We start from the raw sequence: 57671 nt of genomic DNA, 5'->3' as shown, positions 1-57671 counted from the left end.
CTGCGGCGTCTGCTGAGGTTAAGAAGGATGATACCGTCGTTGTCATGGGTGACGGTGCGGTTGGTCTATGTGGTGTCATTGCTGCTAAGTTGCGAGGTGCCAAACGGATTATTGCGATGAGTCGTCATGAAGATCGTCAGAAATTGGCCAAGGCGTTTGGTGCAACAGATATCGTTGCAGAGCGTGGGGATGATGCAGTGAAGGCCGTGATATCCCTGACAGATGGGGCCGGCGCCGATGCCGTTTTAGAATGTGTCGGAACAGAACAATCCGTTGACACAGCAGTTAAAGTTGCCCGTCCAGGAGCCGTTGTTGGTCGTGTTGGTGTGCCTCAAAAAGCGGATATGAACACCAATAACCTATTCTGGAAAAACATTGGTCTCCGTGGTGGGATCGCTTCAGTGACGACTGATGACCGGAACATTCTCTTGGATGCAGTGTTGAAGGGTGATATTCATCCGGGTAAGGTGTTTACCAAGCGGTTTGATTTAGATCATATTGCGGATGCATATGTTGCAATGGATAAACGTGAAGCTATCAAGTCATTACTCATAGTGAGTCAATAATTTACATTATGAATATTTCCTAATAAAATCGGCGAGTTCTCTAATAAACGAAGAACTCACCGTTTTTATTTGATATGCTTATGTAAGCGGTTTCTAAAACACTTAACTGAGGGGATTTTTACATGTCATTTAAGAAGAAATTTGCACTTATTCTAGGCACTATAACAGCTTTAGGCACGTTTGGTATTGCCAACGTAGCTAGTGAGTCAGCGCAAGCGGCCAGCAATAAAACAGTTACGATTTACCTGACACGTCATGGTGAAACGACGGCGAACGTTATGCTGCGTGTACAAGGTTGGAGTAACTTCCCGTTGACGAGCAATGGGGTGAAGGTTGCGGATAACCTCGGTCGTGGTTTGAAGAATACCAAATTTAAGTCTGCCTACACTGGAGATTTGACGCGTCAGGAAGTTACGGCACAAGAAGTGTTGAAGTACTCGGGCAACAAGCACGTTTCCGTTAACCAAAATAAGGATTTGCGCGAAGGTGGTTACGGTAGTTTTGAAGGTGACAGTATTGCCGCTGACAATAACAAGATTGCCGGCGTTTACGGATACAAGAGCGGTGACGAATTTATGCAGAAAACGGGTAAAGATTACTGGAATAAACTGCAGAATGCATATCACAAGCTCGACACCCAAAACAGTCAGGATACCAAGTTGGTAAAGGCTGACCGTGCCGAAAGCGCTAAAGAGGTTCAGCAACGAATGACGACAGAACTGAACCATATCGCTAAGACTACCTCGAAAGATGGCGGTGGTAACGTGCTGGTTGTTAGTTCAGGGATGTCGATTAATGAATACTTGTCCACGATGAGTAAAAAGTATGATGGCAAACCATTGAAGAATGCAGCTGTTACTAAACTGGTCTATAAAAATGGTAAGCTTCAAGTATCTGGCCCCATTGGCACACTTAGCTATGTTAACAAAGGGGCTAAGGCCAGCAAGTAATCAGCACATAATGAAATTAATTTAGAAACCGCGAAAAGCTCTGCACAGGCTGCCAAACATGGTGGGCCTGCGCAGAGCTTTTTTGAGAACACTATTTTTGAAGTGCATTGGGAGTGAGCACATCTAACTCCGTCAGCCATTGAACGCTATCTTCATCTGCGTCTGCAGGGATGGTGTATTTGAGCGGTTGAAAAACCGTGGCAACGGCCTGCCAGTTGAGACTATTTTCAGTCAGAAAACTACTGCGTAATTGTTCGATTTGCTGGTCGGATACACGACTGAGCTGTTGTTGATTGCCTTGGAACATTAACAGAAAGCTATTAACGGTTAATTGAGTGCTGAGCGCCGTTTGCCAATCGTTCGTGGACATTTGGTTGTCTGTAAGGAGTTGGTCCTTCAATGGCACGGCAGGCACCTCTTTAACCAAGAAACGTTGCAGGTGTGACCATTCATGATTAATGATTGCATAGAATTGCCATGGCACCTGAATAGCGAAGACTTTCAACGTGTTGACCGTAATGGTAGCCAAGTTCCAAACCTGATTTTTTTCATGTTGTGCCTGCTCAATCCAGGTGCGCAGGAAGTGTTCTGTTGTCTGTTCAACCAACTGAGTCTGATTGTGTTGAGTCAAGTGCCAACGAACAAGCAAAAAATCGACTAAGTCGGTTTCGTTGATCGTGTGCTGACCTTTATTACTGATTCGTTGACGTAAATTGCGGAGTTGTTTTTGCCGACTGCTGCCGGCGTATTTTCCTTGTTTAACCATATTTCGAGTAGTCCTTTTGTTAGATTTTAGAATTTTTTTCAAACTGACGCACAATGGCCAAGTCGACGGGGTCAATGTTGATCGTATTTAGGGACTGACTGGGCACAAACTGGATTTCATCCATTTCGTCACCTTTGTGAAAAATAAAGGGCGTTGGTTGTGGAACGTCACCGGCAAAAACAGCGCGATTTCTGTTTTCATTTTTGTCTTCATCGGAGATGGTAGCTATCCCACATAGCGTTAAGTGTTGTGCGATTTGGTGTGTCTCCTCACGTAATTCGCGAATAGCCGTTTGTAAAACTGGTTCAGTTGGCGCGTCCTTAGGTTCACGCTTGCCAGCCGGAATTTCCCACTGTTTGCGCCAATTGTTAAAACCAATGAGGTATCGTCTCTGATGTTGACAGATGACAAACGCACTGGAAAACAGGTTGTCCGGATATTGTGATGGATCAGTTATCTTTGTGTAGTCCTTTAAAATCATTAGCCCATTATCTTTCGAGTCGGAGGTTTTAAAACTATCGTACAAGTGTGTTGCCGAGGATGGAAGTGATTAACTATAAAAAATGGGTTTAAGTTTAGCATTGACGAATGCATCAGTCTGATATATGATAATTTCACGAATTACATATCAAACTGATATATGGAGGTATCACGATGTACGAATTATTTGTTTTGGGACAACTCACAGATAAAACGATGACGGGATATCGACTACGTACAGTCCTACAACGAATTGTTGGCAATCGACGGAAAATTAGTTTTGGCATGATCTACCCATTATTGGATCGACTGGAGGCTAGGGGATTTATTACATTAACAGATAGTCAGGATGACGCTAATCGTGGCAAAAAGGATGCCACACTGACGGAGCAAGGGCGTGAGCGATTTGAAGAGCTCATGACGGATCCAGTTCCATTGAATCAAAACACTGATTTTACGTATGAAGTTAAATTTCGTAATTTTCATCAGATTGAAACGGACTTGCAACTCAGTATTTTGAACGATTTTGAACATTACTTAGAGAATAAAATTAAGGACACTGTTGAAGCCAAAGCATACATGAAGCAGACAAATATTGAACCTGATGATTTTAAAGATGCTGTTCGATTGATGGCACTAACTAAGGTTCAAGCAACGGCGGCACTGGAATGGACAAGGGCGACAATTGAGGAGGTACAGAATGAAAACAAAGACTAATGCCAATGGCGCTCGCCGTTGGCTCAGTTTAGCAACGCTGTGTGTGGCGGTATTTATGTCACTGTTGGATGTGACGATCGTTAACGTGGCGCTACCAACAATCCAAAAAAGCTTTAATGAGTCGTTTGGTGACGTTCAATGGATCATCAATGCGTATACACTGGCATACGCTGTTGTCTTATTGGTTGCTTCCAAACTCGGCGATATTTTTGGACGCAAACGAATCTTCTTTATTGAATTAACAATCTTCACGTTAGGATCACTGGCCTCAGCACTATCAACAACGGGGTTACAGCTTAACTTATTCAGAACGATTCAAGGAATTGGTGGCGCAGGCATTATGGGGCTGTCGATGACGATTGTGGCATCTACTTTTGTCGGTCGTGATCGCGGACTGGCGTTTGGTATTTGGAGTTCCGTAATTGGGGTCGCCACCGCTATGGGGCCGTTACTTGGCGGGTACTTAATTCAGCTATTCAATTGGCGTGCTATTTTTATGATCAATGTGCCTATTGGTGTTATCGCATTGTTAGGTGCTATCTACTTTGTTGATGAAAGCTACGGTAATCGACAGGGTTCAATTGACTGGATTGGCATGCTGATAAGTATTGCAATGGTGTTTAGTCTTGTATTCGGCCTGGTTCAAAAAAAGACTCATTCAGCATGGCATTGGTCAAACTTGCACGTTGCCGGTTATTTGATTGCGGGAATTGTGTTACTAATTGGCTTTGTTTTGCTGGAACGTCACCTTAAGAGTCCGATGATTGACTTGACCATTTTTAAATCAATTTCGTTCGATGGCACCATTATTGCTGCTTTCTGTTTGGGTGCCGGGTTATATGCTTTCTTCACGTATCTGACGATTTGGATGCCGGATTACCTTGGATATTCTGCTATGCAAACGGGGGTTAGGCAATTAGCAATCAGTATTTTTAGCATGATTTTGGGTCCTATTGCGGGTATGTTATCCGGTCGTTGGCAAAAACGTTGGATGATCAGTGGTGGGCTGTTATTAATTGGCTGTGGCTTTTTGGTTATTTATCATGCTGTTAGCCTCAATGTTATGTATATCGACTTTGTGGCCGGTTTTGCCCTTTTAGGCATCGGCAATGCAATTGTGAACCCACCGTTGTCCTCGGCAGCGATGGATAGTGTAAAAATGAGTCAGGTTGGTATGGCAAGTGGGGTGATGAATGTCTTTCGACAATTAGGGATCAGTTTTGGAGTGGTTATTTATGGTTTACGTTTGAGCCATATTTATGACCCCACAGTTGCGACAAACATAAAGGCAATTAGTCAGTTACCACAACAAGCAGTGACGGGAATAACGAAAGGCCTTCACCAAGCGGGACCAATGGCCGGCCATACTGTTGTTGAAAGCGCAAAGAGATTCACCGAACATTATGCAAACGGTCCGGAAGTTCTACGACAAATGAACAAAGCAGTGTTCAGCGCGTTTAATCAAGGGTACAAAGGCGTTCTTATGACGGCTATTACCCTAGTTGTTGTGGGTGCGGTTGCCGCAGGATTTATGATTAAGGAACCACATCATGCACAAAAATAGTGCTGTGACATTTCCCGGGAAATACATTTTGCATTGCTTCAGATTAAAATCTATTGACATTTCTCATCAATTATTTAAAATAGCTAACAATAGATTAAACGAGTTATGAAGCAGAGGAGTAACAAGCAAAATGTGTTTGAAGCGAGCCCTAGATGATGAGAATGGGTGACACAATACTTGTGAAAGTAACCTGTGAGCTTTTGAATTTTAAATTGAAATTCAGTGGGGTGGTGCCCATTATCGTCACCAAACTCTAGCCGGTTGATGGCTGCAGTTTATGAGATTATGCTGGTGACAGTGTAACGATGCAAGGTGGTACCGCGTTCGCGCCCTTGGCAACAGAGATGTTGCAGGGGCGCTTTTTTTATTTAGAGTGATGCCGAAGCTCGGGAGAAGTCGAGCAATAACGTGAGGTCGATGACGTGCAAGCGTAGTTTGCTTGTGGGTCATCGACTTCGGGTTATGCGCAGACTTCTGAGCGTCAGGTGCACGTTTATAAAATGTTGAGTGTGACCAACCCTTTTTCAGGAGTTGGGAGCACGTTATAGCTATGTAAAAGTATCCATTCCAAAAGCACAAGTTCTCACCCCAAAGTACCAATCACAGAAAGCGAGGTTGACCATATGGATCAACGAGAAAAACATTTAACAAGACGTGATTACTACGTCTTAGGATCACTATTATTCGGTTTATTCTTTGGTGCCGGCAATTTAATTTTTCCGATTCACTTGGGTCAACTAGCCGGTAAAGGATGGATTACAGCCACGATTGGCTTTCTACTCTCTGCAATTTTATTGCCATTGCTGGCGATTATTGCCATCAGTGTGACACGTAGCGATAGCATGTATGATCTTGCTAGGCCAGTGAGTAGACGATTCGCATCTTTTTTCCTGTTAACAACTCATGCTAGTTTGGGACTGTTGATTGCCTCACCCCGGACGGCGACGGTTACGTTTGAAATCGGTGTGGTGCCATTTATTCCAAAAGGGACTGAAACAATTAGTTTAGCCATCTTTTCGTTTTTATTCTTCTTAGCAACGTTCCTTTTAGCCAGTAATCAGCAGAAAATTACGCTCTATGTTGGCAAACTGCTCAATCCATTATTTCTGCTATTGTTAACTTTCATCTTCTTCTGGGCGTTAGTCATCAAGGGTGATTTAACACATGTGCCATTTGTTGGGGTGGCAAACTCAATTGGTGGTCTGACAAACGGATTCTTACAAGGCTATAACACCATGGATGCGCTGGCTGGACTTGGTTTTGGTGTCACAATTGTGAATGCGCTCAAGTATATGGGTGTTCACAATGAAGGCGACCAGTCACGGGCTATCGCCAAAATTGGGCTCTTTTCGATGTCACTGGAAACTATTATTTATACCTTCTTGATTATGTTGGGGGCCGTTAGCCTTCGCTACACATCAATGAGTGCTAACGGTGGGCTAGCCTTTGGTCAGATTATGGAACATTATACCGGGCTAATTGGGACGGCCTTATTAGCCGCACTGACATTGCTAGCCTGCCTGACCACCGCCATCGGGCTCATCACATCACTGGCGCAAGATCTCAGTCGTCGTTTTCCGCGTGTTCAGTACCGAACGTTTTTGCTGGGGACGACGGTGGGAGCCTTTCTGATTGCCAATATCGGCTTAACACAGATTATTGCCTTCTCAACGCCATTATTAATGTTGTTGTATCCATTGGCGATTAGTCTGATTGTGCTGGGAATCTTGCAGCCGCTGATTCATCAGAATGTCACAATTTATCGGACGACGATTTATCTAGTCCTAATTCCGGCAATCTTTGATTTTATTCACGCTTTGCCACCAGTGTTTGCCAAATTGACGGTGGTTAAAGCCTGCAATCATTTTGCCCAACAGTTCTTTCCCTTGTTCAAAGATGGCCTGGATTTCTTACCGTTTATGCTTATCGGTTTAATTGTCGGTCTGGGATTAGTCGCCTTGCAACGAGAGCCAAAGCAAAATTCGGTTAAATAGTGTTGCACTTACAGTGAATTAACGAAGCGAACTTTACTGTCTGACGAGAGTTAGGACGAAGTTCGCTTTTTATTGCCAATTTAGGTGAACGGTGTTATCCTAAAATCAAAATTCAAAGGAAATGATAGATGTGGCAGATTTGAGGACAACGGATACACGTCAGCGAATTGTTGAGTATGCTGTTAAGTTTGTCGGTGAGAACGACTTTCACCTGCTATCTTTACGGACGGCGGCTAAGACCGTTGGTATTGCGCCATCGGCAGTGTATAAGCATTTCAAATCAAAAGATGATTTGTTGGATGCAGCCTTACAAGAGGTCTCACGTCAGTTTGAAACCGAAGCTATTCAAAGTGTGGCGCAACTTAATCCCAAGGAACACAGGGAGATTATTGCAAAACTAGGGAAAATGATTGTGTCTTGGGCAGGTACAAGACCGCATGCAGTGGCGTTTCTTTTCTTTAGTCCTAGGGCACTGGCCGAGTATCGGCAGCAGAATTTTTTCACTAATACTGAGGAACCCTTTTTACGTTATATGAGTCAGGAAGTCGCAGGGTTAAAACAGGACTATCATCTGACCGAAGAGAGTGACTTGTTGTTTACCAAACTGTGGTCTTTCATCTTTGGCTACGCACAACTCATCGTTAACGGTGCACTAATTTACGATGAGGCTGTTGTGGACAGTATGATTGATGATATTGTGAAAAACGGGGGCGTTAACGATGCAAAGTAAAACAACAGTTGTTTATTGCCATCCGTATGATAAAAGCTTTAATCATCAGGTGTTGATGGCGGTTCAAGAAAAGTTAGATCAGTTAGGTGAAGTGTATGACGTTATTGACCTGTATAAAGATCAATTTGATCCACGTTATTCTGTAGCCGAACTGGCCAAATTTAAAGATGGTGACACCACGGATCCACTAGTCACTAAATATCAAACGGTGTTGCGGAGTAGTACGAATCTTATTATCATTACGCCGATTTGGTGGAACGACCTCCCGGGTATGTTGAAAGGTTTCTTTGATAAAGTTATGAAGCCTCAGTTTGCTTACGTCAACACTCCTCGAGGCGTTAAGGGTCGGATGACGAATATCAAACGGGCCGATGTTTTAACGACGTCTACGTCACCAACCTGGTATTTGAAGTTGTTTTCCGGGAACGCAATTAAGCGTGTTTTTATGGGAGCAACGCTTAAACAGCTGGGCATCAAGCAGCGGCATTGGACCAATTGTGGTGGCATTACGAACAGCCATTTTAGTCAACGACAAGCGTTTTTAAAACAGATTGTGAATCAAATTTGAGGGTGATCTTAATGCAAATTGGATCTTTAGCGGATTGGTTTACGGGTGCAGCGACGTTTGCGGCGGTGCTCACGACATTACTTTTCAACTTTTTTGAACGACGACGGGCGGCCAAACAGAGCATTTACAGGGCTAAGACAGCCATGGCACGTTTAAGCCTGGATGTGATTCGTCAAGTTAACGGATTGACTGACAGCGTTAGCGATGGTGATTCACTGAGCGCTATTCATACAATGAGGATCTATGTCTTTGTACTAACACTGATTGGCAATCAGCAAGTCAGTGAACTCTTGGAGGCCAGTGAACTGTTTTTAGTGACTGCCAACAAGACGGCTGTTGGTAAAACAGATAAGTCTGAATTGAAGGAAGCTTATGATCAGTTAGTAGCAAGGACGGTCTAGCCTGGCTCGAATAATCTCCTAAAAGGTGTACACTATAAATGCGAACATATATTCGGGAAAATGGGAGTTTATTTATGAAAATAGCAGAGTTTGTCCTTTTGAATCAATATGCTGATTGGGAGGGAGCCTATCTTTCCAGTCAATTAAATCAGAAGAAAGATTGGCAGGTTAGGACGGCATCAGTAAAGCCTGTAGTTAAATCTATCGGTGGGTTTACAACCCAAATCGATGATCTGATTTCTGATGTCCCTAAGCACATTGATTTATTGGTTCTAATAGGCGGCAATTCTTGGAGTATTAACGATGAGGCACTTTATCAGCTTGTTTCGCACCGTTTAGCAAACAAAATGCCAGTTGGAGCCATCTGTGGAGCCGTTGATTTTCTAGCGAGAACTGGTTTGTTAACAGGATTTAAACATACTGGGAATGCCCAATATTTGTGGAAAGACGATGTGGACTATAAAAACCCGACTGATTTTCAAAACGTTCAAGTTGTCAGCGATAGAAATCTCGTTACTGCCAACGGGACTGCCGCATTAGACTTTACGGAACGGGTTCTTAAAATGATTGGTTGCTCAGAAAAAGAGATTGCGATGGGCGTCGAGTTACATAAACTTGGTTTTTATGCTTATACGACAAAGTATGGCAACCCTTATCAATAATGATGTTGAACCATGCGGACACACAACAGTGGCCGTTTTTTTATTTGCTTTTTATATCTTTTAGATATACAATATTTACATCTAAAAGATATAAAAGGGCGGCAAATTCTAAAATGATGAATGAATTATATATTTTGGGTGAACTGATGGAGAATTCCAAAACTGCCTATCGTTTGCGTCAGTCAATGCAGGTTTCACTTGGTCGTCACCGCAAGATTAGCTTTGGTGTTATTTATCCGCTGTTCGAACGTTTGGAAAAAGAAGGTTACATCACGCTAACGGTTCAAGGTGACGACAAACGATCGACAAAATTGGCAGCTATCACCAAGAAGGGTGAAGCGCGATTCTTGGAATTAATGTATGCGCCAGTTCCTGAGGGCGCTCACACAGATGATATTTTTCAAATCAAGCTGGATTCAATGCAGCATTTGCCTTTAACCGATCAGCAGGGATTGCTGGATCAGTATATGAACGAGCAAGTCGCCATTGTGAATGACTGTCAAACGGAGTTGGAACACCTAAAGAAGCACGAGCACAAAGATCACTGGTATGCGTCACAGAAGATGCAGTTACGTCTCCGCCAAGCGCAGGTAACACAGCAGTGGATTCAAGACTTTAAAAAAGCATTGGCGAAGAACGGGGGCTTTCAATCGAATGACTAAAGAAATCAAAATTGCGTTATTAATGGCGGCAAGCCTCTTCATGGAAATCATGGATGGGACGATTGTCACCACGGCGTTGCCGAGTATGGCGAGATATTTTCGGACTGGATCAGCCACCGTCGCACTGCTAGTGAGTATTTACCTAATTACCGTTGCGATTTTTATTCCGTTAAGTGGTTGGCTCGCTGATCGATTTGGCAAGAAACGCATGTGGCTATTGGCCGTTGGCTTATTTACGCTGAGCTCGCTGGGCAGTGCGTTGGCACCTACGTTTACCATTCTGCTGGGGATGCGGGTGATCCAGGGGATGTCAGGCGCAATGATGACACCAACGGCTCGACTGATCGTGTTGGAAAAGACGATCCCGTCACAATTGTTGCGAATGACGAGTTACTTAGTATGGCCGGCCTTGATTGCGCCAGCGATTGCTCCGTTAATCGGTGGTTTGATTGTGACATGGTGGAACTGGCGCTGGATTTTTCTGATCAATTTACCGATGGGAATTATTATTATCTTGATTGGGCTTTTTCTGATTGAGCAAGATGCTCAAACAACAGAATATCGCCAGTTTGACGTTATCGGTTTTATCGAGATTGCGATTGCATCAGGATTAATTTTAGCTGGGGCAGAAATAGCGACTCATGGTCGTTCGGAATGGCTATTAGCAGCACTGATGGTGATCATTGGCGCGGGGATGTTAGTCTTTTCCTACTTTCACTTACGCAAAGTCGAAAACCCTTTGTTTTCCGTTTCGTCACTACGAATTGAATCATTTCGGTTCACACAAACGGGCGATAGCGTTTTGTGGTTATCAGTCGGGGCCATGCCATACTTAATGACGGTCTATTTGCAAACGATTTTTCAGTGGTCACCGGTTAAAGCATCAGGCTTTGTGATTTTTATTTTTCTGGGAAATATTGGCATTAAACCCTTCACGACAGTGATTATCAAAACGCTAAAATATCGTGGCGCACTCTTTAGCGCCTTCTTGATGGTGATGATCAGTTCGTTTTGTTTGGCACTGATTACGACATCAACATGGTCATGGATAATCGCGTTGTTGGCGTTTGTTTCCGGTGTTGGGCGTTCTTTAGCGTTAACTGCATACAATGGGTTGACATTTGCCGATGTCCCATTAGCCGAACGTAACAGTGCGAACACGCTAACGGCTGTGATTATGACGTTAGCGCAAGGTTTAGGGGTGTCCTTGATTACGGTGATTGTCTCCGTTCTCAGTCAAACAATGACATTGGGACACGCTTATCAGTTTGGTTTTGTTTTCTTAGGTTTGCTCATGTTGTGGCCAATGTTTGAGTTAACGACGGTCAGCCGAAATATCGGTGAAAGTACGATTTAGTTTCAAACGGCTTGCTTTCAATAGATCGATTTTGTTGTTTTAATTCTTCAATTTTTCTCACTGACTTTTAATGGTAACGGGCGTATATTTTTGTCAATCAAACAACAAAACGAATTGATCAGGAAAGTAATGTTGATTGCCAGCGCTTAGAGAGCCTCTTTAGCTGAAACGAGGTCGCAGGGCACAATATGAAAATGGCCTGTGATTGGTGTCACTGAACCGCAAGGCAAGGTGGCAATGACCGGCACTCATTATTGTGCACGCCATGAAAATGGCTAGTAAGCATCAAGATGTAAGTCTTGGTGAAACAAGAATGGTATCGTGTGCGAGCGCTTCTTAAGTTGATGGACTTAGGGAGCGCTTATTTTGTGCTCGATGTAAATGTGGCCAGTTGTTTGTTTAGTTGACCGTCGTGAATTTGATTTGATAGGGAGAGGTTTAATATGAAAAAAACGGGACGTTTATTAGCAGCGTTAGGCATTACGTTTGGATTGGCGTTGACATTAGCAGGTTGTGGAAAGGGCAGCAATAAAACCGTGAAGGTCGGTGTTGTGGGCGACCAAGACGCAGCCATTTGGAAAGCCGTTGGCAAAGAGACTGAGAAGAAGGATCACATTACCTTAAAGATTGTGAACTTTACCGACTATACTCAGCCGAATGCGGCCCTGTCAGACCACAGCGTAGACATTAATGCGTTTCAAAGTTTAAACTTCCAAGATGCGTGGAACAAAGCACATCACACTAACATCGTTGCTATTGGGAATACTTATTTTCAACCATTAGCGCTGTATTCTAATAAGTTGAAGAAATTGTCAGAAATCAAACGTGGTGCGCAGATTGCGATTCCGAATGACGCGGCTAACGAAACGCGAGCATTAGTGCTTTTAAAACGGGCTGGCTTTATCAAGCTGAACAAGGCTAGCTTGCCAACTACTAAGGACGTCACTGAGAATCGATTGGGCTTAAAGTTTACAACTGTTGACGCGGCACAAACGGCGCGTTCTCTATCCAGTGCTGATGCTGCAGTCGTCAATGGTAACTACGCTTCGGCTGCTAAGCTGTCACTTAAGGATGCTCTGTATGCTGAACACTTAAAGACAGGTGGTCAGTACATCAATGTTGTTTCAACCTTGAAGAAGGATAAGAACAACGCAACGTACAAAAAGATCGTGAAGGCCTATCAGACGGAGGCAACCAAGCAGAATTTGAAGAAGTACTACAAAGGAAATACCTTACCGGCTTGGTAGAATTAACGCCAAATTAGCGAGCCATTTGAGAATTTCATCAGACACAAAAATACCCCTGGATGAATCCAATTCGAGATTCATTCAGGGGTATTTAATGTCTAGGCAGTTAATAAATGTTCCACGTGTAACATGAATCAATGGTCATGCGTGCACGAGTGTAAGGTTAGTCACACCGACTAACTGTTTCGACGACGTAATTGCAACAGCTGATGGCTTAGAGATGCCGTTGCCTCGTAAACTTGATGGTAGACAGCGTAAAATTGCTCATATTGTGCGACATGCTCCGGTTGCGGCTGATATATTTTACCGTATTGAACAAACTTTGCGACACAAGTTTTCCAGTCAGAATACCAACCCAATCCCATGGCGGCAATCATAGCAGCTCCTAATCCAGGACCCTGTTCATTAACAAGGCTGGTGACTGGTGCATTAAAAATATCTGCCTGTAGTTGCAGCCAAAACGAACTTTTGGCGCCACCACCAATAGAGACAACCTGTGAAAACGTACGATGGTTGTTCTGATAAATTTGCAAAATATCTTTAAAAGAATAAGTGATTCCCTCCAGCACTGATCGGATAAAGTCGCCTTGAGTCTGAACACCATCTACGCCAATAAAACTGCCGCGAATATCGGCATCTGCGTAGGGTGCTCGCTCTCCTACAATGTATGGTGTAAAGATAAGCCCGTTTGCGCCGATTGGTCTCTCGGCGGCCAGACTAGTGAGCTCATCAAAAGAATGGTCTGGAAGAAAAGTTCGTTTGAACCAGCCAAGACTGTAACCCGCGGCTAGGGTAACGCCCATGGAATAGTATTGGTCAGTGATCCCATGATCTTCAAATTGAAGCACACCACGGTAATTGCTTGTTTTAGGTTCCGTCTTCAGAACAACGCCCGAGGTCCCAATGCTTACCATAACTTGTTTGTCATCAACAATACCGGCGCCAATCGCGCCTGCAGCGTTATCTGCTGCACCTCCGAAGACTTTAGTGCTAGTAGATAGACCAGAGAAGGATGCGTAACTGCTCGTAATATTGCCGACGAAATCCGTGGAATTAATTAACGGCGGGCATAAATCGATGTCGATGTTTAATGCATTCAGGATTTCTTTGCTCCAAGTGCCTTCGTTAACGTCAAGCATGACCGTTCCAGTGGCATCAGAGTAGTCAATAGCTAACTTGCCAGTCATTCTAAAACGAACATAATCTTTGGGAAGCAAAACCGTAGCAATCTGTTTATAAATTTCTGGCTCATTTTCTTTGACCCACAGTAACTTGGGTAGCGTGAACCCTTCTAAAGGTTGATTCTTAGTGATTGTTTCAAAACGATCACCCAAAACGTCTGTAATTTCATGACGCTGTTTTGCTGCGCGGGTGTCATTCCACAAGATTGCAGGCCGCAGTATTTGATGATTTTCGTCAAGCAGGACGAGGCCGTGCATTTGACCGGAATAACTGATGCCTTCAATGTCTTCTGGTTTGAGATGATCTTTCAAGATTAAATTTACAATGGCAACAGTAGTCCCAGATACCCAGTCTTCAGGATTTTGTTCACTGTATCCAGGATGTGGTTGGTTGAGTGGATAATCAAATGATTGCTGAGCAACAATCACACCTTCCTGATTAACGGCTGAAACCTTGACAGCGCTGGTGCCAAGATCAATGCCCAATACATAACTCATGCTTAGACCCCCTCAGAAACATGATACCGTGCGTGGTAGGTTTGATTAACGTCTGCTTTTAAAATCATGTTACCAAAACCTTCGAGGTTAATCGCATTGGAAAGAATATGTGGTTCCACTGCAATACCAAGGAATGGTTTTCCTGCACCCTTATTAGTTTGCATGGTTGGTGTAAACCCATTGGCTGTAAAAATAGTAACCCCGTTACGATCCGCAGTCGTTTGCAATGTTAAGTTGCTTTCTTGATCACGAATGGTAACGTCGGCACCTGCAGGCGTGAGAAAAGTATCATCAATCCCAGCGCCGTGATTACTGTCAATAATGCTTTTAATTGCCTGACCAACATTTTTAAAATTTCTATAATCATACATGTCGTTGTCAATGGGGGCCAGAATACCGTTTGGCACATGTTCCTCATCCAATGCTTCAACAAATTGAGCATTACTCTTTATGTCATGGTTTCTGATGTCTTGATTATCCTTATTTAAGTTGAAGTAGGCGTGACAAGTGGGACTGAACAAAGTGTCAGTATCACAGATGGCTTGGTAAGTGATGTCAACAGTGTCGTCTTCTGAAAGCGCATAAGTGACTGTGACTGTCATGGTGCCAGGGAAGCCGTCCAAAGACTGGTCTACTTGTCGACTGAATTGAAGGTAGTTATCACCATCGTCCGTGGACAAAATAGTTCCTTCCCACTGTAAATAAGCAAATCCGTGGGGGCCGCCATGCAGAGTGGTAGCGCCTTCATTTTGTTGTAGTTGAAACTGCTTTCCACCAAGTGTAAAGAGACCATTTTTAATTCGACCGGTTACACGGCCAATTGTGGCACCTAAATAGAATGGGTTGTTCAAATAATGCGCAATATCAGGTTCATTTAATAACACATTTTGTGTCGTTTGATCGTGATGTGCTAAACGGTATTCGTACCAGGTTGCCCCAAAATCCAATACACTAATACTCGAACCACGTTTATTGATTAATGTAAACTTCTTAATAAGACGACCGTTATGATGATCAAATTCTTCGATTTTGTTAGTAATCATAATGTCCTCCTACCATTATTTAGCGCGGTTATGCAGCTCTTGTTCAATATCTTCAAGGCTGCGGCCGCGAGTTTCGAATACGAATTTTGAGACGAATACAATTGCTAAAATACAAATAATCCCGTAAATAGCGAAGATTGATGTTCCTAACCAAGTTAATAAAATTGGGAAAGTTAATGAAACGATTAAGTCAGCAAACCAGTCGATAACACTCGCGAAACCAGTTCCTAACCCACGCACATTTAACGGGAAGACTTCTGCCATTACGACCCAAGCAATTGGTCCCCAAGTTGCAGAGAAGAAAACAATGTACACGGCAAGAGCAATCATAACGATCCAGGCAGAGAGTCCAGAACCTTTTTCAGCAAAATTAGTCACGATTGCGAGTGTAAATAGCGAGACCGCCATACCAACGGAACCAAAGTTAAGCAGCGTGCGACGGTTAAACTTATCCATGATAATGACAGCAATACCGGTGGTAATAACGGAGACGACACCTATTCCAACAGTACCTAAAATGGCAGCCGAATTTCCGAGTCCCACCTGTGAAAAGATGGTTGGAGCGTAATATAAAACAGTGTTACATCCAGTAATCTGTTGGAAGATACATAGTCCAACAGCAATTACCAATGCAGGGTGGACAAGTTTTGAGAATAAGTCCTTTAGAGTACCGGATTCTTGTTTGTTAGCTTTTTCAATAACTGAGAGTTCATCGTTAACTTCTTCTTCATTGTCTCCCCGAAGACGCATCAATACATTTTTAGCATCCTCAGTTCGCCCAACTTTGTATAAGAATCGTGGACTTTCAGGTAGCAATACACCGCCAATCAATAGGATGATCGCTGGTAGTGCAGCAAATGCTAACATATAACGCCAGCCGTTTGTGACGTTAGCAAAACTATAGTCAATGATGTAGGCCAGTAAGATACCAGTCATAATCATTAATTGGTTAAGACTGGAAAGCGTGCCCCGGATACGAGCAGGCGAGATTTCAGCTAGGTACATTGGTACTAGTGCTGACGCACCACCGACGGCGACACCTAAGATGACCCGTGCGATAACCAAGACTATCACATCAGGTGAAAAGCCTGATAATAGGGCACCAATTAAGAAAATTAATGCTGAGAGCATCACCATTTTCTTGCGCCCGAACCGATCGGACATTGGACTGATGATAGCAGCCCCAATAATGGCACCTAAGAGAACAGCACTAACGACCAGACCCTGCTCAAGGGATGTAAGTTTCATTTCTGATCGAATGTAAAGCAATGCACCAGAGATAACACCTGTATCGTAACCAAATAATAATCCGCCTAGCGCACCAAAAAAGTAAATATACCAACTGCTGCGGCTTTTTGCCGTTTCGTTTGTCATGATGCTTCTCCTTTCAAGAAAAGTGTCCTTATTCCTAACTCGGGAACGAGGACACGGCATGTTCAAACATTAGTTAGAACATGAATACCAGCTATTAAAAGACGATGATTTGTTGCCACGCAGTGTAGGGTAATCAGCAAATAGAACATGACGAATAGGCTCATCTTCGTCCACGTTCGAAAAACGTGGTACTGGTTCAAAGAAGCGATTGTCGACGTTGTCATCATTTGATGAAGAAACTTCCCAAACCATGATCTTGCCTGTGCCTTTGCGACCCATCCAACGGTGATAGATGCGTTGTGTCATCGTGACACTTTCTCCGGGTTCCAATGAAACGACGCCACCGGCAGGAACAGTGATTTTTTTGCCATCCTTAACTAAATGCACATCTGATTCTTTATCGAGTTGTTCATCGGCTGTTGCGTTGTAAACGGTAATGTCGAGAACACCGCCGCCACGGTTGATAGTGTCTTCTTCCTTAATCTTGTGGAAGTGCATTGGTAATTCTTGACCGTCTTCAAGGATCAAAATTTTTTCACAGTAAGGTTTTGGATAAGTTTTTTTGTCGTTGAAATTACCATTACGGAAAGTGAACGTAGCCAAGCCACGTTTAGCAAAGTCATCACTGCCAAAGTCTGTGACATCCCATCCCAACATGTTGTCAAAGATTTCCCGATATTCTGGGCCGGCATTCTTCACGTCTTCGGGTGTCCAGTTAGCAAATTCGGGGAAATAAACTTTGTGTTCTGAGGCAAAAGCAATTAGGTTATCCAAAATGGTGTTGATTTGTGAACGTTTCATGATATATAAATCTCCTTAGATGTAAGACTAGATATTTGTTAGTTAATTTAACGAAATGAAATCGATTTCATAAAAGGCCATGAAAATCGCTAACTGATTTTTATGTAGTACACTTAAGGAAGCGCTTACAAAATTTTCAATTAAAAAAGTAATTTATTATCGAATTACTAATTTAGTCCGGACGATGTCATGCGTCACGGGACGATCAGGATTAGCGAGGCGATCCATGAGTGTAATGAAAGCTTTGGTACCAATAAGATATGCTGGTTGATCTACTGAAATAATAGGATATTGAACAAAATCAAACCAAGGTTGATCATCAAAAACAGCTAGTTTCATATCCCCAATTTGCCATTCTTTAAGGACTTTCAGCACATTCATTAGAATCACATTGTTACCACAGAAGAGGGCATCACACTGATTAGTTTGAATGAGGTTAAGTGCCAATTCTGCGGTGTGCTGACCAAGGTAATCATCGAGTGCAATATCTTGCTCACGAATTGGGAAATCGTGAGCTGTTAGTGCTTTTCGGAAGCCATTTAAACGCTCTGTACCGGTTGTGGCGACGGGGCTAACAATGGCATTAACGCGGGTTGCGCCTTGCTTAATTAGAGCGTCAACGGCGTTAAAACTGCCCTTCTCGTTATCAACTAAAACTGTGTCATATAAATTGGCATCCTTACCTTGTGGCATACGGTCGATAAAGACGAGAGGCATGTCATTGACCATTGAATGATAGTTGGCATGATTACCGGTGCTAGCCAGAATGATGCCATCTGCCTGATGATCAACTAGCATATTGATATAACGTTGTTCTTTATCTGGATTTTCGTCAGTGTTGCAAACAATCACAGAGTAGCCACGCTTAGTAGCCGCATCTTCGATACCACGGACGAGGGTAGTAAAAAATGGATTCAATACATTTGAAATAACCACACCAATAGTTTTTGTAGTGTGATTTCGCATGCTTTGTGCGAGAGCACTCGGCCGATACTGCAATTCGTCCATCCCATCTTTAACCTTCTGGATTGTTTGTTTGCTGACCAATTCGGGTTGGTTAAGAACACGAGAAACGGTTGCTTCTGATACTCCCGCATATTGTGCTATTTGTTTAATAGTAACTTGCTTTGACAATTTTTTGCCGCCTTTATGAAATCGATTTCATATACAAGATAAACCTTAAAAATTTGTGTGTCAAGATAACTTTATTGATTTTGGCAGCGCTTTCTTAATTTGCTATACAGATGTTTGGATATGTATAAACAAAAACGACATGTACTCAATGTGGCTAAGTGCATGTCGTTTTATGGCAGTTAAAATTCACTACGATTTTTGTCTTTTGGAACTGGAAGTCCTTGAGAAACATTCCTTTGTTACACGTGAAACAGACAGATCTTTTAGGCGAGTGCAGATGGTGCCTTAAGCTGTGGTCCTTTGCCTTCGCGAGCTAAGACCCAGTCATCAAGGTTCCACTCTTCTGTTCCACGACGCCATTGACCGAAGTCCCAGCGTGATTCACGTTCGATTTCAACAATTTCGTTGTTTGGTCCAATTGAGACCCAATTATAGGAACCGTTGTGATGAGCGAACTTGACCCACAGAATCGGCGTGGTTACGAGTTGACCAGCATCATTGGTGAAGGTGCGCGTTTCTTGGTCAATGCGCATGAAACTCAGTTGATGAGCGTAAGCTAAATCAATGGATTGAAAGACCTGAGTCGCAAGGTTGATTGCTTGTTGACTCCTTGGCAAGTTGCCTGGTTCTTCGAAACTGAAGTTGTTGTAGCTGATGAGGCGGTTGTCGCTACCGTAAATAACCGTTACGTGAGCGTTATTGAGAACTACTGGACCTTCCTTTTGGTAGCGAACGACGGTTACCTGTTCGCCATTACGAGGGTGTTGTTCACGGCTAACTGCAACGAAATCATCTGGAATAACAAGGTTACGGTTTTCTTTGCCGTTAACGTTCAAATACTTTGTCATAAGAAAATCCTCCAATTTTTAAAGAGATGTTAGTGTTGATGAGCGAGATTGGCGTTTTTAGCAATCGTCCGTTTGCGTGCACGATTGAACACGATGATCCCCGCGCCAGCTAAGAGCAATAAGCCAAACAGATAGGCGGTTCGTTGTGCGGCAATAATATTAGCTGCAGACTGACCGATAGCTGTGGTTGTTCGATGACCTGCATCAAACGAAAGGTGAACATAGAAGGTCAGTGTTGATAGCGTGGTTCCCAACACGAGTCCGAATTCACGCATTAATGAGTTAATCGATCCTGCCATCCCACGATCGGCGGTTGAGACACTTTGCATGATCAGCGTGTTGTTTGGTGTGCCAAAGACAGCCGTACCAATCGCGATCAGTGCTGAAACACCGATGAAGACGATTGGTTCAACATGACCATTGCTGAGCACTAGGCCAATCTGAGCCAGCAGCAGGATGATTAAGCCAGCAGCCATAACACGCTGTTTGTTGAACTTATCCGTTAGTGTGCCGGCAATAGGGTTTGCTACTAAAGCGACAATCGGTGAGGCCATTAGCAGCAAACCACTGACTTGGCTAGAATACTTCAACACGATTTGTAGGTAGATTGGTGCCAGCAATGTGAAGAAGTACCCGACAACAAAACTGATCAATGCGGCAACGACGTTTTGTGTAAACGCACTGTTTTTAAGCAGGTTGAGATTTAATAATGGACGCGTTGCCCGGCGCTCGTGATAGACGAACACAGCGATCATCACGAAGAAGATAATGAGGCCAATAATGGCCCACAGCGGATGGGTCATGATGACACTGGAGGCAACGAAGAAGGACACGGCTAGGATGATCAAGTCACCGACGCCCAACCAATCTACGTTTGGCCGGGAAAGTTTGCCAGGTCGCGGAAAGATAAACCATTCGGCAATGAGGCAGATGATGCCTAGCGGAACGTTGATCCAGAAAATGTACCCCCAGGGGAGGAAGGCTAAAATCAGTCCGCCTAACCCTGGTCCTGCAAGTGACCCTAATGAGATGAACAAGGCTTCAATGCCAAGTGCACGTCCCAGATACTGAGGTGGAAAAGTATCCGTTACGATGGCATAACTGTTGGCCATCGTCATACTGGCTCCCACGGCCTGAACAAACCGACCGAAGAGGACAAACGGTAAGTTGATGCCAAAACCGGCAAGGCCCGAACCAATCAGAAACAACGCAGTCCCAATTTCAAAGATAAATGGTCGACCGAGCTGATCGCCAAGTTGCCCAAAGAATAGTAACAACGCACTGATAGTGATGAGGTAAATGCCGATAATGGTCGTTGTTGCGTTTGTTGAAACGCTCAAATCTCTTGCAATGGTTGGAATGGCGATACTGACGATGCTACCGTCAATGATGACCATGAAGAAGAATGAGCCGAGAATACTTAAAATAAGCCATCTTTTAAGCAACGGTCCCACTTCCTTTCTTTCACCTATTTTTAACCAGGATTGCATAAAGTGAATGGGGAAGGCGGTTATTCACCGTCTTCATCGAGTTCACGTTCCAACTGACGAATTTGTTGCTCAAGTTCTTTGATGGTATCCCGAACTTCTTCCAGCGTTAGACCTTCTGAGCTGTAGCCCTTGTAATAGGCGGTGACGTAATCATTGTCTTCGAGACGTTGCAGTTCATCGCGCAATTGGCCTAAGCGTTCAACGTCATAATCGTACTTATCTTCGTTTAACATGGTGAAGCCTCCTTGGAATTGTGTGGTTTCAAACGGAAAATAATGAGCCAAATAGGTCAGATGACGTTATCCCAATGGCTGTGGTGCTGGTAACTGACGGCGTTTGCCTTCGCGCACCAGAACCCAATCGTCGAAATTCCACTCTTCAGTTGAACGACGAGAGAGCAGGTAGTTCCAACGGGAGTCGCGCTCAACTTCAACGATTTGTCCGCCAGGTCCTACAGAACCCCAGTTATACGAGCCATTGCGGTGTGAGAATTTGACCCAGAGAATTGGTGTTTGAATGGTTCGGCCACCGTATGTGAAAGTTCGTGTTTGCTTGTCAATACGCATGAAGCGCAAATGGCGAGCAAAGTTCGGATCAATCGATTCAAACGTTTGTTGTGCAATCTGTAATGCTTCTTCGCCACGTGGCAACGGTGCGTCACTATCGATACTGAAGTTGTTGTAGCTTAATAGTCGACCGTCGTTGCCGAAGATAACTGTGACGTGGGCATTGTTGGGAACGACTTTGCCAGCTCGTTGATAACGAATTACCGTCACTGTTTTATGATTGCGTGGGCGTAGATCACGGGCAACTTCCACGAAATCATCCGGCAAAGTCAGCATCTTGTTTGGTTCATGGTGAATATCAACAAATTTTGTCATCAGGTCTGCCTCCTTAATTACGTTAAACTAACGGCAATTTGGACTAAAGACTCTGTAAACGCGTCCACCTGTGCAGCAGATAGAGCGCCTAAACTTTCCTGATTAATGTGGGCTAACACATGTTTAAGCGCTGGAATCAAACGAGTGCCTTTGTTGGTCAAACTGATATTCCAGGATCGCTTATCATCTGTGGCCCGGGTCTTTTTGACTAGCCCCAGCCGGATCAGTTCATCCAAACGACGTGTCACGTTGCTTGGACTGAGATAAATCTGGTGAAATAACTGATCCTGTGTCATTTGTCCTACTAGGTTCAGTTTTAAGAGGAAATAGTAGTTACTGGCGGTTAGTTGAAGCGGCATGAGTTCATTGTTTAACTGCATTTGCAACTTACGAGAAACAATATTGAGTTGTGCTAAAATTCCGTCATCTGTTGCCAGCATTGGTTTCACCTTCCTTACCTTTTTAGTGATTAGAATTATAAAACCAAAGATTTATTTGCGCAAGCAAGTAATTATCAAAAACTTCGCAAATACAAATCTTTTTGTATTTAGCGATGTTCAGTTTACTTATTAAGTCAGTTAATGACTTGGCAGAGCCTTATGTGATCCGGATTTGGCGATATGAATGGTCGTGGAAAAAATATGAGATTCGATGATTGTTGTAACCCAGATCTCTGATGTTTGTGCTCGCTGAATGCTAGTTAAACCAAGCCCTTGATGCTGTTTTTTATTAGTTGCATATTTTTGTGCCAATTTGGTGACGTCAATGGTGCGATTTACCGCAATTTGGTTATTGATACGAATTTTAACTTCTGATTCCGTTTGTGAAAGGCGAATTTACAATTGAAATGCAACACAAAGTAAAAAAATAAACCCATACCGGGTAGAATATGTTTAACGACCAAATCAAACAATTCGAGGTATCCGGTACTTGAGCTTATTAATCAACGACCATTAAAAATCCATCATCAACAGACTGCCATTGAAAGTTTCCGGGCTTGTTCGGATTAAACTTGTAATTTGCCTTTCATTAAGATCGTATTTTGTTTGTTGGCGGCCATAAAGTTAATTAACATACCAGTTATGGCCCCAATGAAACGGTATAAAGCGTTAACTAGTAAAACAACAGGTAATAGCAAAATTTTCTTGGCGTGAATCATATAGCTCAGCATCCACCAGTTTAAAAGGACTAACGGAATAACGGAAAAAATGACCATTGGGGCCTGTGGAAAGCGGGCTACTAACGCCAGTGCGAAAAACATCGTAATACCTGTTAGGATAAGCCAAAAAGGTAACCATTTAAGTTGTACGCGTTCCCGAAAAACTAGATCAAGCGTAATAAGGCCAAAGTAACCGCTCATACATGAAATGATGACCATTAATAAGTGCATAAAAATTCCTTCAATCACAATTTATTGTTTTGTGGCTTAAAGTGCTCAATTTGAGACTACACTTTTTTGAATAACAAGTCAGGTATTTGTTTAAACAGGGTGAATCTGTTGATTCAAAGCTGCTGCCCCACGCTCGCAAAAAAATTTATTGATTATACTTGACCTCGAGTTAACTCGAGGAAATATACTTCTTTTTGTCGTCATTTAACACAAAACAAAAAGGAGATTTATTTATGACTATGAAAGTAATTATGGGAGCAGATCCATTAGGCTACGAATTGAAGGAACAAGTGAAAACACATTTACTTGAACAGGGAGTTGAAGTGACCGATGTAACCCCGTCAAATGATGTTGATTACTTTAAAGTTGGTTTTGAAGTCGGTCGTCGAATTGCCAACCATGAATTTGACCGCGGATTTATCTTCTGTGGTACTGGTATGGGTGTTAATATTGTGGCAAATAAGTTTAACGGTGTTTACAGTGCACTGTGTGAGAGTATTGAAACAGCTCGTTTATCACGCATTATTAACAACGCAAATATTTTAGCCATGGGCGGTATTGTGATGACACCATACATGGCAACGCAGATGGCAGATGTTTTTCTCAAAACGCCATTTTCAGAAGGCTTTTCTGAGGCGGATCCTGAATTTTTACAGGGAGCACTGAAAGATGTTCAAGCACTAGAGGATAAGATTGCCGATTTAAATGTGGCACAACAGGGGTAACTACTTGACCCTAACCCTGGTGGTGGTTCTATAGTTAACGTGAGTAAACAGTAAATTTTAGTTTGGAGGAACATTTTATGAAACAACGTAATATCGGCGGTACCAATTTTAAGGCGTCTGCTGTTGCATTAGGAATTATGCGGATGGAAGCTTTATCCGCAGAAGATGCTGCTAAGGCGCTAGATAGCGCTTATGATGCCGGTATCAACTATATTGATTCAGCTGACATTTATGGAATGGGCAATTCCGAAAAGGTCTTCAAACAGGCTCTGGCCAAGTCATCCGTTAAACGTGATCAACTTTATATTCAGTCAAAGGGTGGTATTATTTTTGATCCCGCTCGTAGTCATGGCAGTTTTGTGTTTGGTCAACGTTATGATTTTTCAAAACAACATTTAATTGAATCCGTTGATGGCATTTTGGAACGGATGGGCATCGATTATTTGGATGCCTTTCTGTTACATCGTCCAGATCCACTGATGGAACCAGAGGAGATTGCTGCTGCGTTTGACGAACTCCAAGCCTCTGGTAAGGTACGTCATTTTGGAGTATCAAACTTCAATCCCGAACAAATCGAAATGGTGCAAGCAGCAACCAGCCAACGTTTGCTCATCAACCAATTGCAATTTAGTATTATGCACTCGGGCATGATCGATGAAGGATTGCATGTCAATATGACGGATGACCGCAGTGTCATGCACGACGGTGGTTTATTGGAGTATTCACGTCGCAAGCACATGACCGTCCAGACTTGGTCGCCCTTCCAGTATGGCTTCTTTGATGGGACGTTTATCAACAACGATAAGTTCAAAGAACTGAATGATAAACTACAAGAATTGGCCGATAAGTACGGTGTTTCTAAGAATGCGATTGCTACGGCATGGATTTTACGCCACCCAGCTAATATGCAAGTACTGTTGGGTACCATGACGCCAGCACATATCGTAGACAGTGCAATGGGAGCCGATGTCGACCTCACCAAGCAGGAATGGTATGACGTATACTTTGCGGCAGGAAATGATTTGCCGTAGAGCGTGACTGACCCGTTTTTGAATCCGAGCAATAACGGGAAATCGTCATTGTACAAGCGGTTTTGGCTTGTGCGATGGCGATTTCTTGTTATGCACAGGATTCAGGGTCAGGAGCGCGTTTTAAATATGTAGCAACAAAGGCGGCACAGGCTCTAGGGGAGTGAACGCGTTTTAGATGTGTAGCAGTAGTGCAAATAGTGCACTGCACAGGATTCATGGTCACGTTAGGGCCTCTGTCGTAGTGAGAATTTCGTAAATGCTGAATGTCATGAAAAAATGAAGAATCGCCGCCGTTGTATAATCGAATCAACATTCTACGTTATTAAGAAAGTGAGGCCGATGATGGCTTATTCAATTGGAACAATTGCAAAAAAAACGGGATTATCTATATATACTCTGCGTTATTACGATAAGGAAGGACTTACACCGTTTGTCAAACGTAACGAAGCAAGTGGCCGCCGAGAATTTACCGATTCTGACCTTAATTTTCTATCCGTGATTACATGCCTAAAAGGTACAGGGATGCAACTGGATGAAATTCGCGATTTTGTGAACTGGTGTATGGAAGGTGACGGAACACTTGATGAGCGGTTAACGTTGTTTGAAGAGCAGAAACAGGTTGTGATCGATCAAATTGGAGATGCATTGAAAAATTTGCAGAAAATCAATCATAAAATTAACTATTATCAGAAGGCTGTAGCAGCAGGCACGGAAGACGCAGTTACTGGTGTCAATGAGTTGCCTGAAACGTACACGCCGTTTAATGAACTGGTTGAACAATTGCGCGATGGTGGTGCTGAAGAACGATTAAATCAAAAGATAAACTAGCGATTATTTGATCATTGATTGACATCCTTGGACGACATAGAAATGTGTTTACTCTTTAAGGGCCGCCAATGTCGATTGTTGAAACATTGCTAGAATTTCATGAATTGCTTCTATAGACTCTTTTTGTCCGTTACTCAGCCATTCACGCCAAATTGCGTAGACGCCAGCGCTCATGAACTTAACCCAGTAGGTTTGTTGGGCAACACTAATATCATTCCAATTGATGGTCTCCTTATAGAAGGTGGCCATATTTTCGTTGAACACAGTTTGAATAATGGGTTCAAATCCACGTTTGGCAGCCAGATTAAAAGTATCAGTCATGTCAGTAAAGAATTGCCCTAATGCCGCAATTTTCTGATCCTGTGGCGTGTTGGTCATAATGTCATTAAATCGTGCGTCAATCTGTGGTTTAAAGTAAGCGGTCAGAACATCTGATAGTGTTTCAAAGTTTCGATAGAATGCCATACGACTTACACCAGCTCGACGGACGACCTGGGCGATAGTAATCTCAGCTAGGTCTTTATTTTCCAACAGTTGCAGTAAAGCCGTGGTGAGATATTCTTGAGAGTCCTGTTTGATTTGTTGCGCATGTTTGGTGGCTGCCATTACAATTCTCCTGTTCTGTCACAGATGCCTATTTTAGACTTGTTTAACTACAAGAAACACTCTACAATTCTTTTACAGATGTTACAAGTATAACGTAAGTGGAGGAATTCAAAAATGGATAAGAAATTAGTTGTTGTTACAGGTGGTAGTGGGTTTATCGCTGTTCATATTATTTTGCAGCTATTACAACAGGGTTATGCGGTTCGGACAACTGTTCGATCAATGAAGAAGACAGACTTAATTCATGAAATGTTAACAAACGGTGGTGTGACGGATTTTAGCGATTTATCAATTGTTGAAGCTGATCTCACGAGTGATGATGGTTGGGCTGATGCTGTAAAGGGTGCAACTTATGTTATTCATCCAGCTTCACCAACACCAACATTAAACTTTAAAAATGAAGACGAAATGATTCGTCCGGCCGTGGATGGCGTGCTCCGCGTTATGCGTGCCTCACGTGATGCTGAAGTAAAACGGTTTGTGCTAACGTCGGCATATGGGGCAATCTTTGCCGGTCACAAGAACCGGACAACACCATACACCGAAAAGGATTGGACAGACCTGTCAGCCAAGAATATTCATCCTTACCAAAAATCTAAGACAATGTCGGAACATGCGGCATGGGATTTCATTAACAATGAAGGTAATGGGATGGAATTGGCAACGGTTAACCCGGTTGGTGTTATGGGACCAGTATTGTCCTCAGATTACTCGCATTCTAATATTCAAATTCAAGATTTATTAGAAGGTAAAATCAAAGCAGTGCCAAAGGTTGATTCTGGCTACGTTGACGTTCGTGATGTTGCTAGTTTGCACATTCTCGCGATGACCTCACCTAAGGCGGCTGGCGAACGTTTCTTAGCTACGACCGGAGAAACATTGTCGATGTTGGATGTTGCCAATATTTTACGGGAGGCGTTCCCACAATTTGCGTCAAAGTTACCAACAAAGACAATGCCAAACGCACTGGTGAAAGCTGCTGCACTGACTAATCCGATGCTGAAAATGGTGGCTCTAATAGTTGGACAGTATGCCGAGACAAGTAACGAAAAGGCAGTTACCATGTTGGGCTGGCATCCACGTTCAGCACGTGAGGCAATTATTGCTACAGCACAGTCAATGATTGATTTGGGAATTGTGAAAGCTTAATTTAAATAGCAAGGCGGGCAAAATCTGAAAATGGATTTTGTCTTTTTTTAGTTTGACAAACATTGTGCTATCAAAATGCGTATGTAAATGTGTAAGGACCCAAATTACTCGACATAAAAAGACTGTTCCACGATATTTGAGCTTGGGTGTAAACTTGTAGCACATGATTAACTCGGAAAATAGGAGACCATTATGAAATTTTTGCACACGGCTGACTGGCATATTGGTAAAAAGTTACATGGCTTTGATTTACATGAAGAACAGGACGATGCGTATCAACAAATTTTACAAATTGCGGTAGCACATAAAGCCGATGCAGTCGTTGTTGCAGGCGATTTATATGACCGATCATTGCCCAGCGAGGATAGTGTCAAACAATTGAATCATATGTTGATTGATTTAAATTTGACTAATCATTTTCCGGTTTTAGCAATTAGTGGCAATCATGATAGTGCCACACGTTTGCATGTCGGTAGTGAATGGTATGCCCAAACCAATTATTTCTTGAATACCGAGTTGGCGGATGCATTCGAACCAGTTGAGTTGGGCGACACGCAGTTTTTCTTGTTGCCTTATTTTGAACCATGGCAGGCTCGAAACGTATTTGAAGACGATAGCATTAAGACGGTTGAACAAGCGATGACATTGGTCGTAAATCGTCAACAAAAAGCATTTAAAGCGGGGATGAAACACGTCCTAGTCGCACATTTCTTTGCAGCAGGAAGTAGTCAAACGGACTCTGAAACGAAAGTCGTCGTTGGTGGACTTAATGCAGTGCCACTGGATTTGTTGAGTGCATTTGATTACGTTGCACTTGGTCATTTGCACAATCATCGAGCGCTAACCGATGACAAGATTAAATACAGCGGCTCACCCGTCAAGTTTTCATTGTCAGAGGCGGACGAGCAAAAAGGCGTGTGGATTGTGGACACGGATGCGAATACAATAACGTATGTACCAATTAAGCCATTGCGGGATGTCGTTAACTTAACGGGTTCTTTTGAAGAATTAACCGATCCGGAAACGTATGACGAGTTAGACCGGGATGCCTATTATGGCGTGACATTGACAGACAAGGCCATCATTCCAGATGTAATGAATCGCTTGCGTCAGGTTTATCCACGAATCGTTAGTTTGGATCGACAGAACGGCCGCGACGAGCTACCAACCGTTCAAACTGTGGACCCAACCTTGGCACCAATGGCGTTGTTTGGGAAGTTCTTTGAGCACGTGAATGATGACGAAATGAGCGAGCAACAACAGAAGTGGGCAGAACAAGGCCTGCAGGAAGCTGAACACGAGGATTAACATGCGACCATTACGAATTCGCTTAGTAAATTTTGGCCCTTATAAGGACCAAACAATTGATTTTGAAGATTTTAATGATGCCCCATTGTTTCTGATTAGTGGTAAGACGGGGAGCGGTAAAACAACTATTTTTGACGCAATGTGCTTTGCACTGTTTGGCCGTTCTTCTGGTGGTGACCGCAATCCCGATGAAATGCGCTCGGACTTTGCTGACCAAACGGAAGAAACGTTTGTCACATTCATTTTCGAACACCATGGTCAACAATATGTGATCAATCGCAAACCGAAACAGATCCTTGCTAAAAAGCGTGGTACAGGGACAACTGAACAAGTTGCCAGTGTAGAATTGACCGTTACTGATCGCGATGGCAAAGAACAAAGCTGGACGAAACGCGGAACAGTGGATCAGAAACTATTTGATTTGCTCCATCTGACGCCAGCACAATTCACTCAGATCGTTCTGTTACCTCAAGGTCAGTTCAGACATTTTCTTGAGGCAAACAGTAATGACAAGGAAGCTTTGTTAGCCGATTTGTTTGGAACTGATTTATATAAGCGTTGGGCCAATAATTTAAATGATCAGTTAAAGACGATGCGTCAGGCGTCAAAAGATCAGAGTACGCAATTGGTGACGTATGCAAAAATGATTAAATGGCAAGATGACACAGAAGTACCGGTCGCTGATGCACCGGCTACAGACATTTTGGCCGCTCTGGTTCAGCAAAATGAAGCGATGAAGCCGGAATTAGCACGTAGACGACAAGAAAACGACAAGGAATCAGCTCGATTGAGCCAATTGACTACTCAGGTTAAAACAGAAGAAAGTTTGCTAGCTGTCTTTAACCAACGTGAGCAAGCACAATTGGCGCTGACCAAACTCAATCAGCAGACAGCTGAAATGGAAAAACTAGCCGCTCACATCAAACAGTTGGAGTGGGTTCAACAAACTATGCCACTGCAAGAAAAGGCAGTAGAAACAAAGCAACAGGAAACGCGGACCACGGAACGGCTGGCATCGAGTAAAACTAGTTTGAACACTGCTCAACAGACATTGGCTGAAGCGATAGCAGTCGTTGAACAATTAAATGCGCAAAAATCGGAAGAGGCCAAACGGCAATCTGAACTGACGCGCCTAAAACAAGTGCGACCATTGTTTGAAACTGTGGCGACGTTGAGTAAACAGCAAGTGGCACAACAGCAGCAGTTAAAGGCCGCTCAAACAAACGCTGAGCTAACGACTAAGCAACTCAGCGAGCAACAGCAGTTACGTGATCAGCTGGATCAGCAACTCACGACGTTACAATCATTAGACGCTAAGCAATTAACGGTTAGAGATCAGCAACATGCTTTAAAAACATTAACTGATCAACAAGCAGACCTCGATCAACAACAGCACGCGTTACAACTGCGACATCAACGAATAGATAAAACGGCACAACAATTGGCTGAATTGACCGCCAAACAAAAAGATGCAGCGGATCATTATCAACAGTTGGATCACGACTGGACTGTCGGCCAAATTCAGCGTTTGAGTGCAAAATTAGAAGATGGCGAACCTTGCCCAGTATGTGGTTCTACGGAACATCCTAAGATTGCGGTGGCGACAGTAACAGCCGTAACTGAAGACGAACTTAAGGAGGCAGATAAACAGCGACAGGACATCAATCAGCAGGTTGCTAATGTTACGGGACAACTCAATGAATTGAGGGCAGCGCAAGAAAAGGATCAGTCTGCCTATACGGAAAATGAGTCAAAATGGGCTAAACGTGTTGCTGAGCTAGCAGACAAATCAGTGACTGCCGATAGTGCACGTAATGCGTTATCACAATTTAAGCAACAATTAGCTAACACGGTTCAACAACTGAACGATGCCCTGGAACATCGTACGCAACTCCAGCAACAATTATCCGTCATCAAACCGCAGTTAGAAACGCTGACTGCCCAGCGTGATGAGGCCAACAAAAAGGTACAACATGTGCAAACGGAATTAACTACCGTGACGGCACAACTTGAAGACCGTCGTCATGATCTTCCAGACCAGTTTAACGATTTAGCTTCCTTAGATGCGCATATTAAGCAAGTTGAACAGGCGAGTCAGGTTTATATAGATCAGACGACCAAACATCAGACTGCCCAAAATAAGGCCCAGCAAAACGTTACACAATTACAAACGCAGGTAACGAGTCTGACCCAGACTCAAACTGAACAACACAGGGCAGCCATGAGTGCACAGCAAACATTTGATGGAGCCTTAAATAAACGACGCCCCGTTGTGGAACTGGCAGTGTTCAATCAATTGGCGAATGAAGTTGCCAAACTTGATAATCAAAGAAAAGTGCATCAACGTTTCTTAACAGATAAAAGTCGTGCTACTGCGCAAGTTGAGACACTTACGAAACAAATTGGCGATCAGACTAAGCCAAATGTGGACGAAACTGCCAAAGCCCGTGAAGTACAGACCGAAAAGCAACGGAGTGCACAGCAAGCATTCTATGATTTTCAACAAGTCGTCCAAAGCAATGAAGATGTGGCGACCAAGATGAAGACGTTAATGGATGAAAGCCGCGAAGCACAACAACAATTGGCCGAAATGGCTGAGTTGGCTGACACTGCTACTGGTAGAAGCGATATGCATCTGAGCTTGGAGCGGTATATTTTACAAACCTATCTTCAGAAAGTGCTGACAGTGGCCAATGTTCGGCTAGCCGTATTGACGAATAAACGCTATCAGTTCCGCTTGGATACAGCTACTGGTTCACGGGCTACAGATACTGGGTTAGAGATCAACGTGTTTGACGATCAGGCTGGCAAAGTCCGTAGCGTGCATACCTTGTCCGGTGGCGAAAGTTTTATCGCTGCTTTGTCACTGGCCTTGGCACTAGGCGAAGTCATTCAAAGCGAAGCGGGCGGAATCACAATCGAAGCACTCTTTGTAGATGAAGGTTTTGGCTCACTGGATGGTGAAGCTTTACAGATGGCGATGGAAGCTTTACAGACCATTGAAGGCAACAATCGGATGATTGGTATTATCAGTCACGTGACAGAAATGCAGGAACAAATTCCGGATCAACTGCAGGTTGTTTCGTTAGCGAATGGGCAGAGTACAATTAAGTATCAGCATGAGCTGTAGTTAAAGATATTTCCTGGGAAATAAAAGATCGACCAATTTGAGAAAATTGGTCGATTTTTTATGCGTTCTATTTGAATAAAATGGACTTAAAAAGGAGGATTACGCCTAGATAACCATCCTTTTCACTTTGCATGATACCGGCCCACATTCCTGAAATCATATCATGAATAGACTGCGTTAAGCTCGGAATAAGCAGAAGCGTTAAACAGAGTCCGCCGATTATTAACGTTTTCTTTGACAAGATTCGGTTCATTTGTGTCCAGTTGATTGTGCAAAGAAGCCAAATCAATGTAATGATGAATGGCAATTCTAACCAATCACGAAGGTTACTAGCAGACATGTGAAGCGCTAGCCCAATCAAATACCCGACAATAGATAGACCTGCCACGCTAAGAACAAATTTACTTAGCCTAGATAACGGTTCTGGCCCATGTGACTCAAATTTGTGAATCAACTTATCATCGCCCTTAATCAAATCATCTAATGATAAATCAAAAAGTTCGCCTAACTTAATGACATTGGTGAAACTTGGTAACGCAGTGTCACTTTCCCATTTCGAAATAGATTCGCGTGAAATATTCAAACGTTTAGCCAGATTAGCTTGTGACCAATGTCGTTGTTCACGTTGTTGCTTGATTTGTTGACTGATTTTCATACTCTTCGCCTCCTCGATCTCTTTGATACATCAAGTGTAAAGGCTTATTTTCAGAAGAGGTAGGAGTTTATAGTTACATTGTCAGTTTTGAATAATAAAAATTTGGTTAACTAGGAAATTGATAAGTTAATGTCCGTGGTCGCAGTTGGGACAGTGTTAACGAGTAGTTCAATATGGTGATTGCCAGCATATAAAGTGCGGGTCGTCAGTTGTTTCCAGGCCAGCTTGAATTGCCCGTCTAGTATCTGTTGTGACTTTAAGTTGACACGCTTGATAAAGAAATCTTTAGCAGATGTTTGCTGGTTCTTTTTAACATAGTGTACGCGGTAACCAAGATAAAGTGGCAGATCCGTATTTGTGACATTTGTGAGCTGATAGTTAAATACTGATGTTTGGTTCAGTGTAGTCGTTTTTGAAGAGGCTGTTAGTGAAACGTTTGTCAGCAATGCTGCGTCATGTTGACTGTAGCCCAACAGTGACAGTACATCTGGATTACCTGACTTAAATAAAGTTCGTAGGCCACGATTAATGATCCAATCGGTTGTTTCAGAATCGTGCCAATGTGTCTGACAAAAATTAATTACGGATTGCGGATGATCCTTGCTAATATCATTGAGATTATTGGCGACGCTTTTTTGCACATACTGACTCTGGTCGTGAATAAGTGTCTTTAAAATTGGAAAGATTGGTGTCGGATCATCCACGAATTGGGTTAGTCGGATTCCCCACGGCAAACGTGGCCGGATTCCTTCACTAGCCAATCGACGTTGGTCAATATTTTGACTATGAGACCACTCAATCATTTGCTCAATCGTTTGTTCAGGGTATTTAACCAGAAAAGGTCTAATTGCGAATTCTGCTGAGGAAGACTGCGTCAAAATACCGAGGGCTGTCATCGAAGTTTGCCAGTCATCGAGTCCGTACATTGCAACGTAGTTTGGCAAACAGAGTGCCGCGAACCCGGTGATTGTTGTACTGATATTACATAGAAGTTCGACGGCCTGCTTGAAATCTCCAGGCAACTGGTTATGTAAGGATTTAGTTATTTGATCCCGTCGTTCCATCAACTTGAGTGATGACCATTGAGCGTTAACTGTGTCTTGGACGAATTTTGAAACGTCAAACGATGAATCGTGTTCAGAAATTGCGGTTCCTAATTGAGTTAGGAATGTTGTTGAATAAACATCTTTTAAAGCGTCTGCCATGCAACTGTGCCTCCATGAATTGATGTGACTTTATTAATAGATTCATTTTACAAGACAAATCCTGACATCCTTTGTCATGTATTTGTATTGCGCCAAACATTTTTTGATTTCTTGTTTCATTCGTTGTTGTAAAGAAGCGGGCTTTACGACTTTTAAGTGAGAGCCAAAGGAAAGCAAATAGGTGATCAGCCAATCATCGTCATTTATTTTGGTATTAACGATGTAGCCGCCGTCTGCTTCTTGAATGATTTGACTGGTTGCAAAGGCCTCAAACAAGCGATATTTCAACTCTGCATCTGCGTGTAATTGAATTGGAATTTGATGTATTGCTGTCGATTGTTGTGATGAACGGGTAGTCAACCAAGGCCGTTTACCATCGACCATTGATTGTTTTTTAGAAACTTGCAGATGATCAATACGTGAAAGCTTAAATAAGCGATCCGCTTGCCGCTCCACCGAGTAACCACGAAGATACCAGGCCTTATCCTTAAAGATGACTTGATATGGAAAAACTTCGCGAGGTAGATATTCGTTTTTAGCACTTAAGTAATTAAAATTAATGAGGTGAGAATGAATAATGGCATCCCTAAGTTTAGCCAGATCATTTTTTTGCTGACGTTGGTCAGACCACGTGGATGGATCGATGGTAATCCACGCAACTGGCTGTTGATGAAAAATTGCTGATAGCTTTTCCAACGTGCTGCCATTGTCTATACCAAAACTTTTTAAACCATTCAAAGCAGTCAAAATGGCGGATTGTTCTTGTTTATCGACAATCGTGTTATCGATTTTATAGCCCGGCAATAGTTCAATCCCACCATTGCGGCCTTGTAGAACATAAACGGGAACGCCAGCCGAGGACAGATCATCAACGTATCGATAGACAGTTCGCACGGAAACGTCTAACTGATCTGCTAAGGCAGGTGCTGATATTTTTTCGTGGTTCAATAGTAAGTAAATCATTTGAAATAGTCGGTTTGATTTCATCTTGACTAGCCTTTCTATTGGTAATGGCATTACAGTGATGCTGATTAGTGCAGTCTCTATAATTGATTCTGCACCTTTTTAATAAAACATGACAGAATGTTGTCATGTTTTGACTGATAAACTAAATTTTGTCAGTGAGGTTATATTCTTACTGAATTTCGTTTGGAAAATGCAAAAATATCCTAGGAGGAATTAATCATGAGTAATGAACAATTTACATACAAGCCAGGTACAGAGGCTTTCTTCAACATTGTTATGGAAGGGCTCAAAGGAGAAGTTGACAGTGATAATTTCTGGGAAGCAGTAGACGAAAACGCAGTATTTGAGTTTATGTATAATATTCCTGGTTTCACAAATAAAATTGAAGGTCGCCAGGCTTATATGAATTGGTTTGATGGTTATTCGGCTGTGTTAAACAGCGCAGATGGTTTGCGTGTGTACAAAGATTCTGAACGGCAAGCGGTCATTTTAGAATATGCTGTGCATGGCACTGTACCAAGTACTGGTAAGAATTATGACAATAACTTTTGTTCTATTGCGATTATCAAGAATCGAAAGATTGTCCACTGGTATGACTACATGGATACCATGGCAGTAATGACTAGCAACACACCTAATGCAACAAACTAAGGTTGAACGGCCGCGACAAAAGCTGGCCGCAACGAAATAGAAAAATTATATCTTGCAGAGTTAATCCAAAAAGTGAATAGTTAGATTATTCATCATGGCGTAAGGTCATTTCGGTGCCTTGCCACATGAGTTCTTTGGAGGCTTGGAATGATATGACGACACAATCTGAAAATAATGCACAGTATCAAACAGACAAGAATCTCTCAATTCGCCAACGATTGCATCAACAGTACAGTACGAACAGCCAAGGGCTGATGCCTTGGCTGCGTGAGCAGATAACGATTCGTCCAGGTGACAAAATATTAGAGTTGGGCTGCGGCAATGGTAGTCTTTGGGAAGGCTATTTGACTCAGATTTCGTCGACCGTTCAATTAACGTTATCTGACTACTCTCAGGGCATGGTTGATCAGGTAACGCGGCAATTTGACCAGGATTCTCGGGTTAATTGCTTAAAAATCGATGCCCAGTCAATTCCGTTTGAGGACGGTACATTTGATATCGTTATTGCTAATCATACATTACATACTGTCCCCAATATTGCCTTGGCGATCCGTGAGATTAGGCGAGTTCTGAAACCGCACGGCACATTCTACACATCAGCGAATGGAAATCATGGCATGGAATATTACCTGCATACTGCTATTCAATCAATTCAACCATCAAATACGTCTTTTTCTGACCAGCTGAGCTTTAACTTGCAAAACGGAGTACCACAATTAGAGACTGCGTTTAGACAGGTTGCCCGTCGCGATTACCCAGATAGTTTACGTATTACGAAAACGGCGGACTTGATTGCTTGGATTGAATCTACGAGAACACCTGACGACGGTATTGATGATGCGTTGTTAAAACAACTTGCGACGTATTTCGGGGCATTAAGACAGCGTGACGGCGCAATTATGATTCCTAAGCAAGTGGGATTACTAATTGCTAATAACTGAGTGGTCAGAGTAACAGAGACCATTAACATACGAAATTTAAAAGGCCCGATGAAGCTTAAAAATCTTCATCGGGTCCTTTTTGAATATATAGTTCGACGTGTGTGGCAATTACTTGCCGTCTGGATGCTCGTCTAACCATTGCTGTAAAAAGGCAATTTCAGTCTTACTTGAATTTATGCCATAGGCAAAGGCAAGCTTTTGTCCGGTAGACATTGTTTTATTGTACGTTGGCAGATAATTTTTAAGGCGCTGTTGTAGTTGTTCAGCTTCTTCAGTCTCCTTAGCAATTTCATCTTTAACAATTTGAACGATATGCTCAGGATCGACAAACTCACCAAACATCAGCCGTGCCAAGAAGTCCGATTTGACACTTTCTGGTTCTACGGGCGACTTTAAGTAGTCCTCAAATTCCTGACTTCCGGCGTCCGTAATGGTGTACACGTGTTTATCCGGTTTACCTTGTTGTGGCACAATTTCTTTAGTCACCAAACCGTCCTTTTCCAGTTTGCGCAGGGCGGGGTACACCATGCCAGCTGAACTGTCGAAGAAAAAGGCAAAACTGGTTTGAAATAACTGAGTAATGTCATAGCCAGTTTGAGGCCCACTTTTTAAAATTCCAAGAACGATTTGGCGACTTTTCATGAATACTCTGACTCCTTTGAAGGTTAAATACAGATTATCACAGAATTTATAAATATTGATATGTTTATTGTTCGACTTTTACATCGTGATGAATGAGTGCCAAGTAATCTTTACGACGGTAAAAGAGAAGGGCAACGAAAACAAACACAATGGCAAACGGAAATGCATGTCGACATAACGTTAAGAACGCCTGTGAAATCAAAGACTTTGTGTGTGTTGCGATAGAAGAACTAGTTCGTTTGATTTCACGATTGTCATGTTTGATGACGGCGGAAACCTTTTTGGTCACTTGTGTCTTGATTTGCTGACGGACAATTGCCTGCTGTGGTGCTGGAAGTTGATCAACATGGGCTTTAACAGTAGCCAAGGCTGTTTCTCGAGAAATAATCTGTGCCTGCTGTTGCTGGCTGATGCCGTTACTGTGATGACCTGATGTTTTAGCACCATTACTCGTGAAATGTTGATGAGTAACGGTTAACATTTTTTGCTTGGTGGTCTGAGACAAAGATGTTTGTTCAATACGGTTGCGGGCATCATGCCAGGCTGTTGTTTTTGCAGTATTGATGTTACTTGTCAGTAGAGACACGAAGATAGCAACAGCCAGAACGCTCCCAATTTGACGAAGAACACCCATAACGGACTGAGAAGCCGTCAATTTTTCGCCTTCAAAGTCAGATGCGGCCAGGACAGTGATGGGCCCAATAATGACGCCATACCCAGCACCGAGCAGAACAAGGCCAATCAATGTTTGCCAGTAACGGTCAGGATTCATAAAGCCAAGAACACCATAACCGGCCGCCATGGACAAAAATCCTAAAGTAATAATCAAACGGGGACCGTAATGTTCAATAATGTTTCCAGCGATTGGTGACATCACAAAAATCATGAACGAGGCTGGTGTGATTAACAGAGCCGCGATAAGTTCTGTTTTGCCCTGAACCTGTGTGAAGAATGTTGGCATAATGACCATCACTGCGATTAACAATAAGCCGGCCAAGATAACAGTGAGGGCCGCACCAGAAAATTGACGGTCAGCAAACAAATCTAGACGAACCATTGGAGATTTCACACGTGATTCTAGGAAGACAAAGGCAATAAAAGCAATCACAGTCAAGACCGCTAGACCGATGATCCGTTTGCTCGTCCAACCCCAATCTGTGGCCTGCGTTAGGGATAATGTGAGTGAAAATAAGGTCACCATCAAAAGTAACATGCCACCAAAATCAATTTTAGCGTTGATTCGTGGTTCATGACGTAGCGGTAATTGCATAATCACGGCAATAAAGGCAATCAACAGTAAGGGGAGATTGATGTAGAAGACCCAGCGCCAACCTAGGAACTCAGTGACCACACCACCGATGGTCGGGCCTAAAGTTGAGGCCAGACCTTGTGTGAGACCAATTGTAAGCAGTGCAGTTTTACGTTTTTCCTGTGAGGTCGAAGCAATAGCGATAGTCATGCTGGTTGGGAAAATAATCGCAGCACCAATACTTTGGATGCCTCGACCGACAATCAGAGTTGCTGGGATATTTGCATCCCCTGAAACAAAGGAACCAATCGCAAATGTCAACAAACCGAGGAGATAGACCTTGTTACGACCAAAAATATCAGCTAGCCGGGCTAAAGGAATAGTGAGTACGGCAAACGTGATCGTGTAGATGTTAAGTGCCCAGGATAACTGGTCCAGTGGCACGTTCATACTGGTTTGAATTGCGGGTAAGGCAATGTTCATCACCGTTGTGTCCAGCATGCATAGAAAAGTGCCGATACACATGGTTAGAATTAATAGCATGTTTTTATTTTTCATAATCAATGTCACTTTCATATTAACAATTATAGTATCGTTCGAACAATTGATACTATAATTGTTAATAGTAACATTGTCAATATAAAATCTTCGTTTTATTTTCCTTATCCAAGAAAAGGCTTACAGTAGGAATAGGTTATGATTAGTAAATTTTACTAGGAGGTTGGAAAATGCGTGCAGTTGTGATTAGTGAGCCTGGCGACTCAAGTGTATTGAAGATAGAAGATCGGCCCATTCCCAAGGCTGATGCGACACATACGGTGATTAACATTAAGGCGTTTGGAATTCATCGTTACGAAGTATTGACGCGTGCAGGAGGCTCGCCATCAGTTAAGTTTCCAAGAGTCATTGGTGTGGAGGCCGTCGGTGAAGTATTTGAACCAGCTGCAAACTCGAAATTTACTAAAGGCCAGCGGGTTCTCGTGATTAACGGTGGCTTTGGTCGTGAATTTGACGGTAGTTATCAAGAGTATGCTTTAGTTCCCGATGAACTATTGTTTGCGGTTGACGATGATGTTGATTGGCAAACGTTGGCACAGTACCCGGAAAACTTTTATACCGCGTTTGGTGCAATGAGAATGACGAAAGTGCAAAAGAGTCAATCATTGTTAGTCCGTGGCGGCACGACTGCAGTGGGGATGGCGATGATTGGCCTGGCTAAGTCACTAGGCATTGAGGTTTCAGCCACGACGCGAAAGCCTGAACGTAAGCAATTATTGCTGGATCAAGGCGTCGATCACGTCGTCATTGATCAGGACAACCAACTTCAAACGGATAAAAAGTTTGATGGCATTGTTGATATGGTCGGTACGGTCAGTTGCTTGGATTCCATTCAACATGTAAACCGCGGTGGTGTGTGCTGTATGATTGGATTGCTGGCTGGCGAGTGGATTTTTAAAGAGTTTGATCCATTTACGCTCGGCGGTGCCTATCTGTCTGTATTCGACGGTGGTGAACCAAGTCAGGCATTATTTGATGAAATTTTTGATTTGATCAAACGCAATCACCTGAGCATCCCGATTTCGAAGACGTTTAAGTTAGCAGACATTGCAAAGGCGCAAGATTACGTCATGGCAAACCCACAGCCAGGGCAAGTTATCGTGACAACTGACTAATATTCCAAAAATAACGTGTAATCCTCAGTCTTGGGTTACACGTTATTTAGTCGATACTGTTAGGAAATGGTCGTACTTGAATGCAGCAATACAAAATCGGAAATTGTGTTTGTACATCTGCTTCAATACGTTTGCAAAGCTGGAAACTCTCTGTGGTGGATAGTTTGCCAGAAACGCGGATTTCAGTTTCGATAATAATGTTGTCACCTGTGTAACGGCCATTAACATAGTCGATATCACGTACACCGGGCATTAGGCCAATATAATGACGAATGTGGGCCTGCATCACAGGGTTGAAGCCATTGGACAATTTTTCAGCGCTGGTACTGATAATTTGATTACCGTTCACGATGATATAAATACCTAGGATAAGCGTTGCGAGACTATCAAACCAATTTAGCCGTAACCAATAGGTGAGAAAAATAGCAATCATAGTGCCGTAAGATGTAAAAGCATCACTGAGCGAATCTCGTGCTGAAGCAATTAACGCGCTGTCTTGCGTTCGTACACCAATAAGATGATTGATTCGACTGATCACAAGCATTAGAGTGCCAGAAATGGCTGCTGTATAGGCTGCGATGATGCGAATCGCGGATGTTTGACCCATTATGATAGCAATCATACTTTGCCCAGCAGACCATAGACAGTTCAGGCCAACAAGATCCATAATGATGCCAGCTAAAAATACGGCAATGGTTTCATATTGCCAGTGACCTTCTTGATGAACATCATCACGGGGGATGCTGGAAAAGTGCAGACCGACAAGTAGTAAAACAGAAGATAGCACACCTGTGATATTATTTTTACCATCAGCGATGAGTACCGTTGCGTGACCGAATCGGCCAATCAGTAATTCACCGACAGACATAAGTAGGTAGACACTCATGTTCAAATAGATGAGTCGCCGTGCCATTGCCATTCGATGCTTACTGGTTGTTTGTAGTTTTTGTGAGATATCGACAACTTCTTTTGACATAAACGGCCTCTAGGTTTTGAAGTGAAAATTAAGTAGAATCAATGTAAGAGCTGTAATGTAGAACAGATGTAATGTAAAACGGAAAAGAGCTGAGCGGATGACGACACAAGACACAAAGGAAAAGAATACGGAAGTTGCGCTTAAAAAAGCGTTTGTTAAGCTTGTGACTGCCAAAACTTTTCGAAAAATGACCATTCGTGATATTGCAACTACTGCTCACATCAGCCGGGGGACATTTTATCTTCATTATGTGGATAAATATGCGATGCTGGCGGCCTATGAGGATGAGTTGATAGCGGGTATTGAGCAGATTTTTGCTGACTACACGAAGGTAGCATTGAAGAAAAGTGACCAAGTGACCGATAATGTCTTCTATCACATGTTTGTTTACCTTAATCGTCACAAACGGCTCGTTCAAACGCTTTACCGAATTCCAGAATCATCAGTGATGAGTAAAATGACAGCATTCATTACAGCTGAGGTAGCACGTGAAACGATTACTGGAGAGTCAGATCAGCACGGAGAAGGCATTCCCTTAGAGTATGCACGGGCCATTCTTGTTCAAAATATCTCCGGTATTATCACCCAGTGGTTTCAAAAGGCACAGCCGGAATCTCCGCGGGAAATTTTTGATATTTTTATGAACAGTCGAGTACTGTCACCCATTGATTTGACTGCGCTTGTTCAGAATGAAAAATAATTTTAATTAACGTCATATAAGCCGTTGCCGAGGCCCATTAATTGGGTTTGATCAACGGCTTATTTTTAGTATAGAAGCGTCATCAAGACAGACAATGGGCAGGTTGGCAGAAAGTGTTCATTTCATGTACGGATTGGGACTTTTGTGAAGGCACGTTCTCTCATGCCTTTCAAGGGACTGGATCTTTTTGGAGTTGGTTTAGTGGTCTAGTCAAATTGACAGTTGAATGCATTTTGTCCATTGTTTGCACTGTGTCTTTCACTTAGTATCGACAACCGAAACACCTGATAAGTTTTGGTTAGAGAGGAACGTGAATGAGATGGTGAGAAAAGAATGGCAGCAATTATGGCATAGCCGGAGTACGCTAATTGGATTAATTTTAATTGCATTGATCCCGGCAATTTATTGTCTTTTATACCTATCGTCAATGTGGAATGCTTACGGGAAAATGGACCGGATTCCGGTTGCGATTGTGAATCAGGATCGGCCGCAGAACTATCGTGGCAAACGGATTGCGATTGGTAAACAATTAACAACTAAACTACGTCGTTCGGATTCACTTGATTATCATGTGACAACAGCCAAAGCGGCCGCCACGGGGATTCGAAATGGTAAATACTACATGGTCGTGACAATTCCCAAACGGTTTTCTAGTGATGCGACAACGTTGTTAACGAGCTCACCACAACGTTTGCACATCCGATATACAGTTAATTCTGGTCGTAATTTTGTCGTTTCAAAAATGACTGCAGGGGCGGCCACAGCGATTCAATCAAAGGTTTCAAAGCAAGTCAGTGCAATGTACGTCAGTGTTTTATTGACGGCGATCGGTCATGTGCAAATGGGCATGGCGAACGCAGCTAAGGGCAGCAATCAGGTGACAACGGGATTGACTAGTTTAACCAACGGCATTCAACAAGTTGGTGTGGGAACAACTAGTTTGCAGCAGGGATTGCAGACCGCCAACCTAACGTCACCAGAGATTGTCGGTGGTGTGGGTAAACTGAATGCGGCCCTAGCAAAACTGCATGATGGTAGTTCGGCGCTCACTCTAGGAAGTACGCGGCTTACCACTAGTCTTGCAGGTAGTGTTCACCAACTACAACAATTACACGAGCAACGCCGGACAGCTGGCGACATTGCCTCGCCAGTGGTCGCTGATACAACAGACGTGGCGAAAGTACCCAACAACGGGACAGGCATGGCACCATTCTTTATTGCCATCGGCTTGTTTGTCGGCGGTATTGGTTTAGGGACTATGTTCGATGCTTATTTACCGAAGTCACGACCTAAGTCTGCAGTTGTCTGGTGGCTATCAAAATTTTCAGTTATCGGGGCACTTGGCGCCGTACAAAGTGGTTTACTTTTCTTGGCGCTGACTTGGGGTAATCACTTAATGCCGACTTCTCAGATTAAATTGGCAAGTATGCTGTTATTAGGTTCGCTGACCTTTTTGTCATTGATATTCTGTTTGCGAATCGTGCTTGGCGGCTTCGGTACCTGGTTGATCACAATTATCCTGGTGCTCCAACTGTCTGCCTCGGCTGGTGTGTATCCGGTCGAACTGACAAGTGGTTATGCTCGAGTCATCAATCCGTATCTTCCGATGACTTATCTGATTGACGGGCTACGACAGTCAATTTCATTAAACGGCAGTATTAGGACGGATGTACTTGTTTTGGGTGTGATGATGATCGTCTTCAACGGGTTGATTATTTTGAAGTACCGATCCGACTTGCGGCGAGATGTATTTAGACTAGGGACTGTCTGAAAACTAAAAATTCAGGTATAATCTGAGGAAAAACGAATCGAGGCATTCCGATGACAACACCTAAACGATACGAACTGGAAGATGGATTGCAACGCGTTATGATAAGCTCGCTCATGTTTATCTGGCTACGGTTTACATTGCCTCAATTTGCATCTTACTTAAGTAGTTTTCAGACGGACCCTAATAAAAGACGGTTGGAATTTCGAAAATTCCAACCGTCTTTTGATGTCTGGGGTGACTGTTCCAGGCCGTATTTCTTGGTCGTTTGAATCAAGATTTGTTCCATGTTGGCATAGAAGAGCGTCATGGCATAAATGTAATTCGACCAGTATCTTCCATATCCATATTTGATTTTGAGTTCAGCTATCTTCGCCTCAGTTTTATAACAGCTTTCGTGTATTAGACACTTTTGGATGATGCTTAATGATATCGATCAAAATGTTAGCTTAGTGTAAACTTGTTCTTCCTCCAGATCACTACCTGTTGGCCTATCAGGCAGAATATCTTTGATGGTAGGCTTAGCTTGGTATAGATACTTATGTAGAACTTTTGAAGCCTGGCGCGATGATTCAACTGATAATTTTAGATTAAAACGTGAAGCGGTGTACGTTGCACGACACAGTACCCATTTTTAACTAGTTTTTCAGAAGCTCGTCGAAAAAAACTTGACTTTTTTTGAAATCGCCCGATATAATGAGCCCCGGTTAAGTAACGAAAGCGCGTTTTTACGAAATGCTAACATTAGAATCGTGGCAAGACGGTCGCCATTCCGGATTGTTGCTACACCGGGGAAGTCCTCGGTATCGGCCTTTAGAGGCCGTTTTTTTTTGCTCTCATTCTGCTTCGACCAAAAATATATACAGGATGGTATTTTATTTTGAAAATTTCACAAGCACAAGGTTTACCCCAGGCACGCGTAAAGGTGAAGCACCCTGCGTTGGCTATGTTTGGCCTCATGATTGGTGGATTCGTGGGGATGTTCTCTGAAACTGCATTGAATGTTGCGCTATCTAGCATCATGGCAGAACTACATGTCACACAAGGGACGGCACAGTGGCTTGTTACCGGCTACATGTTAGTCATAGGAATCTGCATGCCACTTTCTGGGCTATTAACGCGGTGGTTTTCTACAAAGCGGATTGTATTATCTGCATTGGGTGCATTCATTGTCGGTGTCTTAATCTCTGCATTGGGTAGTAATTTTGGGATTGTTTTACTTGGACGAATGATTCAAGGGATTGGCACTGGTGTCGTTTTACCATTAATGTTTTCTGTTGCGATGCAGATTTTTCCGCCATATAAACTGGGTACGATCATGGGGCTGTCTGCTTTGGTTATCATGTTCGCCCCTGCGATTGCGCCAACAGTAACGGGCTTGGTCTTGGCAAATTTTGCTTGGAATGCTGTTTTCTGGGTACTACTTCCGTTTCTGATTCTCGCGTTTGTTCTTAATGCGTTGTATCTGGAAAATGTATATTCACAAAGTAAAACACCTGTTGATTGGATCTCAATTTTTGCTTCTACAATTGGTTTTTCTGGGATTGTTCTGGGGGCATCCTTCGCTAGTGATGCTGGTTGGATTTCAGTTAAAGTGCTTGTGCCACTCATCATTGGTCTGCTTTCGCTAATCATCTTTACAATTCGTCAATCTAATATCAAATACCCAATCTTGAACCTCGTTGTATTTCGATCAGAACCCTTTGCTGTCGGGACACTCTTGGTAATGCTTGATTTTGGTTTAATTTTAGCGTCGATGTATCTATTTCCAATGTACTTGCAGCGTGTCATTGGTTTGCCAATTGGATTAACTGGGATTGCAATGCTCCCTGGTGGAATTGTTAATGCAGCAGTTTCTGGTTTAGCTGGCCGACTGTATGATAACCACGGAGCTAAATGGTTATCTCGTGGTGGTTTCTTCATTGCAGCATTAGGTGTCGTGATTCTATTATCGACTGGTAGCAACAGTCCACTGTGGCAAGTGATTGTCGGACACATCGTTTTGATGATCGGTGCACCATTGGCAATGTCGCCTTCACAGACGTATGGATTGAATAGCCTTGCTGGTGTTCTAAATGCTGACGGTAGTGCAATTTTGAATACTCTGGAACAAATTGTCGGTGCCTTGTCGACAGCAATTGCAACTAGTGTATTGGCAATTGGCACCGCTGCAGCACCGGGTGTTTCTGGCTTGTCACAGGGTATCCATTACGGCTTTATCTTTGTTTTGATCGTTGCCATTTGTGGCTTCCTGCTAGCGTTTCGAGTACGGAAGCAAGCATAATACAAATACATTGTGGGAAAATATTCTTTCCTCGTTCTTCAATAGAATTGGGTGACGTTTAACGTAATCTGGAGGTCTGTGTGCTTCGTTTTGCCGCTATGCGTAAAAGTTCGGGTTCGAGACACCGCATTTCTTTATACCAAAGGCAATGTCAATCTTTAATACCTATTTTGTCAGAGGTCTCCAGTTACTTCGTGTTTTTTACAGACTCAATCAGCAAGTTCATTTTCGTTCAAAATTGTTACACGTGAAACGTATTTACTGTTTTGGCGCAAACTTCTTTGGCACATCCCAGGTAGTGCAATGAATCGCGCCACCAAGCGTAGAAACCTTGGCGATGGGGATGCCGACGACTCGTTTAGACGTATGTGCTTGAATAGCATGAAGTGCTTCTTTATCTCTGGCCAAATTGAACTGTGGCACATAAATCGTGTGCGCTGTTTCCAGCATGTTGATATACAAGCCGCGGGCAGACGCGATTTTTTTGTCATATTGCCCAGCGTCAGTATAGGCTGATTTGAGCGTAATCAAACGAACGTGAGGAAGCGATTTTTTAATAATCTGTTTGAACTTATTTTGGAAGGTTCGATTGCCTTCAAAATCACTTATAAACGCAGTGTTTGGTGTTAGAAACTTGATCATGCCATCGGCGTGAGCAAGCGTATCACCTGGTTCTGCAGGCACAATGACAACTTTACTGACGTTAAGCTGGTGTTTAAGTTCACTGATGATGTCATGATGTGACCAATGTGGATTATCTTTAAACACACGATTGGTAATTACTACCGCGTTGCCTTTATTCCACTGAACGTTACCACCATCTAAAATCAACTTAGATGAGTGATAGTTGAAATGTGATTGATTCAACCAACCGGTGAAACTCGTATTTAAGTAACTGCTGTCGGTTTTGGGTAAATAGGCAGGAGAGTATCGAAATTTCACCATTTTTGTCGTGATGACTGGTGCCACATCACGGACCCAAATATCGTCATACGTATAAGGAGTGGTCGCAAACTTACCACGCTGATTAGATTCGGTAAGGCTGGTTAGTTGATCGTCGCTAGCCAACTGTTCAGAAAATGTTTGATTATATTGAATTAAATCTGGATAAATACGGTGGTAATAGTGGTCCGATTGTTTGGGCAGGGCCGTATAAATCATGGTTGAATCTCCTCGTGCGGACATTGGCAGGAACAATAATAGACTTGCCAACAGGATACTAAACGCGAATGTGGATAATCGTTGATACTTCATATATCTGACCACCTTTCAAGATGGCCTAAGTCTAACATGGGGTTAGGTTTATATATTTATATAAAAATATAACCCCGACAGGAATGGAAAAAGTCAGGGTTGACAGGTCTGATTTATATATTTAATTAGCAATTAAATATTCAAGTCGTAGCACCGCAGTGGTGGCCTCTGGCAAACGAATATCTTCATCCATGTTGATCTGCCACAGTGGGCCACGGAGCGTGAGATTATGTGCGACAGCGTATTGATGAATCAAATCGATCCCGTTACAAATAGCGGTATCGTCATTGTCGATATCGATGGCAAGATAATCGCCAGCAGGTCGATTAACCGTGGTAATGAACGCGTTATTAATATTCTTAGTTGCCTCCTTAATCAAACGGAAGGGGGCATTGATGAATTGAGCTGCGTTTGCATTTGGTAGATCGAGGACAAAACCCGAACATTTACCATTAATACTAACGAGTGGATCCAGCCGTTTGTAGAATTCGGCAAAGGCCTCGGCAATTTGTTGGCGGGAGCAGTCGTGTAAGGTCGTCGATTGCCAAAAAGATTGAGCTTTGTGTTTGTGAATATACGATGCGTCGCAGTGAATCGGAGTCTCTGAATTAATGGCAGTCATTCTGCTGCCTAACGACTGTTTGACAGTCAGCAAGTCGTGAATTTGTTCATCGACGCGAGACTGCAAGTTCGTCAGTAAAGCATTGGGCGATTTCTTACTGTCGGTCGAACTAATTTGTTTGATTTCATCGAGCGAGAGGCCAAGCTTGCGTAGCGTCAGAATGAAGGATAACTCGTATAGTTGGTCGTAATTGTAGAATCGGTAGCCTTCATCGCTAACCTCAGCTGGTTTAAAGACGTTTTGCTCATCATATAAAATCAACGTTCGCCGCGTCGTTTGGGCAAGTTTAGCAAACGCACTAATCTTCAACATAAAATTTCTCCAAATAATTTGCACTTTCGAATTGACTGTAACGTAGCGTGACAGTTTAGTGTAGGTTACATCAGTTAGAGGAGGAATTCAATTATGAGTGACAAGGAACAAGTGACGATTATTTACGTGCATCCGTGGGACGGTAGTTTTTCACATGCTGAACTAGAACAAGTTACGCAAACGCTGACTACACGTCAACAGGATTACAAACTTATTGATCTGTACGCGGATGGCTTTGATCCCGTTATGCGCGCCACTGACCTTTCCGTTTATGGCAAAGGCGATTTCAAGGATCCGATGGTCGCTAAATATATTGATATTATTCAGAAAACCAATAAGGTTATCGTGATGTTCCCAATCTGGTGGTTGAGTACACCTGCAATGTTGAAAGGCTTCTTCGATAAGGTCTTTTTAGCCAACCGGATTATCAATTTTGTTGATAAAAAGGCAGTCCCACACACGATAGTGAACAGTGCCATGGTATTATCCACTTCGGAACTAACCAATGACGAATTATTCAAGGGTTATGATGGTTCTGTTGAAAGAATTGTGGACTTCCCGTTGGAGTCGATTGGTGCAAAACAAGTGACGTGGCATAACATGGGTGATATTATTGTTGCCGAGCGTCCAGCATTAACGGATTATCTCAAACGGATTCCAGGTTTTGTGAACGCATTTTTGGACGAAGACGACACTAAGCAGTGATTGGTAGTCTCAAATTAAGCACTTCAAATTCACGATGATGTGACCAAGTTGGCCCATCATCTTTTTTATGATTCCGTATGTTATTTTAAATAATCAGCAAATTCATTCGTGAAAATTGAATTTGCCTCTTTGCAAACGAAAAAGACAGTGCTACACTAAACCAAATTAAATAACCTTTAATTAAGTCCGAGAGGCTTAAAAGGAATTCGGTTTGGTTGCAGTACTGCGCGACAGTACTCGTGGACCATTGATAAGCAAAACAGCGAAGCCCCTGAAAGATTCTCGGAATTTTTCAGGGGCTATTTATTTGCCAAAAAACAAATAAAGGAGCTGCAACATGAATCAATTTACGAATTTGAACACGTTGACGAACGAAGAGGTTATGCAGTTAATCAAGCAAGCGATAGCTTTTAAGCAAGGTACCGCAGAGATTCCTGAACAAAAGCACACCGTCGCCAATATGTTTTTCGAAAACTCGACGCGGACTAAAAGTAGTTTTCAAATGGCGGAACTTAAATTAGGTTGGTCTCAGATTCTTGTTGATCCAAGTAGCAGCTCAACGACAAAAGGTGAAAGTTTGTCGGACACGCTTAAAGCTCTGGGTGCGATTGGTGTCGACGCCGTCGTTGTGCGCCATCGACAGACAGACTGGTATGAACCTTTATTGAATGATGCATCTGGACTAATGCCAATTTTGATCAACGCAGGGGATGGTTCTGGACAACATCCTTCACAAAGTTTGCTTGACCTCATGACGATCTACGAAGAGTTTGGTCATTTTGAAGGGCTACATATTCGTATTGTCGGCGATTTAAGTTACTCACGGGTTGCGCGTTCAAATGCTGAAATCTTGCAGCGACTGGGTGTAAACGTTAGCTTCGCCGGCCCAGCCAGTTGGTATCCGGCGGATTTCGATCAGTTTGGCCAGCGTGTTGAACTTGATGATGATCTATCATCAATCGACGTGATGATGATGCTCAGAGTTCAACACGAACGGTTGTCAGAAGCTGCCGATGAGCATTTTGATGCGGTATCTTATCATGACGCTTACGGCCTTACGGTAGCTCGGTATGAACGTTTGGCACCGCAAGCGATTATTATGCATCCGGCACCTGTGAACCGCGGTGTGGAAATTGCGGATAGTCTGGTTGAATCACCGAAATCACGAATCTTTAAGCAAATGGCAAACGGTGTCTTTGCGCGGATGGCCATTTTGACGAGTGTCACGGAGGCTAAACATGCGGTTACTAATTAAAGGCGCCACGATCATTGATGAAACAGGAGCAGAGGCTCGTCGAAATATTCTAGTTCAGGATGGCAAAGTAAAGGCAATTACGGACCATGATCTTGACGCAAACGATGACGAGCGCGTTATCGACGCACAGGGAGCGCTACTGATGCCCGGCCTAATTGACGTTCATGTTCATTTCCGTGAACCAGGTTTCGAGGACAAAGAAACGATTGCAACAGGGAGTAGAGCAGCAGCACGAGGTGGTTTCACGACTGTGCTGGCGATGCCGAACTTAAATCCAGTACCAGTAACAGCCACACTATTACGGCAACAATTGCGTCGTAACGAAGAATCAGGATTGATTCACGTGAAACAATATGGCGCCATTTCCGCCAATCTGACGGACGAGACGGTGAGTCCTATCAAAGAACTGGCAGCGGCTGGAGCTATTGGTTTTACGAACGATGGCAAAGGGGTACAAAGTGCCGCCACAATGTTGGCTGCGATGAAGGCTGCTAAGGCTGTTAATCGGTCACTTGTTGCCCACCTTGAAGATCAATCATTGATGAATGGTGGCGTGATGAATAAGGGTGAACGGGCAGACCAGTTGGGATTGCCAGGTGCAGATCCACTGGCGGAGACATCTCAACTGGCTCGTGACCTGGTGTTAGCGCAAGCAACGGGCGTTCGTTATCACGTTGCCCACCTTTCAACGAAGGTTGGTGTGGAACTCGTTCGGGTTGCTAAGGCGATGGGGGTGCATGTAACTGCTGAAGTTTCACCGCATCACCTGTTGCTGGATGACACGGACATTCAATCTGCTACGCAAACGAACTTAAAAATGAATCCGCCATTGCGCACACCGGCTGACCGTGAGGCGGTTATCGCTGGTTTGTTGGATGGCACGATCGATATGGTAGCGACTGATCATGCACCACATAGTGTGGCGGACAAACGTGGCGATTTTCGCACCGCAGCGTTTGGCATCACTGGATTGGAAACCTGTTTCCCACTGCTTTACACCCACTTCGTTGAAAGCGGCTTGGCTACCTTGGGGCAGTTGCAACAATGGTTAGTAAAGGCACCTGCATCGGCATTTGATTTAGATGCTCCAACTGTCCTGAAAGTTGGGATGAAAGCTGATTTAGCGATGTTTGATATTTCGCATCGACATACAATCAACGCCAATGAGTTTGCGTCTAAAGCGGTTAACAGTCCGTTTGTCGGCCAGACAGTGACGGGGATGACGTTAATAACCATGGTTGACGGTGAAATTGTGTATGACGCGACGACTGATAACACAGGAGGTCATGATGACAACGAATAAACGGGCATTGGTGTTAGAAAACGGATCAGTTTATTGGGGGGAAGGCTTCGGCGCAGACTGTGATGTGATGGGTGAGTTAGTGTTCAACACGGGGATGACCGGTTATCAGGAATCCCTTACGGACCTGTCCTACCGCGGCCAATTATTGACGTTTACGTATCCACTAATTGGCAATTACGGCATTAATGCAGTTGATTTTGAATCGCTAAAACCAGCCGCAAGTGCGGTAATCGTTCACGAAGTCGCCACCCGGCCATCTAATTGGCGCGCTACTCAATCGTTGCCAGAATGGGCTCAAACGATGGGGTTGACTGGGATAACCGGTGTCGATACGCGGGCGCTGACAAAAGAAATTCGTTCGCTTGGTACAGTTAGAGCAGCGCTGGTTGATGCACCATCGGATGATATTTTTAAAAAATTGAAGGCGTTTGAACAACCCGATTTAGTTGAACGAGCTACCACAAAATCCGTTTACGTTGCGCCAAATACGGGCTTGAACGTAGCTTTGATTGACTTTGGGATGAAAAATTCAATCCTTCGTGCATTAGCCAAACGGCAAATCAATGTCACTGTGTTCCCAGCAGATACTGATGCTGAAACGATTTTGAATACTCATCCAGACGGCGTTTTGCTCTCAAATGGACCTGGCGACCCACGGACAATGACGCCTTGCCTGACGCAAATCAGAACGCTCGAAACACGCGTGCCATTGATGGGTATTTGTCTAGGACATCAATTGTTCGCGTTAGCCAATGGCGCTGAGACATTCAAAATGCATGAAGGTCACCGTGGCTTCAATCATGCGGTGAAAAATCTACAGACGGGACATCTCGCTTTTACCTCGCAGAATCACGGTTACGCGGTGGATGCCGCATCGGCGGCCGGTACTTCACTGGTAGTTACCCATGAGGAAGTCAATGATCACACCGTCGAAGGATTACGTTTGAAGGACCAGTCGGCGTTTTCGGTTCAATTTCATCCAGATGCGGCGCCTGGCCCACACGATGCAGATGATCTGTTTGACCATTTTGTTGATTTAATGACGAAGAAAGGGGCCCCTGAACATGCCTAAACGGACAGATATTCATAAAATTATGGTTATTGGCTCTGGCCCGATTGTGATTGGTCAGGCCGCTGAGTTTGATTACTCCGGTACGCAGGCGACGATGGCATTGCGCGAAGAAGGTTACGAGGTTGTACTGGTAAATTCAAATCCGGCAACGATTATGACAGACCCGGAGATTGCTGATAAAGTCTATTTGGAACCACTGACGTTACCATTTTTAAAACAGATCATTCGTCAGGAACGACCTCAGGCAATTCTACCAACACTTGGTGGGCAAACAGGCCTGAACATGGCCAAAGCGCTGGATGAAGACGGTATTTTGGCTGCGTTAAACATCGAATTGTTGGGCACTAAGCTTACGGCTATCGAGCAGGCCGAGGATCGTGAGCAGTTTAAAGAACTCATGGATAAACTGAATGAACCGGTACCTGCTTCGAAAACGGTCACGGAATTAGCGCCGGCATTGGCGTTTGCAAAACAAATCGGTTATCCCGTTATTGTTCGGCCAGCATACACACTGGGTGGTACTGGTGGAGGAATCGCCAATGACGAGGATGAGTTGCGGGCAATCGCTGCAAATGGTCTGGAATTGTCCCCGGTAACACAGGTGCTCATTGAACGTTCAATTGCCGGTTACAAGGAGATCGAGTTTGAAGTGATGCGCGACCATGCGGACACTGCACTCATTGTGGCATCTATGGAAAACGTTGATCCTGTAGGTGTTCACACCGGTGATTCGATTGTTGTCTCGCCGGTGCAAACGTTGTCTGATCGTGATTATCAAATGATGCGTGATTCGGCGCTAAAGATTATTCGTGCCCTTAATATCGAGGGTGGTGTCAACATTCAGATGGCGCTTGATCCAAACAGTGATCACTACGACATTATTGAAGTAAACCCACGCGTGTCCCGTTCCTCAGCGCTGGCTTCGAAGGCCACTGGTTATCCCATTGCAAAAATGGCCGCAAAGATTGCGGTCGGATTGAACCTCGATGAGATCAAAAACCCGGTGACGAACAAAACTGTTGCAGCGTTCGAACCAGCAATGGACTATGTAGTGGTTAAGATTCCGCGCTGGCCGTTTGATAAATTTCCATTAGCTGACCGTCAACTAGGAACTCAAATGAAGGCCACTGGTGAGGTGATGGCGATTGGCCGGAACTTCGATGAAGCACTCAACAAAGCGGTGCGGTCACTAGAAATTGGTGTCACAGACCTAAGGAAGTCACGCTTTGAGCAGGTTACCACACCACTCTTGTTAGCGAGTTTAATGCCAGCGCGGGACGATCGACTATTCAGGGTCGCAGAATTACTGCGACGCGGTGTTCCACGTGAAACAATCCATAGTAAAACAAAAATTGACATGTTTTTCTTGAGTAAAATTCAACATGTCGTGGACCTTGAACAGTTGTTGGTTGATCACATTGGCGATGAAACCACGCTACGTCTCGCCAAACAAAACGGAATTAGTGATGCATTAATTGCGTCACTATGGCACTGGTCGTTTGACCAAGTTCGCAGTTGGCGAGAAGAACATCAAGTTACCGTCAGCTACAATATGGTTGATACGGTTGCGGCGGAGTTTGATTCGCAAACGCCTTATTACTATGCGACGTACGATGGTGCTAATGAGGCCGTGAAGAGTGGTCGGACGTCCGTTCTAGTGTTGGGTTCTGGTCCTATTCGAATTGGGCAAGGGGTTGAATTTGACTACGCGACAGTCCACGCGGTTAAGGCAATTCAGCGTGCTGGTTACGAAGCAATTATTATGAACTCTAATCCAGAGACGGTTTCGACGGACTTCTCAATTTCAGACAAGCTGTACTTTGAGCCGTTGACATTGGAAGACGTGTTGAACGTGGTGGTACAAGAACAACCGCTTGGCGTCATGGTTCAGTTTGGCGGGCAAACGGCAATTAATTTAGCACAAGGATTGGCTGATCATGGCATCAAAGTTCTAGGGACTAGTGTGACTGACATGAACCGGGCAGAGGACAGACAGGCGTTTGATGACGTGATCAAGCAATTGCAGTTGCCGCAACCGGTGGGGATGACGGCGACAACGGTGAACGGTGCGGTCAGCGCGGCCAGTGAGATTGGTTACCCCGTGCTGATTCGGCCGTCGTATGTCTTAGGTGGCCGAGCGATGGAGATTGTCGCTGATGAATCGGAACTGCGCGACTACATGGTTCGAGCGGTGCAGGTTTCAAACGACCACCCCGTACTGATTGATTCGTACTTAGAGGGCACTGAGGCAGAATTGGATGTTATTTCAGATGGCGACACCGTTATTATTCCGGGATTAATGGAACACATTGAGCGGGCTGGGGTACACTCCGGCGATTCGATGGCCGTTTATCCGCCACAACATTTGAGTGAGCACGTAAAACAGTCGATGGTGAAAGCTGCCATCGATCTGACCAAGTCCTTAAATGTGTGTGGCATGATGAATGTACAGTTTGTGATTCACGACAATAAAGCCTATGTGATTGAGGTCAATCCACGTGCGTCACGGACGGTGCCCTTCATTGCTAAAGTGACGCATACACCAATTGCACAGTTAGCGGCATGCGTAATGCTGGGCGATAAGTTGGCCGACCTCGGCTTCGAAACGGGATTGTTGCCTAACAGTAGTCAGGTTGCGGTAAAAGCACCAATCTTCTCCTTTACCAAACTGCCAGAGGTTGATGCGTTGTTGGGCCCAGAAATGAAGTCAACGGGTGAAGTGATGGGGATGGCGCCGACGTTTGAAAAGGCGCTATACAAAGCCTTCGTGGCAGTGGGAATTCAGGTGCCAACGTTTGGTCGGGTACTAATTACTGTTACCGATCGTGATAAACAGGAGGCATTGACACTCGCCCGTCGGTTGACAGACCTTGGCTACGATCTGGTTGCCACAAGTGGAACCGGAGCAATGCTTGAACAAGCCGGTATCAAAACTGATGTACTCGGTAAGGTATCGGAGTCTGACAACAATGCTGTGACTGCCATTCATGCAGGAAAACTGCAGATGGTGATCAATACTTCGAGATTAGATGAGTCGGCTCAAAGTGACAGTCTTCAGATTCGCGAGGCTGCAATCGCTAACGATGTGCCGTTATTTACTGTGCTGGATACAGTGGCAGCATTGCTGACGGTGCTGGAGTCGCGGAGTTTGGGTGTAGCGGCGATGTAAAAAGGTGGCACTGCAGAGTCATTTCTATTGCCGTTTTCCAATCTTCCTTGTACAATATGTTGTACAAGGAGGTGCTGACATATGGATGCAATTACGTACTCAACGTTTAGGCAGGGCCTGAAAGGTTACATGAAGCAAATCAACGATGATTCGGTGCCAATGATTATTACGAATAAGGATTCCAAAGATGATGTTGTTGTCATTGGGAAACGTGACTATGATGCTATGATGGAGACCATTCATGTCATGTCTAACCCTTACCTAGCCGAAAAAATCGATAAGGGTGAACAACAATATTTGGCTGGCAATGTTAGTCAGCACACGTTGCTAGAAGATGATTAAATTGTGGACGGACGATGCATGGAATGACTATATGTATTGGCATAAATCTGGTGACAAGAGAACGGTTAAACGTATCAATGAACTGTTAAAGAGTATCGACAGGACGCCCTTTACAGGGATAGGCAAGCCAGAAGCACTAAGATATCAATTCGAAGGCAAATGGTCACGCCGAATTGATGCAATGAATCGGTTAGTGTATCAAATCGACAATAACCAGCTGATAATTTACTCTTGTAAGGATCATTATTAAGGTAAAAAAATCGAGAAGTCGCAAATTTATATTTGTGCGACTTCTCGATTTTTAGTTTTTCAGTGTTTGTTAGTTTCTCGCCGATAACACCAACCCACCAATAGTCAGCACGATTCCGACAATCATAACCGGTGTAATTGGTTCCTTCAGTATGAGCCACGCGGCGATCACCGTGACGACGGGCACAAGATACAGATAAATACTGGCCTGTACTGGACCGAGTTTTTGCACAACGAATGTCCAGAGTAGAAAACACAGCGCCGAAGCTCCCAGACCGAGAAAGAGAACATTAGCCAAATTAATTGGTTCTACAAGGGTAGTTATATTAATCGTGCCATGGGTAAGCCAGAAAATCGGCAGAATGAAAATGATACCATACATAAATGTGCGTCGCGTCATTTGAAACGAATTGTAGTGAAAAGTGTTCATGCGTGTCACGATGTATGAATACAATGCCCAAACGACAGCCGCTAACAATGCCAATACATCACCGACGATGCCGCCATGACCGCTGCCGCCGGTTCCGTTGAACGAAATGAGTGCGATACCTGCGATTGCCAACACGAAACCGACGATGAAGCTACCGGATAATCGTTTGTGATCAAGTACGGCAGATAAAATGGCGATAAAAAGCGGGGATACGGAGACGATGACCCCAATGTTGGCAGCCAGTGTGTATGTCAGTGCTAGATTTTCGCACAAGTAATAAAGCGAAATTCCCAGCAAACCTGCAAGTGCAAATGTCCCTTCGCGTTTCCACGACGTAAACTTAAAAATTTTTGGATAAATGAGAAATAATGCGATTGCGCCAATGATAAAACGAATAAGTAAAATTTCTACCGGTTGGAAACTCCGTAACAGCACTTTCGTTGAAATAAACGTTGTACCCCACAGAAAAATGGTAATGAGTGCCCCGATATGGCCACTTAATGATGATGTCTTTTTCATGATGCCCGCCTTTTACACTGATATTATTCAACGCTATCATGCTGTTGCTACAATTGTAAACACCGTTTGTGAACATTGCGTCTTTCTCTCTCACTAGAAAACGTTTACAATAGGAAAAGTAGAGTTATACAACAATATTTTTCTGCTAATACCTAAAAAGGAGCGATTATATGAGTACAGACAAGGATTTAACGGTTAGAGCAAACGCAAAACAATACATAGATGATTTATATAATCAGTTGATTGATCGAAAAGATCAGTCTTCGGAATTACGTGATATCACAGATGTGTTATTACAGTCATACAAGAAAATGGATGATGTCAAGAATCCCGAAGCGCTGGTTAACAGACTCGTCAACTATATTAGAAGTCAGGCGCTGAAGGCTAAGATTCATTTCCCATCCGACCAAGAAAATCTGGTTATTGAACTGGAAACGATTGGTCAAAAAGCAGGGCTAAACGGTGTCTACATGGCAGATTACTCTGACAAGTCACAATTCTATAGCCTGTTAGAAAAGATTCCCAAGCGCTAAAAAGTAATTTTGAGACGGCAAATTACAAGTTTAATCCGAACAAGCCCGGAAACTTTCAATGGCAGTCTGTTGATGATGGATTTTTAATGGTCGTTGATTAATAAGCTCAAGTGCT

Annotated in this window: 55 protein-coding genes and 1 pseudogene (1 of these 56 running past the window's edge); 33 read left to right on the top strand and 23 right to left on the bottom strand. The window is 43.5% G+C overall.

What is annotated here, in order from left to right; genetic code table 11:
* Together GB992_RS00505 and GB992_RS00500 are read left to right on the top strand one after the other, a co-directional pair.
* On the top strand, window positions 1-566 hold the 3' portion of the coding sequence (locus GB992_RS00505) for a zinc-dependent alcohol dehydrogenase family protein (RefSeq protein ID WP_161000765.1). Its footprint begins 475 nt before the window's first position; 566 of the gene's 1041 nt are visible here — the last part of the coding sequence; its start codon lies off the left edge, out of view; its stop codon occupies window positions 564-566.
* A 122-nt stretch (window positions 567-688) separates the two neighbouring features.
* On the top strand, window positions 689-1516 hold the full coding sequence (locus GB992_RS00500; protein ID WP_161000764.1) for a histidine phosphatase family protein: 828 nt from the start codon (window positions 689-691) through the stop codon (window positions 1514-1516).
* A gap of 91 nt (window positions 1517-1607) precedes the next feature.
* Here the strand turns inward: GB992_RS00500 and GB992_RS00495 are convergent, their stop codons facing one another.
* Together GB992_RS00495 and GB992_RS00490 are read right to left on the bottom strand one after the other, a co-directional pair.
* The gene (locus tag GB992_RS00495) at window positions 1608-2282 is read right to left on the bottom strand and encodes a hypothetical protein (RefSeq protein WP_161000763.1); all 675 of its coding nucleotides are present in this window, start codon (window positions 2280-2282) and stop codon (window positions 1608-1610) included.
* 19 nt (window positions 2283-2301) lie between these two features.
* Window positions 2302-2763 carry an NUDIX hydrolase gene (locus GB992_RS00490; protein WP_161000762.1) on the bottom strand — a complete coding sequence of 154 codons (462 nt, stop codon included), beginning with the start codon at window positions 2761-2763 and terminating at the stop codon, window positions 2302-2304.
* 173 nt (window positions 2764-2936) lie between these two features.
* Between GB992_RS00490 and GB992_RS00485 the strand changes: the two genes are divergently transcribed.
* The 10 genes from GB992_RS00485 to GB992_RS00440 all read left to right on the top strand — a co-directional run bounded on the left by GB992_RS00485 (window position 2937) and on the right by GB992_RS00440 (window position 12664).
* Window positions 2937-3479 carry a PadR family transcriptional regulator gene (locus tag GB992_RS00485; RefSeq protein WP_161000761.1) on the top strand — a complete coding sequence of 181 codons (543 nt, stop codon included), beginning with the start codon at window positions 2937-2939 and terminating at the stop codon, window positions 3477-3479.
* Complete coding sequence (locus tag GB992_RS00480; RefSeq protein WP_161000760.1) at window positions 3463-5043, top strand: MFS transporter; 1581 nt, start codon at window positions 3463-3465, stop codon at window positions 5041-5043. The genes GB992_RS00485 and GB992_RS00480 overlap by 17 nt, the downstream gene beginning before the upstream one ends.
* 623 nt (window positions 5044-5666) lie before the next feature.
* Window positions 5667-7037: a branched-chain amino acid transport system II carrier protein gene (brnQ, locus tag GB992_RS00475; RefSeq protein ID WP_161000759.1), complete on the top strand. Its 1371-nt coding sequence runs from the start codon at window positions 5667-5669 to the stop codon at window positions 7035-7037.
* A 130-nt stretch (window positions 7038-7167) separates the two neighbouring features.
* Complete coding sequence (locus GB992_RS00470) at window positions 7168-7767, top strand: TetR/AcrR family transcriptional regulator (protein ID WP_161000758.1); 600 nt, start codon at window positions 7168-7170, stop codon at window positions 7765-7767.
* On the top strand, window positions 7757-8335 hold the full coding sequence (locus tag GB992_RS00465) for an NAD(P)H-dependent oxidoreductase (protein ID WP_161000757.1): 579 nt from the start codon (window positions 7757-7759) through the stop codon (window positions 8333-8335). Before GB992_RS00470 ends, GB992_RS00465 begins: the two co-directional genes overlap by 11 nt.
* Window positions 8336-8346: 11 nt before the next feature.
* Window positions 8347-8736, top strand: coding sequence for a hypothetical protein (locus GB992_RS00460; protein WP_161000756.1), 390 nt, complete (start codon window positions 8347-8349; stop codon window positions 8734-8736).
* Between the two features lie 74 nt (window positions 8737-8810).
* Window positions 8811-9398 (top strand): DJ-1/PfpI family protein, encoded by a 588-nt coding sequence (locus GB992_RS00455; RefSeq protein WP_161000755.1) that lies wholly within the window; start codon window positions 8811-8813, stop codon window positions 9396-9398.
* 113 nt (window positions 9399-9511) lie between these two features.
* Window positions 9512-10060 carry a PadR family transcriptional regulator gene (locus GB992_RS00450; protein WP_161000754.1) on the top strand — a complete coding sequence of 183 codons (549 nt, stop codon included), beginning with the start codon at window positions 9512-9514 and terminating at the stop codon, window positions 10058-10060.
* Complete coding sequence (locus GB992_RS00445) at window positions 10053-11417, top strand: MFS transporter (protein ID WP_161000753.1); 1365 nt, start codon at window positions 10053-10055, stop codon at window positions 11415-11417. Before GB992_RS00450 ends, GB992_RS00445 begins: the two co-directional genes overlap by 8 nt.
* Before the next feature lie 443 nt (window positions 11418-11860).
* The gene (locus GB992_RS00440; RefSeq protein WP_161000752.1) at window positions 11861-12664 is read left to right on the top strand and encodes a MetQ/NlpA family ABC transporter substrate-binding protein; all 804 of its coding nucleotides are present in this window, start codon (window positions 11861-11863) and stop codon (window positions 12662-12664) included.
* Between the two features lie 176 nt (window positions 12665-12840).
* Here GB992_RS00440 and xylB read toward each other — a convergent pair whose 3' ends face one another.
* From xylB to GB992_RS00380, 11 genes are all read right to left on the bottom strand, one after another.
* Window positions 12841-14343 carry a xylulokinase gene (gene xylB, locus GB992_RS00435; RefSeq protein WP_161000751.1) on the bottom strand — a complete coding sequence of 501 codons (1503 nt, stop codon included), beginning with the start codon at window positions 14341-14343 and terminating at the stop codon, window positions 12841-12843.
* Window positions 14344-14345: 2 nt separating this feature from the next.
* On the bottom strand, window positions 14346-15386 hold the full coding sequence (locus GB992_RS00430; protein WP_161000750.1) for an aldose epimerase family protein: 1041 nt from the start codon (window positions 15384-15386) through the stop codon (window positions 14346-14348).
* A 15-nt stretch (window positions 15387-15401) separates the two neighbouring features.
* Complete coding sequence (locus tag GB992_RS00425; protein ID WP_161000749.1) at window positions 15402-16760, bottom strand: sugar porter family MFS transporter; 1359 nt, start codon at window positions 16758-16760, stop codon at window positions 15402-15404.
* A 69-nt stretch (window positions 16761-16829) separates the two neighbouring features.
* Window positions 16830-17561, bottom strand: a complete 732-nt coding sequence (locus GB992_RS00420; protein WP_161000748.1) for a D-lyxose/D-mannose family sugar isomerase — start codon at window positions 17559-17561, stop codon at window positions 16830-16832.
* A 156-nt stretch (window positions 17562-17717) separates the two neighbouring features.
* On the bottom strand, window positions 17718-18695 hold the full coding sequence (locus GB992_RS00415) for a LacI family DNA-binding transcriptional regulator (protein WP_161000747.1): 978 nt from the start codon (window positions 18693-18695) through the stop codon (window positions 17718-17720).
* Between the two features lie 263 nt (window positions 18696-18958).
* The gene (locus GB992_RS00410) at window positions 18959-19543 is read right to left on the bottom strand and encodes a hypothetical protein (protein ID WP_161000746.1); all 585 of its coding nucleotides are present in this window, start codon (window positions 19541-19543) and stop codon (window positions 18959-18961) included.
* Between the two features lie 29 nt (window positions 19544-19572).
* A complete protein-coding gene (locus GB992_RS00405; RefSeq protein WP_161000745.1) occupies window positions 19573-20997 on the bottom strand; it encodes an MFS transporter in 1425 nt (474 codons plus the stop codon).
* 56 nt (window positions 20998-21053) lie between these two features.
* Window positions 21054-21266 (bottom strand): hypothetical protein, encoded by a 213-nt coding sequence (locus GB992_RS00400; protein ID WP_161000744.1) that lies wholly within the window; start codon window positions 21264-21266, stop codon window positions 21054-21056.
* A 66-nt stretch (window positions 21267-21332) separates the two neighbouring features.
* Window positions 21333-21914, bottom strand: coding sequence for a hypothetical protein (locus GB992_RS00395; RefSeq protein ID WP_161000743.1), 582 nt, complete (start codon window positions 21912-21914; stop codon window positions 21333-21335).
* Window positions 21915-21931: 17 nt separating this feature from the next.
* On the bottom strand, window positions 21932-22354 hold the full coding sequence (locus GB992_RS00390; RefSeq protein WP_017261356.1) for a MarR family winged helix-turn-helix transcriptional regulator: 423 nt from the start codon (window positions 22352-22354) through the stop codon (window positions 21932-21934).
* A gap of 566 nt (window positions 22355-22920) precedes the next feature.
* Window positions 22921-23304, bottom strand: a complete 384-nt coding sequence (locus tag GB992_RS00380; RefSeq protein WP_161000742.1) for a hypothetical protein — start codon at window positions 23302-23304, stop codon at window positions 22921-22923.
* 233 nt (window positions 23305-23537) lie between these two features.
* Here GB992_RS00380 and GB992_RS00375 point away from each other — a divergent pair, with 233 nt between their 5' ends.
* The 3 genes from GB992_RS00375 to GB992_RS00365 all read left to right on the top strand — a co-directional run bounded on the left by GB992_RS00375 (window position 23538) and on the right by GB992_RS00365 (window position 25888).
* Window positions 23538-24029 carry an RpiB/LacA/LacB family sugar-phosphate isomerase gene (locus tag GB992_RS00375; protein ID WP_161000741.1) on the top strand — a complete coding sequence of 164 codons (492 nt, stop codon included), beginning with the start codon at window positions 23538-23540 and terminating at the stop codon, window positions 24027-24029.
* Window positions 24030-24106: 77 nt separating this feature from the next.
* Window positions 24107-25060, top strand: coding sequence for an aldo/keto reductase (locus GB992_RS00370; RefSeq protein ID WP_161000740.1), 954 nt, complete (start codon window positions 24107-24109; stop codon window positions 25058-25060).
* Between the two features lie 342 nt (window positions 25061-25402).
* Window positions 25403-25888: a MerR family transcriptional regulator gene (locus tag GB992_RS00365; protein ID WP_161000739.1), complete on the top strand. Its 486-nt coding sequence runs from the start codon at window positions 25403-25405 to the stop codon at window positions 25886-25888.
* Window positions 25889-25936: 48 nt separating this feature from the next.
* Here the strand turns inward: GB992_RS00365 and GB992_RS00360 are convergent, their stop codons facing one another.
* The gene (locus GB992_RS00360) at window positions 25937-26494 is read right to left on the bottom strand and encodes a TetR/AcrR family transcriptional regulator (RefSeq protein ID WP_161000738.1); all 558 of its coding nucleotides are present in this window, start codon (window positions 26492-26494) and stop codon (window positions 25937-25939) included.
* Window positions 26495-26608: 114 nt separating this feature from the next.
* Between GB992_RS00360 and GB992_RS00355 the strand changes: the two genes are divergently transcribed.
* From GB992_RS00355 to GB992_RS00345, 3 genes are all read left to right on the top strand, one after another.
* Window positions 26609-27643, top strand: coding sequence for an SDR family oxidoreductase (locus GB992_RS00355; RefSeq protein WP_161000737.1), 1035 nt, complete (start codon window positions 26609-26611; stop codon window positions 27641-27643).
* A gap of 192 nt (window positions 27644-27835) precedes the next feature.
* Window positions 27836-28951, top strand: a complete 1116-nt coding sequence (locus GB992_RS00350; protein WP_161000736.1) for an exonuclease SbcCD subunit D — start codon at window positions 27836-27838, stop codon at window positions 28949-28951.
* Between the two features lies 1 nt (window position 28952).
* Window positions 28953-32081, top strand: a complete 3129-nt coding sequence (locus tag GB992_RS00345; protein ID WP_161000735.1) for an AAA family ATPase — start codon at window positions 28953-28955, stop codon at window positions 32079-32081.
* A 67-nt stretch (window positions 32082-32148) separates the two neighbouring features.
* On the opposite strand, the gene GB992_RS00340 is transcribed toward GB992_RS00345, so the two are convergent.
* From GB992_RS00340 to GB992_RS00330, 3 genes are all read right to left on the bottom strand, one after another.
* Window positions 32149-32736, bottom strand: a complete 588-nt coding sequence (locus GB992_RS00340; protein WP_161000734.1) for a helix-turn-helix transcriptional regulator — start codon at window positions 32734-32736, stop codon at window positions 32149-32151.
* Between the two features lie 110 nt (window positions 32737-32846).
* Window positions 32847-33941: a DNA alkylation repair protein gene (locus tag GB992_RS00335; protein ID WP_161000733.1), complete on the bottom strand. Its 1095-nt coding sequence runs from the start codon at window positions 33939-33941 to the stop codon at window positions 32847-32849.
* A 42-nt stretch (window positions 33942-33983) separates the two neighbouring features.
* Entirely contained in the window at window positions 33984-34928 is a 945-nt protein-coding gene (locus GB992_RS00330; RefSeq protein ID WP_161000732.1) for a helix-turn-helix transcriptional regulator, read from the bottom strand.
* A gap of 198 nt (window positions 34929-35126) precedes the next feature.
* On the opposite strand from GB992_RS00330, the gene GB992_RS00325 reads away from it, so the two are divergent.
* Window positions 35127-35558, top strand: coding sequence for a nuclear transport factor 2 family protein (locus GB992_RS00325; RefSeq protein WP_161000731.1), 432 nt, complete (start codon window positions 35127-35129; stop codon window positions 35556-35558).
* Window positions 35559-35710: 152 nt separating this feature from the next.
* The gene (locus GB992_RS00320) at window positions 35711-36499 is read left to right on the top strand and encodes a class I SAM-dependent methyltransferase (RefSeq protein ID WP_161000730.1); all 789 of its coding nucleotides are present in this window, start codon (window positions 35711-35713) and stop codon (window positions 36497-36499) included.
* Window positions 36500-36607: 108 nt separating this feature from the next.
* Here GB992_RS00320 and GB992_RS00315 read toward each other — a convergent pair whose 3' ends face one another.
* Window positions 36608-37141 carry a PadR family transcriptional regulator gene (locus tag GB992_RS00315; protein ID WP_161000729.1) on the bottom strand — a complete coding sequence of 178 codons (534 nt, stop codon included), beginning with the start codon at window positions 37139-37141 and terminating at the stop codon, window positions 36608-36610.
* Between the two features lie 64 nt (window positions 37142-37205).
* Window positions 37206-38948: an MFS transporter gene (locus GB992_RS00310; RefSeq protein ID WP_161000728.1), complete on the bottom strand. Its 1743-nt coding sequence runs from the start codon at window positions 38946-38948 to the stop codon at window positions 37206-37208.
* A gap of 170 nt (window positions 38949-39118) precedes the next feature.
* Between GB992_RS00310 and GB992_RS00305 the strand changes: the two genes are divergently transcribed.
* On the top strand, window positions 39119-40063 hold the full coding sequence (locus tag GB992_RS00305) for a zinc-binding dehydrogenase (RefSeq protein ID WP_161000727.1): 945 nt from the start codon (window positions 39119-39121) through the stop codon (window positions 40061-40063).
* A 46-nt stretch (window positions 40064-40109) separates the two neighbouring features.
* Here the strand turns inward: GB992_RS00305 and GB992_RS00300 are convergent, their stop codons facing one another.
* Window positions 40110-41039, bottom strand: a complete 930-nt coding sequence (locus tag GB992_RS00300; RefSeq protein ID WP_161000726.1) for a cation diffusion facilitator family transporter — start codon at window positions 41037-41039, stop codon at window positions 40110-40112.
* A 97-nt stretch (window positions 41040-41136) separates the two neighbouring features.
* Between GB992_RS00300 and GB992_RS00295 the strand changes: the two genes are divergently transcribed.
* The 4 genes and pseudogenes from GB992_RS00295 (at window position 41137) to GB992_RS00280 (ending at window position 45791) form a co-directional block, all read left to right on the top strand.
* Complete coding sequence (locus GB992_RS00295; RefSeq protein WP_161000725.1) at window positions 41137-41739, top strand: TetR/AcrR family transcriptional regulator; 603 nt, start codon at window positions 41137-41139, stop codon at window positions 41737-41739.
* 319 nt (window positions 41740-42058) lie between these two features.
* Complete coding sequence (locus tag GB992_RS00290; protein WP_161000724.1) at window positions 42059-43510, top strand: YhgE/Pip family protein; 1452 nt, start codon at window positions 42059-42061, stop codon at window positions 43508-43510.
* A 79-nt stretch (window positions 43511-43589) separates the two neighbouring features.
* Window positions 43590-43676: pseudogene (locus GB992_RS00285) on the top strand (IS5-like element ISLpl3 family transposase); the annotation flags it as partial.
* 711 nt (window positions 43677-44387) lie between these two features.
* Window positions 44388-45791 (top strand): DHA2 family efflux MFS transporter permease subunit, encoded by a 1404-nt coding sequence (locus GB992_RS00280; RefSeq protein ID WP_161000723.1) that lies wholly within the window; start codon window positions 44388-44390, stop codon window positions 45789-45791.
* 258 nt (window positions 45792-46049) lie between these two features.
* On the opposite strand, the gene GB992_RS00275 is transcribed toward GB992_RS00280, so the two are convergent.
* Complete coding sequence (locus tag GB992_RS00275; protein ID WP_225439140.1) at window positions 46050-47045, bottom strand: agmatine deiminase family protein; 996 nt, start codon at window positions 47043-47045, stop codon at window positions 46050-46052.
* Between the two features lie 121 nt (window positions 47046-47166).
* Window positions 47167-47979, bottom strand: a complete 813-nt coding sequence (locus GB992_RS00270; RefSeq protein ID WP_161000722.1) for a MerR family transcriptional regulator — start codon at window positions 47977-47979, stop codon at window positions 47167-47169.
* Window positions 47980-48072: 93 nt separating this feature from the next.
* On the opposite strand from GB992_RS00270, the gene GB992_RS00265 reads away from it, so the two are divergent.
* The 7 genes from GB992_RS00265 (at window position 48073) to GB992_RS00235 (ending at window position 56075) form a co-directional block, all read left to right on the top strand.
* Window positions 48073-48684, top strand: coding sequence for an NAD(P)H-dependent oxidoreductase (locus GB992_RS00265; RefSeq protein WP_161000721.1), 612 nt, complete (start codon window positions 48073-48075; stop codon window positions 48682-48684).
* A 337-nt stretch (window positions 48685-49021) separates the two neighbouring features.
* Window positions 49022-49939 (top strand): aspartate carbamoyltransferase catalytic subunit, encoded by a 918-nt coding sequence (locus tag GB992_RS00260; protein WP_161000720.1) that lies wholly within the window; start codon window positions 49022-49024, stop codon window positions 49937-49939.
* Window positions 49923-51242: a dihydroorotase gene (locus tag GB992_RS00255; RefSeq protein ID WP_161000719.1), complete on the top strand. Its 1320-nt coding sequence runs from the start codon at window positions 49923-49925 to the stop codon at window positions 51240-51242. Before GB992_RS00260 ends, GB992_RS00255 begins: the two co-directional genes overlap by 17 nt.
* Window positions 51229-52314 (top strand): carbamoyl phosphate synthase small subunit, encoded by a 1086-nt coding sequence (locus GB992_RS00250; protein ID WP_161000718.1) that lies wholly within the window; start codon window positions 51229-51231, stop codon window positions 52312-52314. The genes GB992_RS00255 and GB992_RS00250 overlap by 14 nt, the downstream gene beginning before the upstream one ends.
* Window positions 52307-55483, top strand: coding sequence for a carbamoyl-phosphate synthase large subunit (gene carB / locus GB992_RS00245; RefSeq protein ID WP_161000717.1), 3177 nt, complete (start codon window positions 52307-52309; stop codon window positions 55481-55483). The genes GB992_RS00250 and carB overlap by 8 nt, the downstream gene beginning before the upstream one ends.
* Window positions 55484-55564: 81 nt before the next feature.
* Entirely contained in the window at window positions 55565-55825 is a 261-nt protein-coding gene (locus GB992_RS00240) for a type II toxin-antitoxin system Phd/YefM family antitoxin (protein WP_161000716.1), read from the top strand.
* Window positions 55818-56075: a Txe/YoeB family addiction module toxin gene (locus GB992_RS00235; RefSeq protein WP_161000715.1), complete on the top strand. Its 258-nt coding sequence runs from the start codon at window positions 55818-55820 to the stop codon at window positions 56073-56075. Before GB992_RS00240 ends, GB992_RS00235 begins: the two co-directional genes overlap by 8 nt.
* Before the next feature lie 69 nt (window positions 56076-56144).
* On the opposite strand, the gene GB992_RS00230 is transcribed toward GB992_RS00235, so the two are convergent.
* The gene (locus GB992_RS00230; RefSeq protein WP_161000714.1) at window positions 56145-57023 is read right to left on the bottom strand and encodes a DMT family transporter; all 879 of its coding nucleotides are present in this window, start codon (window positions 57021-57023) and stop codon (window positions 56145-56147) included.
* Window positions 57024-57193: 170 nt separating this feature from the next.
* On the opposite strand from GB992_RS00230, the gene GB992_RS00225 reads away from it, so the two are divergent.
* A complete protein-coding gene (locus GB992_RS00225; protein WP_161000713.1) occupies window positions 57194-57556 on the top strand; it encodes a bacteriocin immunity protein in 363 nt (120 codons plus the stop codon).
* Window positions 57557-57671 lie beyond the last annotated feature (115 nt).

The sequence above is a fragment of the Furfurilactobacillus milii genome, from assembly GCF_009863985.1.
In the GTDB taxonomy this organism is placed as follows: domain Bacteria; phylum Bacillota; class Bacilli; order Lactobacillales; family Lactobacillaceae; genus Furfurilactobacillus; species Furfurilactobacillus milii_A.
The sequence above is the reverse complement of the archived record's forward strand: the minus strand, read 5'-3'. Positions and strand labels throughout refer to the sequence as shown.

Bases quoted from the DNA above. Each gene is read 5' to 3' on its own strand.
- GB992_RS00500 (WP_161000764.1), top strand. From the start codon at position 689: ATGTCATTTAAGAAGAAATTTGCACTTATTCTAGGCACTATAACAGCT.
- GB992_RS00495 (WP_161000763.1), bottom strand. From the start codon at position 2,282: ATGGTTAAACAAGGAAAATACGCCGGCAGCAGTCGGCAAAAACAACTC.
- GB992_RS00490 (WP_161000762.1), bottom strand. From the start codon at position 2,763: ATGATTTTAAAGGACTACACAAAGATAACTGATCCATCACAATATCCG.
- GB992_RS00485 (WP_161000761.1), top strand. From the start codon at position 2,937: ATGTACGAATTATTTGTTTTGGGACAACTCACAGATAAAACGATGACG.
- GB992_RS00480 (WP_161000760.1), top strand. From the start codon at position 3,463: ATGAAAACAAAGACTAATGCCAATGGCGCTCGCCGTTGGCTCAGTTTA.
- brnQ (WP_161000759.1), top strand. From the start codon at position 5,667: ATGGATCAACGAGAAAAACATTTAACAAGACGTGATTACTACGTCTTA.
- GB992_RS00465 (WP_161000757.1), top strand. From the start codon at position 7,757: ATGCAAAGTAAAACAACAGTTGTTTATTGCCATCCGTATGATAAAAGC.
- GB992_RS00460 (WP_161000756.1), top strand. From the start codon at position 8,347: ATGCAAATTGGATCTTTAGCGGATTGGTTTACGGGTGCAGCGACGTTT.
- GB992_RS00455 (WP_161000755.1), top strand. From the start codon at position 8,811: ATGAAAATAGCAGAGTTTGTCCTTTTGAATCAATATGCTGATTGGGAG.
- GB992_RS00450 (WP_161000754.1), top strand. From the start codon at position 9,512: ATGATGAATGAATTATATATTTTGGGTGAACTGATGGAGAATTCCAAA.
- GB992_RS00445 (WP_161000753.1), top strand. From the start codon at position 10,053: ATGACTAAAGAAATCAAAATTGCGTTATTAATGGCGGCAAGCCTCTTC.
- GB992_RS00440 (WP_161000752.1), top strand. From the start codon at position 11,861: ATGAAAAAAACGGGACGTTTATTAGCAGCGTTAGGCATTACGTTTGGA.
- xylB (WP_161000751.1), bottom strand. From the start codon at position 14,343: ATGAGTTATGTATTGGGCATTGATCTTGGCACCAGCGCTGTCAAGGTT.
- GB992_RS00430 (WP_161000750.1), bottom strand. From the start codon at position 15,386: ATGATTACTAACAAAATCGAAGAATTTGATCATCATAACGGTCGTCTT.
- GB992_RS00425 (WP_161000749.1), bottom strand. From the start codon at position 16,760: ATGACAAACGAAACGGCAAAAAGCCGCAGCAGTTGGTATATTTACTTT.
- GB992_RS00420 (WP_161000748.1), bottom strand. From the start codon at position 17,561: ATGAAACGTTCACAAATCAACACCATTTTGGATAACCTAATTGCTTTT.
- GB992_RS00410 (WP_161000746.1), bottom strand. From the start codon at position 19,543: ATGACAAAGTATTTGAACGTTAACGGCAAAGAAAACCGTAACCTTGTT.
- GB992_RS00400 (WP_161000744.1), bottom strand. From the start codon at position 21,266: ATGTTAAACGAAGATAAGTACGATTATGACGTTGAACGCTTAGGCCAA.
- GB992_RS00395 (WP_161000743.1), bottom strand. From the start codon at position 21,914: ATGACAAAATTTGTTGATATTCACCATGAACCAAACAAGATGCTGACT.
- GB992_RS00390 (WP_017261356.1), bottom strand. From the start codon at position 22,354: ATGCTGGCAACAGATGACGGAATTTTAGCACAACTCAATATTGTTTCT.
- GB992_RS00380 (WP_161000742.1), bottom strand. From the start codon at position 23,304: ATGCACTTATTAATGGTCATCATTTCATGTATGAGCGGTTACTTTGGC.
- GB992_RS00375 (WP_161000741.1), top strand. From the start codon at position 23,538: ATGACTATGAAAGTAATTATGGGAGCAGATCCATTAGGCTACGAATTG.
- GB992_RS00370 (WP_161000740.1), top strand. From the start codon at position 24,107: ATGAAACAACGTAATATCGGCGGTACCAATTTTAAGGCGTCTGCTGTT.
- GB992_RS00365 (WP_161000739.1), top strand. From the start codon at position 25,403: ATGGCTTATTCAATTGGAACAATTGCAAAAAAAACGGGATTATCTATA.
- GB992_RS00360 (WP_161000738.1), bottom strand. From the start codon at position 26,494: ATGGCAGCCACCAAACATGCGCAACAAATCAAACAGGACTCTCAAGAA.
- GB992_RS00355 (WP_161000737.1), top strand. From the start codon at position 26,609: ATGGATAAGAAATTAGTTGTTGTTACAGGTGGTAGTGGGTTTATCGCT.
- GB992_RS00350 (WP_161000736.1), top strand. From the start codon at position 27,836: ATGAAATTTTTGCACACGGCTGACTGGCATATTGGTAAAAAGTTACAT.
- GB992_RS00345 (WP_161000735.1), top strand. From the start codon at position 28,953: ATGCGACCATTACGAATTCGCTTAGTAAATTTTGGCCCTTATAAGGAC.
- GB992_RS00340 (WP_161000734.1), bottom strand. From the start codon at position 32,736: ATGAAAATCAGTCAACAAATCAAGCAACAACGTGAACAACGACATTGG.
- GB992_RS00335 (WP_161000733.1), bottom strand. From the start codon at position 33,941: ATGGCAGACGCTTTAAAAGATGTTTATTCAACAACATTCCTAACTCAA.
- GB992_RS00330 (WP_161000732.1), bottom strand. From the start codon at position 34,928: ATGAAATCAAACCGACTATTTCAAATGATTTACTTACTATTGAACCAC.
- GB992_RS00325 (WP_161000731.1), top strand. From the start codon at position 35,127: ATGAGTAATGAACAATTTACATACAAGCCAGGTACAGAGGCTTTCTTC.
- GB992_RS00320 (WP_161000730.1), top strand. From the start codon at position 35,711: ATGACGACACAATCTGAAAATAATGCACAGTATCAAACAGACAAGAAT.
- GB992_RS00315 (WP_161000729.1), bottom strand. From the start codon at position 37,141: ATGAAAAGTCGCCAAATCGTTCTTGGAATTTTAAAAAGTGGGCCTCAA.
- GB992_RS00310 (WP_161000728.1), bottom strand. From the start codon at position 38,948: ATGAAAAATAAAAACATGCTATTAATTCTAACCATGTGTATCGGCACT.
- GB992_RS00305 (WP_161000727.1), top strand. From the start codon at position 39,119: ATGCGTGCAGTTGTGATTAGTGAGCCTGGCGACTCAAGTGTATTGAAG.
- GB992_RS00300 (WP_161000726.1), bottom strand. From the start codon at position 41,039: ATGTCAAAAGAAGTTGTCGATATCTCACAAAAACTACAAACAACCAGT.
- GB992_RS00295 (WP_161000725.1), top strand. From the start codon at position 41,137: ATGACGACACAAGACACAAAGGAAAAGAATACGGAAGTTGCGCTTAAA.
- GB992_RS00290 (WP_161000724.1), top strand. From the start codon at position 42,059: ATGGTGAGAAAAGAATGGCAGCAATTATGGCATAGCCGGAGTACGCTA.
- GB992_RS00275 (WP_225439140.1), bottom strand. From the start codon at position 47,045: ATGAAGTATCAACGATTATCCACATTCGCGTTTAGTATCCTGTTGGCA.
- GB992_RS00270 (WP_161000722.1), bottom strand. From the start codon at position 47,979: ATGTTGAAGATTAGTGCGTTTGCTAAACTTGCCCAAACGACGCGGCGA.
- GB992_RS00265 (WP_161000721.1), top strand. From the start codon at position 48,073: ATGAGTGACAAGGAACAAGTGACGATTATTTACGTGCATCCGTGGGAC.
- GB992_RS00260 (WP_161000720.1), top strand. From the start codon at position 49,022: ATGAATCAATTTACGAATTTGAACACGTTGACGAACGAAGAGGTTATG.
- GB992_RS00255 (WP_161000719.1), top strand. From the start codon at position 49,923: ATGCGGTTACTAATTAAAGGCGCCACGATCATTGATGAAACAGGAGCA.
- GB992_RS00250 (WP_161000718.1), top strand. From the start codon at position 51,229: ATGACAACGAATAAACGGGCATTGGTGTTAGAAAACGGATCAGTTTAT.
- carB (WP_161000717.1), top strand. From the start codon at position 52,307: ATGCCTAAACGGACAGATATTCATAAAATTATGGTTATTGGCTCTGGC.
- GB992_RS00240 (WP_161000716.1), top strand. From the start codon at position 55,565: ATGGATGCAATTACGTACTCAACGTTTAGGCAGGGCCTGAAAGGTTAC.
- GB992_RS00235 (WP_161000715.1), top strand. From the start codon at position 55,818: ATGATTAAATTGTGGACGGACGATGCATGGAATGACTATATGTATTGG.
- GB992_RS00230 (WP_161000714.1), bottom strand. From the start codon at position 57,023: ATGAAAAAGACATCATCATTAAGTGGCCATATCGGGGCACTCATTACC.
- GB992_RS00225 (WP_161000713.1), top strand. From the start codon at position 57,194: ATGAGTACAGACAAGGATTTAACGGTTAGAGCAAACGCAAAACAATAC.